Consider the following 55,624-nt stretch of genomic DNA (forward strand, 5'->3'; position numbering starts at 1 on the left):
CGTCGCCCGCTTGAAATGCTCCGACTGCACGTGCTTGCCGCCGGCCTCGTCGTCGCGGAACGCCTCGATCAGGATGTACGTGTTGGGGTCGGCCAGGGAGCGGGCCCACTCGAAGAACAGGCAGCCCTCCTCGGCGTTCGTTTTGTCAGTGAAATCCCTTGAAATCTCCGGCCACGCGTCGGCGTGCTCCGGCTTCACCGGGAATTTTGCGGTAATGAAGATCATGGGTCCTCCTTGGACGGATGGGAAGGATCAGGGGACCAGGATGGCGCGGCCGCGGACCTTGCCGGCGTCGAGGTCGCTGATGGCCTGCTGGAAATCGTCCAGCTTGTACTTCTGGGTGTGCAGCGTGACCGCGCCGCGGGCGGCGAGGGCCATGAGGTCCTGCAGGTCGTTGTAGGACCCCACGAGGTTGCCGATGATGTTGATCTCGGAGGAAATGATGTCGATGGTGGGCACCTTGATGTCCTCGCCGTAGCCCACCACGAAGTAGTCGCCGGCCTGCCGCAGCATCGCAATCCCCTCGGACGTCGCACCGCCCTCGCCCACGAAGTCGATGAGTACCTCGGCGCCGTTGCCGCCGGTGAGGGCTCGCACCTGTTCCACCTGCGAGCCGTCCGCAAGGACCCCCACGTCGGCCCCGATCGACTTCGCCAGCTCAAGGGCGGCCGGGTTGCGGTCCACCACGATGATTCGGCTCGGAGTGAGCGCCTTCAGCACCTGGATCCCGATGTGGCCCAGGCCCCCGGCGCCGATCACCACGCAGTTGTCCCGCGGCGTCAGCCTCTTGGCCGCCTTCGCCGCTGCGTGGTAGGCCGTGAGGCCCGCGTCCGCCAGGGCCGCCACGTCCGAGGGTTCCAGGGAATCGTCGATCTTCACCACGGACCGGGCGGACGTGAGGAGGTACTCGGCGTACCCGCCGTGGGTGTCGATGCCCGGGAACTTGCTGTTCTCGCAGTGCACGTCGTCCCCGGAGCGGCAGGCGCGGCACAGGCCGCAGGTGATCAGCGGGTGCAGGATCACCTTGTCGCCTTCCTTGACGTTGGTGACGGCGCTGCCCACGGCGTGCACCCACCCGGCGTTCTCATGCCCGATCGTGTAGGGCAGGTGCACCTGGGACTTTTCTGCCCACTGGCCCTCGAGGATGTGCAGGTCCGTCCGGCACACGCCGGCTCCGCCGATCCTGACCACCACGTCCCAGGCCCCGGCCACTTCCGGAATGGGCGCCTCGGTCATCTTCAGGCCTTCGTGGTAGCCAACCACCTGGATGGCTCGCATGGTGTTCATGGGTTTATCTCCTTGACTGTGAACGGAAGCAGGTGGCGGTGGTCGGCAGGCTCGGCTCCCTCAGGCCGGTCTGTCTGGTCGGCGCCGGAGCCGGCGTAGCGTGTCCGCAGCAGGCCACGGCAGAAGTGGGCATTCCCGTCAATGGAAATGCGGGTGGAGCGGGCCCGCCGCAACGCCATCGGCACGTTGTCGGGCGGGTAGGGTACGCCGTTATGGTCAACGAGGACGACGGCGGCAGGTTCCGCGGGCAGCCCAAGCGCCATCCGCCGTCGTACTAAAGCGTCCTTGGTCCGGCCCGCGGGCAGGTCACCCAGCCGCACCGTCCCCACGCTTTCTTCCGCCAGTGTGGTATCGGCCCGCAGCAGTTCGGTCAGGCAGCGCTCCATCGCGGCGGTGTGCGCTTTGCGGCGGAACGTCCACCGCAGCTCCTCCAGGCTGTGCTCGGCTTCGTTGCCGAAGGTGCCCCGGTACCCGGCGTCAGCCGCGAGGCCGGCATTGATCAGGGCGGAATCGTGGTGGTCATCGAGCTCAACCACCACCGCCGCCACCCCGGGCAGAGCCGAGATCACGTCCTTGCTGTCGGACGCCATCAGGTAGGCGAAGTTCGGCGAGCAGAACGACGTGGGCAGCCGCAGGTGCGCGGTCACCACGGCACCGGCCAGGGAGCTGGTGATCCCGAGGGAACGGACGAAGCCCAGATCCGTGATGGGCTCGTCCAGCTCCGGATCCAGCACGGCCCCCAGCGCCCGGCGGACGTCCTCGGCTGTCACCGCCACATCCCGGAGGGTGCGCTCCGTCAATACCGCCGTCATGCCGCGCCCGCCAGGTCGGCCCGTTCGGGCTGCCGCGGTCCTGTCTTTGTCTCGTCCGCGTTGGGGAGCTGGAGCTCGGCGGCCACCGGGATGTCGTACATTTTCGCCGCGTTCAGTCCCAGGATCTTTTTCTTCTGGTTCACGGTGAGCGGGGCGTACTCGGTCATGTCTTCCGGGATCTGGAAGTCAACGAACCGCTCGATCAGCCAGCGCGGTGACCAGATGGCGTAGTCGCTGGAGAACTGGATCCGGTCCTCGCCGATCCAGTAGATGAGCTCACCCATGATCTGGGCGAAGTACCGCGGCCGGGTGTGCATGAAGGGGATCGCGACGGCCAGGCCGCCATGGACATTGGGTTCCTGGGTGGCGATCCAGCAAAAGTCTTCCAGCCGGGGCAGGCCGACGTGCTCCACCACAAAGTTCAGGTCGGTGAAGTCGGAGGCGGCATGGTCCACGTCGGCGACGTCGAAAGCGTCCCGGTCCAGCGGGCGGACGGTAGGGCCCTTGTGGATGTGGATGTTCTTGATGCCGAGCTTGCGGCACTCCTCGAAATACCGGTAGGACCAGGGGTCGGAGAGCTTGTACCCGCGGGATTCGCCGCGCCATTCCGCGGTGTAGAGCTTCACCCCCTTGAACTTCATCTTCTCGTGGTCGGCGCGGAGCCGGTCAAGGCCCGCCTCACCCTCGCGGGGGTCATAACAGTGGTTGTACGTGAGCTTGCCCGGATTTGCCGCGGCCAGGTTGTACGCCTCCTCCACCTGTGCGAATCCGTTCTTGTAGAACGCGCCGAGGTAGGCCGGCTGGAAGATCGCGTGGTCCACGTAGCCGTCCTCGAACAGATCCTTCATGAGGCGTTCGCCGCCCTGGTAAAGGAATTCCTCGTAGGTCCAGTGTTCCTCCTCCGGACCGAGGTTGCGGTGATAGTCGTAGAAGCAATCGATGAACTGCTTAGCCTGGATATTCCGCTGGTTCTCCGGGCGGGCGTCCCACAACGCGACGTGCGCGTCGACGATGAAGTAATTCTCGCCATCTTTGCTGTACATATCGTTCTCCTCCCCGCGACTGCCATAGTCGCGACAAGGACGACGCTATGGCCAAAAGGCACCTGTCAACCTGTGACCGGTGTCTCATTTTGAGACACGGTGGCATCGCCTTTTGAACCTCCACGCCGTAATCTCGAATGACCAGGACAAGGAGGACGGCGATGGCGCCGGATCAGAACGTTCCCGTCCCGCGGCCCCAGGCCGGCGGCGCGGAAGGCATGATGACTACTGTCTCAAAACGCCTTCTTGCCTCATGGCAGCGCAGTGAAGAGTACGGTGTCTCGGCCGAGATCATCGACCCCGTCTGGGCCGGGTCCGTGGCCGGTGACTCGCTGTTTTACCAGTGCGGCCATGAGGTGCTCACCAGCCTGTACCAGACGCTGGCCAACGAGCCACTCAGCCTGATGCTCACCGACGCCAACGGGCTGGTCCTCAACCGCTTCAGTGGCGACACGTCACTGCTGCGGGCACTCGACAAGGTCCATCTGGCTCCCGGTTTTGCCTTTTCCGAGCGGGAAGCGGGAACCAGCGGGCTGGGTATGGCGCTGGCGGACCGGACGCCGAGCCTGGTGCGTGCCGAGGAACACTACAGCGCAAGCCTCCGGACGTACACCTGCGCTGCGGTGCCGGTGATCGATCCCCTCAGCGGACGTCTTCAGGGCAGCGTGAACATCACCACCTGGTCCAAGTCGTCGCCCGAGCTGCTCCTGGCCCTGGCCCAGTCGGCGGCGAGCAACACCGCTGCCCTCATGCTCGCCAAGTCAGGTGGCCACAGGCCGAAAGCGGGACCCAAGGGCGGTGTCTTCCGGGTACAGAGGGGCCGGCTTGAGCCGGGTGCGGGAACACTGCGCGCCATGTCCACGGGCTGGACTGACGCACTGGACCATGCGGCCTTGGCCCTCGGGGCAAACAAGGTGGTGGCCGCCGTCGGAGAACCAGGCTCCGGGCGCGCCACGTTGGTGGGCCAGGCCATCCGCCAGGCACGCCCCGGAAGCCGCATCCTGAGCGCGGCGGCTCCGGAACCGGAGGACGTGGAGGCGTGGTTGTCGCTCTGGACCCCCGAGCTGTCCAAGCCCGATACCGCCGTGATCGTGGAAAACGTTGACCTCCTGCCCGCCTGGGCGGCGCAGGAGTTGAGCGCCCGTGCTGCCGCCGCGGTTCAATCACTGCCGGCACCGGCCGGCAGCCCACCCACCATCACCTGGGGTATGACCGCGGAGGAACTGGCCGCCGTCCCGCAGCCACTGGTTGCCATGGTGGAGGCTGTGGTGCCGGTGCCTGCCTTGCGTGAACGCCCCGCTGATGTGATGCCCCTGGCGAGGTACGCCGCACGCCAGACCCGGATGCGTGAAGTGGATTTCACCGCCGCAGCCGAACACGCACTGGCCGGCTATGGGTGGCCGGGCAATGTGGACGAACTTTTTACCATGGTCCAGGACGCGGCCATGCGCACGGAAACCATCGATGTGCGGCATCTGCCCACCCGGCTGGTGGGACGCGCCGGCCCGCATCTCACCCGGATCGAGGCCGTCGAGAGGGACGAGATCATCCGGTACCTTTCCCGGCCGGGCATCACCGTGGCCGCGGCCGCCGCTGAACTGGGCATGAGCCGTGCCACGATTTACCGCCGGATGGCCCGCCTGGGGATTTCCGCGCCGAAGTAGGCCTCCTGCCAAACACATGTCCTCACAAGCCCTCGCTCCGCCGTCGAAGCCGCCGCGGCGGTACAGCGGAACTTTGAGAATGACCGGGCAGACGCGTCGGCAGAGCAGCTGCCACTGAGTCGCAGCCCGTCACCGGCGTCCCAATTACCGCGCGGAGTAACTCCTTCCACCACGTTGTCAGGAGTCGTGGCGGACAGCCACCTTACGTCCGGCCGGCACGCTGGGGAATGACCGAGTGTGCCCCGAGTTTCCGGCCAAAGGGGGTGTAGACGGGTGTGCCGCCGAAGAGTAAGTTGCCGACCACCACGCCTCAGGGAAGAAGAGACCCTGGCCAGTTTTGACGGATCGATTGAGATCAACAGGTCAGCCCCCGCGGTCTTCGACGTTGTTGGCACCCGCCTTTTCGAGACGCAGCCCCTGTGGGAGGACGGGATTGTGGCCATCCGTCCGGAGACGGAGGGTCCGATGGGGGTGGGCAGCAAGGCCGAGATGGAAAGGCTGGACCTGCTCGTATGGCGCCACACGACCAACTATCACTGCGTTGTCTTCGATCAGGATCGGCTCGTTGTAATGCACAACGACAGTCCCGGTACCCATGTGGTGTTCCGCCTGTCCACCACACCGCGCGGAAACCGGGGCACGCTGCTCCGGTTCCGGGTGGAAGTGGAGCTGACGGGGATCAACCGGCTCCTTGAACCGCTGGCAAGCGTACTCCTGCGGGCACGCCAGAAGACCCTGCGGGATATCAAGGCCTACGTGGAGTCGAACACCACCTAGGTTTCGACTGGGTCAACCACCACGGGACACATCAAAACACCGGCTGAAGGCAATCAGTTCGCTTTTTCCTTGGCCCGGCGGCCCAGCAGGCCTGTTAAAGTCGGGAACCATGACCGATCCACGCAATGATGCCGCCGGCAGAGTCGGCTTCCTCCACACGGCGCAGGTCCACGAGGCTACCTTTGAGGCCCTTGCCCGGGAGTACCCGCCTTCAGCCTCCACCGTCCACCGCGTGGATCCCCATGCCCTGGAGCTTGCCCGGCAAGACGGGGCCTCGGAGAGCGTGCGGGCCGTCGTCGCCGCACATCTCGCCGAACTTCGTGCTGCTGGCTGCGAGGTGGTCCTGTGCACCTGCTCCACGCTCGGCGAGGTAGCGGAGGACCTGTCCGGCGATGGGCTGGAAGTGATCCGCATCGACCGGCCGATGCTTCGCCGGGCTATGACCCTCGGCCCACGAATCGGAGTACTCGTGGCTCTCACGAGCACCATCGAGCCAACCACCCGGGTCCTCGCCGAGGAGGCTGCGGAGGCCGGGGCCGGCATCACCGTGGAGGTCAGCATTGCCGAGGGTGCGTGGGATGCATTCCTTGCCGGCGATGCTGAGGCCTACCATTCGAGCATCGCCCAAGCGGCGCGTACGCTCGCAGGCCGCTCCGACGTCGTCGTCCTCGCCCAGGCGAGCATGGAACCGGCTGCCGCCCTGCTGGCCGGGGTCGCAACGCCGGTCCTCACAAGCCCCCGTTCCGCCGTCGAAGCGGTGGCACTGGTACAGCAGCGCCTCAGGGGCGGCCGGGAGGCGCGGCCAGGAGAATCCGGTTCCCTCGTGGACCACCTTTAGCTGCCGTGGCTGGCCGCCGACCTTACGGCGTCAGACTGTTGGGTGGCGGCGCGGCCGGAAGTCCTTCCTTCTGCCGATGCCCAGTGCCGCAAGAGCCCCTCGGCCAGCCGTCCAGGTTCGGCCCGGTGGGGCGGGTCGAAGTGGTGGCGGTGGGGGAACACTTCAAGGTGGAAGTCCGGGAAGAAAACTCTGGACAGCCGGGCGGCGATGTCCCCGTAGTCATCGGGATGGCTCAGTCCGCCGAGGGCAAAGAACACCGGTTGACTGAAAGCGGCCAGCCGCGACCTGTCCAGGTCATAGTCACTAAAGGTCCGCAGGAACGCCCTGATGCCCGCGGGCCGCTGAGCCATCCACGGCGGCGGGGGACCCGGCTCCGGTGGCGGAAGGACGACGTCGGGCTTCACTCCCAGCCTCATGAAGGCGGGCATAAGCTGCTCCGGCGGGAGTTCCTCCAGCTGGGCGTATGTCTTCCGGTACTCGGTATAGGCGGGGCTCCAGTCCCAGTTCCCCGCCCAGGCCGGCTCCAGCAGGGCGAGGCTCTGCAGCCTCTCGGGATGTTGGGCCGCGAACGCCAGCGCTGCGGCGCCGCCAGCCGAATAACCCACGAGGTGGAACGTCTGCCAGCCCCGATGATCGGCTTCGCGCAGGACGCCGTCTACTTCCGTGTCCAGGGTCCAGCCGGCGGGCGGCTCATCTTCTTTGTAGAGCTCGAGTTCCTTGGCGACGGCCTCTACATCCGGGCCCAAGGCTCCAACCAGAGCTGTGTAAGCAAGGTGCGCGGGGAGTACGGCGCCGGGAAGCAGGATGACCCGAAACGGTTCCATGGACAGAACGCTACGCCTGATCCGGACGTAAACAAGGGCAGTTTGCGCCGCAGTGCCCGGCTACTTGGGCAGCCTGGGTGCAGACGGACGACGACTCAACTGGCGACCTCAGCCACCTCGACCTGTACCCCGGCGTCCCGGAACTTCTGCACCTGCTCGGGGTCGGCGCCGTCGTCCGTCACCAGAGTCCAGGGGAGGGCCAGCCGGGCCCAGGCGTGGAACGGCCGCAGGCCGAGCTTGGAGGAATCCGCCAGCACGTAGACAGCATTGCCTCGCCGGGCCATGAGCTCCTTGAGCCGGGTCTGCTCGTGGCTGGCTTCGCAGATGCCGTCCTCGGCGGTGACGGCGTCGGCACCGAGGAACACGCGGTCGAAGCTCATCCGCTCCAAGGCCGCTTCGGCCAGCGGCCCCACGAAACTCTGGGAAACGCTCCGCAGGCGGCCGCCCAGGCAGTCCACCTCGATGCCTTCCGATTCAGCCAGCTCCTGCATGGTGTTGATGCCCGGGGTGGTCACGGACAGCTTTTCGAACCCGCGCAGTTCGTGGGCCAGCGCACCGGCGGTGGAACCGGCGTCGAGCAGGATATTCTCACCCGGCCGGATCACGGACGCCGCCCAGCGGGCGATGGCGTGCTTCTGCTCGAACGCCTCACCGGTGCGCTGCCGCAGCGACGCCTCCGGGTGTGCGCCCAACGCCATCGCACCGCCGTAGGTGCGGGCCAGCCGGCCCTGGCCGTTCAGCAGCGCGAGGTCGCGGCGGATGGTGGAGGCGGTCACCTCGAACCGGGCGGAGAGTTCCTCCACGGACGCCAGGCCGGTGGTCACGGCAAGGTGGTAGATCTCCTCGCGCCGCGCGTTTGCGCTGAGCATTCCCGGTCTCCTTCCCGTGGCTGTGGTAACCATGCTAGTTGCGGGCCGGACAATGCCGGGGACGGCAACGGCCGGTCAGCAATTCTATGCTGACCGGCCGTCCGTCTCTTGCAGGGTGGTTAGAGCGCCTCTGCGCGGACCGGCGCCAGGTCCACTGCCTGACGGAGTGCCTCCAGCAACGACTCGTGGTCGGCGATGTTCTTGCCGGCGATGTCGAAGGCGGTGCCGTGGTCCACGGACGTGCGCACCACGGGCAGGCCCACGGTGATATTCACGCCGTTCTCGAGGCCGAGGACCTTGACGGGACCGTGGCCCTGGTCGTGGTACTGGGCGACGACGAGGTCGAAGTCCCCGCGGCCGGCCAGGAAGAACAGGGTGTCCGCCGGCAGCGGGCCGAAGGCATTGATACCGTCAGCCTGGGCCTTCTCGATGCCCGGCTGAATCTTTTCCGCTTCTTCGCCATAGCCGAACAGTCCGTTTTCACCGGCGTGCGGGTTGATGGCGCAGACGGCGATCTTCGGGTTTTCGATGCCGGAGGCCTGCAGCAGCTCGTGCCCGCGCTTGATGGTCCGGTAGACCAGGTCGCCGTTGATCTTGGCGATCGCGTCGATCAGGCCGATGTGGGTGGTCACGTGGATGACGCGCATCTTGGGCGCGGTCAGCATCATGGACACTTCCTCCGTGCCGGTCAGCTCGGCGAGGAGTTCGGTGTGGCCGGGGTACTTGTGGCCGGCCGCGTGCAGGGCTGCCTTGTTCAGCGGGCCCGTGCAGATGGCGTCCACCTGGCGGTCCATGGCCAGCTGAACGGCCTTCTCGATGAAGAGGAACGAACCGTGTCCGGCAGCAGCGGAAAGCTCGCCCCAGGCCAGGTCCTCCGGGATGCAGTCGATGTCCAGCACGTCGATGGTGCCCTCATCAAACAGGGCCTCCGACGGCTCGGCGACCTTGCGCAACTTCAGCGGGCTGGCGACGATGTCCGCGGCGAGCTGCAGCCGGCGGAGGTCGCCGACGACCAGCATGCGTGCCTTTGACCGGAGTTCATCGTCGGCCAGGGCCTTGACGATGATCTCCGGGCCAATGCCGGCCGCATCGCCCATGGTGATGGCAACTATCGGGCGTCCCATTATTTGATACTCATTTCAGTCGTTGTGCCAGTAAGAAATTGTGTGGTGCGGGCCAGCGTACCGGCGTCCCCGAAGGCTCCGGCCTTGGTAACCAGCAGGGGGAGCGGCCCGGGCAGCAGGCTCATCACGACGCCGGGCTCAATCTCCCCGAGGACGGTGAAGCTGCCCGCGCCCAGGGCTTTCAGGACCGCCGTGGCCGTTTCCCCGCCTGTCATGACGAGGGCGTCGCAGTGACCGATGCCGGCCGCGGTGGCGCGGGCCAGAGCCTCTGCCACAACCAGTGCCTGCGACTTGTCGATGGTTCCCATTGGATCGGGCGTCAGCACCACATCGTTCCGGGCCATCGCCTCGGCAACTTTACGGGCTACCGCTGGATCCTCCAGGGCGTCGTGGTCCAGCGTGATGTGCTCCGCGCCGGCCGCGACGAGTGCCTCGGTTTGCTGGCGGGCCAGGCTGGAGTAGCTGCCGATCACAGTCAAAGTCCGGTTGACGAGGCCTGCCTGCGCATTTCGCGCAGCCGTGCGTTCTTCACGCGCAGCGATGTGTCCCGCCAGCCCTCCCGAGCCGACCAGGAGCGCCGGGAAGTCGAGGAGGTCCGCGGCGGCCGCGATGCGCTCAAGGTCGGTGTCGGAAATGGCGTCCAGTACGACGGCGTCCGTCCCGCGTGCCTGCACGTCCCGGAGGTGCCGCGCCAGTTCCTGCGGGGTGCCTCCGCTTGCGTTGGCACCTTCAACGGAGAGGCCGCCAGCGGCAAGCGCCGCAGCGACGTCACCGCCGAAGTTACCTTGGGCGTTGGGGACGCCATTGACGTGGACGATGCCACCCAGGGTGGTCCTTCCCGTGCCCGGGAACGCCGGAGCCACTACCGCCAGGCCCTTGGCGCGGCCCTGTGTGAGCCGTGCCAAGGTTGCCGCCACTTCCACCCCCACATTGCCCCGCAGCAGTGAGTCAATCTTCTTGAAGACCCGCCGGTGCTGCCCGAGGGCCCGGCCGGCCGCCGTCGTGACGGCTGCTGCGGCTTCCCCGGGGGCCAGGTAGCGGCTCTCGGTATTGATGGAAAGGATCTCTGCCTCAGGCCAGGTGGAGTCGACGTCGAGGATGACGCAACTGGTGTGGGTGGGACCGTAGGCTGCGGCTGCATCTGCCGCCCCCGTCAGGTCGTCGGCGATGATTGCCCAGCGCGTGGCTGCGTTGGTGCTCATACCGCTGCGGACACCTCGGGAGTTGCCGCTGCCGTTTCCTTGTTCTTGAGGCGCTTGGCGTACCAGGCCACCATCAGGGGGCAGCCGATGGCCGTGACCACGACGGAGGCGGCAACCAGAACGGTGGCGGGTCCGGCGGCGGGGAGGTATGCGGGGTTGGCTGCTGCCACCAGCATCGGCACGGTGGCGGCGTTGCCCGCGGTCGTTGCCGCCGCCAGACCGGCGATGCCGGTGCCGCCGCTCAGCTTGTCAGCGAAGAACAGCACGGCGCCGCCGACGATCAGCACGAACAGGCCGAGTGCGACACCGAGAAGACCGGCGCTGAGGACCTTTTCGAGGTTCAGGCCGAAGCCAAGGGCGAGGGCGAAGAATGGAATGAGGACGGGGGCCGCAGAGGAAAGGAACTTACGCATGGCCGGGTCAAGGGTGCCCAGCAGGACGCCGAGGAGCAGCGGGATGATGGCGCCTACGAGAGCCTGCCACGGGAAGGCTGACAGGCCGGCCACGCCCAGGGTGACCATCGTCAGGAAGGGTCCGGATTCGAGCGTCATCACGGAGTAGGCGGCAACGTCCTTGGGCTTGCCGTACTGGCCCATAAGCGCCATGTACATGCCGCCGTTGGCGTCATTCAGGGCTGCCAGGATGGCCAGGACGGACAGGCCGGTCAGCAGGCCGCTGTCGATGGGAAGTTCGCCCAGGAAGCGGCCGGCGATGACGCCGATGATGACTGCGAAGAGGACCTTGGCGCCGAAAAGGACGCCGCCCTTTTTCAGAATGTAGGGGGTTGCCTTGATGTCGATGCTTGCACCCATGCACACGTAGAACACGGCGAGGATCGTGGTGCCGCCGGTGAAGAGTGCGCCTGTAAACGAACCGAAGAATTTAGCGGAGTCCGGTGCGAAGGTGGCCAGAAGGGCGCCGATGAGCAGGGGGATCAACATCATGCCGCCAGGAACTTTTTCCATGGTGGCCTTGATTGGGACATGCATGTTGCAACCTCATTGTTGTTGGGGGAGAGGGGGTCGAGCGATCGGCTCGAAGCATGATCTAAATCATAAAGAGTCTGCGCGTTTAGCGCAACCCCTTATGCGCGAAATGCGCAAATTGATTTGCGGAGCAGCGGCAAGCCTCACCGAAACCCCCGGACGCTCTCTCACTTAACGCGGCCTTCCGGCGGACGCTCTCTCACTTAACGCGGCTCTTTGGCTAACGCTCGCTCACCTGAGCTAGTCCCTACCTAATGTCCGGTCAGGGGTGCCGTTGCCCTGTTTGGGCGCAGCAGCCGGTGCCAGACTTGAGTTCCCAGCGTGGTCAAAGAAGGTCGGCGATGACGACGGACAATCGCGGGTTGCGCGGGTGGGCAGCCCGGCACGAAACCGTGCTTTACCTTGTCCTGGCCTATGCGATCTCATGGTGCATCTGGCCGCTGGTCCTACTGAACCCCGAGAGCAGTCCGCTGGTGCCGTTCGGGCCGGGGCTGGGAGCCGTCCTGGTGGCATTCTGTGCAGGTGGGCGCCGGGAGTTGATCAATCTCCTCCGCCAGCTGGGGCGATGGCGCGTCAACTTTGGCTGGTACGCGGTGGCACTGGGTGTGCCGTTCGCCGTGCCCGGCCTCGCCCGCCTGGCAGCGGTGATCGCCGGCGCTCCGGCCCCTCGCTGGGAGCCGTCGGACGTGTTGCAAATTGCCGGACTGATTGCCGTCACGTTCGTCATCGTGGGCATCTTCGAGGAGCTGGGCTGGCGGGGCTTCCTGCTTCCACGGCTGCAGCTCACGCGGAGCGCACTGGCGTCCGCGCTGCTAGTGGCATTGGTGTGGTTGCCCTGGCACCTTCCGGAACTGGTGTCCGATCCGGGCCAGCGCCCGTTACTGCCGTTCGCAATTTACGTAGTGGCGTTGTCTGTCATCCTTGCCTGGCTTTATAACGGTACGCAAGGCAGCCTGCCGGTGGTGATCCTGTTCCACGCCGCCTTCAACAGCTTCACGCAGTTCTTCCTCGCCGAACTGCAGGGCGGGGACCAGTATCTTGTTGCATGGTGGACCCTTGCCGGCCTGGGCGCCCTCATGGCCGTCACCATCACGGTCCATCCCGGTCACCGCAGCCTGGTCCGGGTGGATGAGCGGGGCGGTGTGGGCAGGCTGCCACGCGACATCCCGCCGTCATGACAGCCCCAGGCTCGCCGCAGGAACGCCAGGCCCCTCGCATGTGCACATTCGTGCAAGAGCCGTTGAATGCTCGTGCTGACACCTTTGCCGGGTAACTCGCTACTGATCAGTAACAATGAGCCGAATGCGCTTGGTGAACCAGCACTAAGTTGGCCGCACGTTTGTGCAGCCCATGTCCACTGGAGCGGCTGCGCTGCCAGCATGGAAAACCTGGCTGCAACCTGGTTGGTGCTCTTCGTCCACCAGCAAGCGGCCCCCTGTTGGCACATGAACAAAGAGGTTTCCATGTCACTGCTTGCCCGGGCCCTGTCCGTTGCCGCTGCCGCGGTCCTGTCCGCTTCCTTGGTTGCGGCTCCCGCCCAAGCCCTCGAGATTTCCCCACCCGGGGCCAACGACTGGTCCTGCAAACCGAGCGCACAGCATCCCTACCCGGTAATCCTTGTCCCGGGAACGTTCGAGAGCATGGAGAAGAACTGGTCCACCTTGTCTCCCTACCTCAAAAGCGCCGGGTACTGCGTTTTCGCGCTCAACTACGGGGAGACAAACGGCATCTATGCCACCGCCCCCGTAGTCGAATCCGCGAAGGAACTTGCCTCGTTTGTCGATGCGGTCCGCTCCGCCACCGGCGCCAAGCAGGTGGACCTGGTGGGCCACAGCCAGGGCGGAATGATGCCCCGCTACTACATGGGCTTCCTCGGCGGAGCGAAGTACGTCCACCAGCTCATTGGTATCGCGCCATCCAACCACGGGACTGAAGGCCTGATCGTCCCGCCGCCGGGGTCCGTGCCGGATCCGGACTACACCGGCCTTGGCTGTGCTGCCTGCGCTGACCAGCAGGCAGGCTCCGCGTTTATGCAGCAGCTCAACTCCATCGGCGACACTGTCAGGGGACCCTCCTACACCGTCATCTCCACGGTCTATGACGAGGTGGTCATCCCCTACAACAGCCAGTTCCTGAACGGCGCGGCCCGGCAGGTCACCAACATCACCATCCAGGACAAGTGCCCGGCTGATGTCTTCGAACACGACCAGACGCCGAACGATCCTGTGGTGCACCAGATCGTCGCGCACGCACTCGGCAAGCCTTCAGGCCCTGCAGACCCGGCCTACCAGCCGTCCTGCATCTAGCTCAGCAAGCTGGGCGCCGGCCGTGGGCCGCGGCCCAGCTTCAGGCGCCGAGCCGGTCCGCCAATTCAGTGATGCCGGACGCTACGAGGTCCCAGTCACCTTCCGGGGCAAGATCCGCCACCTGGGCGGGACCGTACTCGGTGGGGCGGCGCACGAAAGCCGTGGCGAGCCCGGACTCCCGGGCAGCCTGCAGGTCGTTGTTGTGGGCTGCCGCGAGCATCACCTCGCCGGGATCGAGGTCAAGGAAATCCACGGTCCGGAGGTAGGCCTCGGGCAACGGCTTGTACGTGCGCGTCATGTCCGAACCGATGATCACATCCCACGGCAGGCCGGCGTTCCTGGCCATGTCCAGCAACAGTGAAGTGTTGCCGTTGGAAAGTGGCCCCACGATGTAGTGGCGGCGGATGGTGGCCAGGCCCTCCACGCTGTCCGGCCAAGGCGGCAGCCGGTGCCAGGATTTGTTCAGCTCCTCCAAGGTCTCCCTGGCCACCCGGTCCGGGTTGAGGCCGTGATGGCGAAGCGCCTGGTCCAGGTTTTCCCGGTGCAGGGTGTCCAGAGTGGTGAAGTTGCGTTGTCCGGAGCGGATGGCTTCCATGGCCGGCTGGTAGAGGGCCCGCCAGTGGTCCGCGAAGGCTTCCGCGTCGAACTCCTGCCCGTGGGCCATGGCGAAAGCTGCCACCTCCCTTGCCACGCCAGTGCGCCAGTCCACGACGGTCCCGAAGGTATCGAAGAGGACGGCGCGCACCGGCCTCCCGGTTGATGGTGAACGGTACGGCTGGAACCTCACGTGCTGTCTCCTTCCTGGCTGCCGTGACCGTTAGTCTGGCAGCATGCGAACTGATTTCAGTCCCACGGCGACCTCCGCCCGCGAGTTCTACCGGCTGCTCACCGCGGTGGTGGTGCCGCGGCCCATCGCGTGGGTTTCGAGCGTTTCTCCGGAGGGCGTCGACAACGTGGCCCCACACTCCTTCTTCACCGTAGCTTCCACCAATCCGCCCATCGTGCAGTTCACCTCAGTGGGCGAGAAGGATTCGCTCCGCAACATCACCTTGTCCGGGGAATTTGTGGTCAACTTTGCCCCGGCCGCACTCCTGGAGGAGGTCAACGCCACCGGCACGAATTTCCCGCCGCAGGTCAGCGAGTTCGACGCCGCAGGCCTGACCCGTGAGCCGAGCCTCACCGTGGCCGCGCCGCGCGTCAAGGAGTCACCGGTGGTGCTCGAATGCCGCCTCCATTCCGTGCTGCCGATAGGGGACTCCACCCTCGTGTTCGGCGAAGTCTCCCATGCCGCCGTGAGCGATGCCGTACTGGACGGCAGCCATCCCCGGATCGACCTGCTGGAGCCACTGGCCCGGCTGGGCCTGGACGAGTGGGGCACACTCGGCGATATCCAGGACCTCACCCGGATCCGGCTGAAGGACTGGCCGGGCCATTTCCGTCCCAAGGGCTAAGGCCAGTCAGCCCTGTTGCCTGGAAAGGGGAAAGGGATGCCCGGAAGGACATCCGCTCGTCCTTGGGCTGGGCGGCCGCTGAGACCGGTGGTGGCCCGTGCGGGGCTGGAAGCCAGCGGTGCACTGGGGGTACGACGTCAGCCAGGCCATTGGTTGAGCGCGCCGGAGTAGACCTGGCTGCGGGTGCCAAGCACCAGAGCCGGCCACCCGCCGTCGTAATAGGGTCACAAACCCCGCAGGAACGCGAGGCCCCTGGCCGCCAACTCGTCCTGGCTCGGGGCCAGCGGCCGCCAAATGGAAGCCGCCACGGCAATCGCGGCATTGTCCGCGGTGAAACTTTCAATATTCAACGGTCCGGCGTAACCCACCTCGTCCAGGGCCTCCAGGAAGCCGTCCCAGTCCGTCTGGTCCCCGCCGGGGGCGCCGCGGTCGTTCCCGCACACCTGCACGTGCACCACGTGCTCTCCGGCCGCCCGGACCGCGCCGGCCAGCGAACGCTCTTCGATGTGCAGATGGTAGCTGTCCAAAGCGATGCCCACGCCGTTGCCCAGCAACGGGCCCAGCGCCTCGAGCGCCTGCTCCACTGTGTTGATCAGGGATGTCTCGTACCGGTTCAGCGGTTCGATACCCAGGATTACACCCGCCTCCAAAGCCCGGTCCGCGACCGGCTTCAGGTTTTCACGCAGCTCCGCGTACGCCTCCCGCCGCTGCTCGGGCGACATCCGCCAGGTCCGCCCGGTCTGGGCATAAAAAGGACCGCACACAGTGGGCGAACCGATACTGCCGGCCATGGCGACGCAGGCCATCAAGTAGGTCTGCGTCGCTTCCACAGACGCCGGGGCGGCGGACACGAGGTCCCGCCCCGGCGCCATGGCACCCACAAGAAACGACCTCAGCCCTGTGGACTGCAGGGCTTCACGCACCGTGGGGGCGGTGAAGTCGCCGGAGTTTTCCAGCGGCAGTTCGACGGCGTCAAACCCCAGCGCGGCGATCCTCGCAAGGTGTCCGCCCAGGTTGGCATCGGTCAGGGGAGAATCCCAGACCCAGGTGCTGATCCCGATGGGACGCTTCACGCTATTCCGTCCACGGCCGTCCGGGGTCAGGGAATCTGCCGCTTCTGCCAGACATCCGGGTAGCCGGGGAGGTCTTCTCCACCGAACTTGGCGTAGTGCCCGCTGGGCATCCCCTGGTTGCGCTGCAGCCAGGTGTCCAGCTCGTCAGCGAGGATGGGCTTCTGCGGGAGGACCCATTCGGCCGGGATCTGCTCGCCCTTGAAGATCTTTTCCAACGCCAGCAGCGGGGTCCGCCACTGGAAGTTGGAGTAGACCGGGGCCATGGCATCGATTCCGGTTTCCTTCCACTTGGTCAGGAAGCTCATCTCGTCCTCGCCCGTCATCACCGGCAGGTCCTTGCCGGCATCCTCAAAAGCCTCGAGGGCTGCCACGGCACCGTCGCCGGCGTCCATCCACACACCCTTGACGTCGCCGGTGGCCAGTTCATCAGAGATGATTTTCTTGATCTCGGTGGGGTCCGCGCCAGTGAAGTAGTCCTTGGCCTGGATGCCCTTCTCCTCAAAGATCTTCTTGGCCGCCGCCCAGCGGTGCTCCAGCACGTCCACGCCCGGAAGGATGCGCAGGGCCACCACCTTGTCACCGGACTTCAGCTTGTCCGTCAGGAACGTGGCGGTGTCGATGCCCCACGCAAAGCCGCCGATCGGGTGGATGAACGTGGTGGCGCATTTGGTTTCCACACCGCGGTCAAACACCACTACGGGCTTGCCGGTTTGGCAGGCACGTTCCACCGCCTGGGTCAGGGCCGCCGTGGAGTTGGGCGAGATGACGAACGCATCGCAGTTTGCTTCGTCAATGAAGTAGTCGATGTCCGCGATCTGCGTATTGTCGTTGTCCTTGGCATCGCGGGTTTCCATCTCGGAAATGACCCCCGAGTCCTTCAGGACCTGGAGTTGCTGGTTCATGGTGATCCAGCCGGTCTGGCGCCACGGGTTGGAGATGGAGGCATTGGCGAAGCAGGCCTTCTTCGCGCCGGGTGAGGCAAACTTTGCCGTGTCCGTCATGTTCCCGGCAATGTACTGCAGGTATGGCTGCTCCGCGTTCCCCTCAAAGGTGGCCGAGCGTTGCTTGAACTGCTCGTCATAAAGCGCCTGGCTAAACCAATCCTGGCTCGCCGGACTGCTTTGGGCAGCGGAGGGGGTAGGCGCCGCCGCCGTCGTCGTTTCAGTCACCGACGGATCCGTAGTACAGGCAGTCAGCACCACCAGCGGCACTGCTGCGCCAAGTGCGATCGCGCGGATTGAGTGTTTGCGCATCAGACTCCATCTCCTCCTTGTTGGGCGCCCTTGTGGGGCATGGTTGCTGCGCTTAGCCGGTGCCGTTCGTCATGGGCAGCGGAAGTGGCTCCCTTGCGCTTGCGCTGCCATGACTTGGACGCTGCTGCCACAGCGACGATGATGATGACCCCCTGGACCGTGTCCCGCCACGTGGCCTGGACGCCCATGAAGTTCAGGAGGGTGAACAGCGACTCGAGGGCGAACGCGCCGGCCGCCGCGGACAGGACCCAGCCGCGTCCGCCTCCCAGCACCACACCGCCGAGCACGACGGCGGTGATCGCCGTGAACTCGTATCCCCGCCCCACCGAGGGGTGAACTCCCGCGTATCCCACGAGCAGGATGCCGGCCACGGTGGCCGACAGCGACGACAGGATGAACGCCCGCGTCCGCACCCACCAGACGCGGGAGCCTGCCAGCTCCGCGGCCCTCGGATTGTCGCCGACGGCGATGAGTGTGCGTCCAAACGGGCGTAGCATCAGGACCACCGCCAGGACGGCAACGGCCGCCAGGATGAGGACGGGGTAGGGGATGATGTCCAGGACCGGGACATCCTGGATCCCGCCGCGCCCGATCTGGCGGAAGCTGTCCGCAGGGTTCCCCTGGGCCGCGCCGCCGGTCCAGTAGAGCACCAGTCCGAGCAGGGCCAGCATCATGCCCAGCGTCACAATGAAGCTGGGCACTTTCAGCAGGGTGGTGATCAGCCCGTTCACGAGCCCGATGAAGGCCCCGAGCACAAACATCAGGACCAGGACCGGAATCACCCTGGAATCGTCCTGCCGGATGAGGTTGCCGGCAACGATGACCTGCACGGTCACCACCGAGCCCATCGACAGGTCGAATTCGCCGCCGACGATGACGAAGTACTGGCCGATGGCGGCGATGGCGATCGGGGCTGTCCTGCCGATGAACCGGATGAAGGATCCCGGCTCCCCGAAGGAGGGGTTCAGCGCGATGATGGCCGCCAGGAGGGCGATCAACAGGACGAAGACCGCGCCACCGGGGGTGCGCAGGGCCCGTAAAAGCCGCTGCGAACGGCTGGCACGGTTCTGCCGCAGGATGGCGCTGCGCCCCGAGGGCAGCGCCGTACTCATGGCCGCTCCGCAGGCACGGCCTGCGCGGCAGGAGCTTCCGAAGATCCCTTCGGGCTGAACCGTTCCGGCCTGTTGACGATCCTGCGCCGAGCGTACACCGCGACTGCCACCACAATCACCACGCCCCTCACCACGTCCTTGAGGAAGGGGTTGATCTGCATGACGGACATGATGTTGTCCAGCATGGCGAAGATGAGGACACCGCCCAGGGTCCCGGTGATGGTCCCTTTCCCGCCGGCCAGCAGCGTGCCGCCGAGGACAACGGCGGCGATGGAGAGCAGATCGTAGCCGCCCTGGGAACCCACCGTCGGGCTGCCCACGCCCAGCCGGCTGGCGAGGAGCAGCCCCGCCATCCCCGCCAGCAGCGAACAGATCACATGGGCGGTGATAACGGGTGCATCGACGCGGATCCCGGAGGTCCGGGCCACGGAAAGGTCACCGCCCACGGCGTAGAGGTGGTGGCCCACCCGGGTGCGGTGGAGCAGCAGCATGGCCAGGCCCGCGCAGGCCAGCATGATGATGGTGGAGATGGGAACAGGCCCCAGGCCGGTGGCCCCGATCAGCCGGAAGGAGAGCGGGGTCTGGCCGAAGCTGCCCTTGAAATTGGTCCCGAGGTAGCCGCTGATGATCAGGCCCATGCCCAGCGTGGCGATGAACCCGTGCACATTGAGGCGGGCCACGATCAGTCCGTTCGCCAGGCCGATGACCGCGGCGGCCCCCAACGTAAGCAGGACGCCGGGCAGGACATTGCCGGGGTTGTTGGCCATCACGCCGGCGGCAATCAGGCTGGCCAGGCTCGCCACGTAGGGAACCGAGAGATCCAGGCTGCCGGCCAGGATCACCAGCGTCTGTCCGATGGCGATGAAACCCAGGACGCTTGTTCCGGTCAGGATGCTGGAGATGTTGCCCTGGCTGAAGAAATTCCGTCCCACTGTTCCCACCAGCACGGCACCAACGATCAGCGTCAGCAGGGCCACCAGGTAGACGATCTGGGTGGAGGACAGGCGGTCAAAGAAGCTGCCACGTTGTTTCATGTTCCTCCTCCGGAAGCAGTTCTGGCTCCCGTTCCCAGCTGCAGGACGGCTTCCTCGGACGTGCCGGCCGGAAGCTCGCCGGCGAGGCGTCCGTCGCGCATTACCAGGATCCTGTCTGACATGCCGATGACCTCAGGCAGCTCGCTGGAGACCATCAGGATGGCTTTGCCCTCGGCTGCCAGCTGGCGCATCAACCGGTACACGGCAACTTTGGCGCCGACGTCGATTCCACGGGTGGGTTCATCCAGCAGGACCAGGCGGGGCCGGATGGCCAGCCACTTGGCCAGGACCACTTTCTGCTGGTTCCCGCCGGAGAGGTACTGCACCTCCTGGTCCAGGTCCCTGGCCACCACCTCCAGGGAGGAAAACACGCCGGGAATCTCGGTCCTGACGGCACCTGTGCGGCGCGGGAAAACCGACCTGATGACGGTCAGCGCGTTGTTCAGGATGGACTGGTTGAGGCTCAGGCCCTCCGCCTTGCGGTCTTCTGTGATGAGGGCCATCCGCGCCCGGACGCCCTCCTGCGGTGTCTTGGGCAGAAGTTCCCGGCCCTCCACTTTCATGGTGCCGCGGGTAAAGGGGGCGGCGCCGAAAATGGCGTGCAGCAGTTCCGTCCGGCCGGAGCCCTGCAGGCCGGCCACGCCCACAATCTCACCCGGCTGGACACTGAAGCTGATCCCGTCCAGTTGCCCGTTTCCGGCGTCCTCCAGCTCAAGGATCGGCTGGGCCGGGCTTGTTCCGGCGTCGCCGTCGGTCCGGGGCAGTTTGTCCGGGAAGAAAGCCGAAATGGGCCGGCCCACCATCAGCCGGACCAGCCTGGTGTCGTCGAGTTCGGAGGCGGGGCCGGTGCTGACCACGCGGCCGTCCTTCAGGACGGTGATGGTGTCACAGAGATCGAAGAGCTCCCGGAGCCGGTGGGAGACGTAGAGGATGCCCGTTCCGCGTTCCCGGAGGCGGGACACGATCTGGTAGAGGAGCTCAACTTCGGCGCCGGCCAGCGCGGCGGTGGGCTCGTCCATGGACACGATCCGGGCGTCGTAGCTGACCGCCTTCGCGATCTCCACTACCTGCTGCTCAGCGACGGTCAGGCTCCGCACCTCAGCCGTGGGCCGGATGGCTGTGATCCCCAGCGACTCCAGCAGCTCCGCCGTGTTGGCGTTCATCAGCGCCTTGTTCACCAGGACCCCGCGGCGGGGCTCCCGGCCCAGGTAGATGTTCTCGGCCACCGTCCGGTCCGGCAGGAGATTGAATTCCTGGAAGACGGACGACAGGCCGGCTTCGTGGGCCTGGGTGGGGTGGCTGAAACTGACTTCCCGGCCGTCCAGGAGCACAGTGCCTGCGTCCGGCTGGTAGACCCCCGCAAGCACCTTCATCAGGGTGGACTTCCCGGCGCCGTTTTCGCCGACGAGCCCATGAACCTCGCCGCGGTGAAGGGTCAGATGGGCGTCTTCCAGGACGGGAATGCCGAAGAAGCTTTTGGTCAGTCCGCGGACTTCCAGGAGCGGGGGAGGGGCTGCGGGATCCTGGCGGAGCCCACCGGGGATGGCGGCCGCGCCAGTTCCCTCGTGGTTCTCCATCGATCCGTCCACGACTAACTGTTACAGTGCCGGTTCTGTTCCGTCAAGGGATAAGCGATTGCTCGCTATCAGGGGCTGTCCGGCAGGGTCTTGTGGCTGGTCAAGGCGTCGAACTGCTCCTGCCACAGGGACTTTTCCTGGTCCACGTACCGCTTATACGACGCGGTCCATTTGGGCCAGATATCGGAAACAGGGTTAGCCTCGGCAGGCGGCCGGGCGGGGCCCTGGGAAACGCTCCGCGCGGGCGGCGCCTGGGGCACGTGCGGCCTTTGCTGGACAGGGGCCTCCGACCGCGGATTCAGAGGGCTTTGCCGCTCTGCGGGAAGGAATTTAAGATCGATCAGCCACAGGGCGATTTTGCTCACCGCCCAGATAATGCCGAACAGGACCGTGGCTGCGAAAAGGAAAGCAACCCAGAGCAGGAGCCCGATGAACACCATGGCCCATTTTACCTAGCTCACCGCCATTTTGGGCAGGGACGGGAGCCCCGAAAGCCGGGTGCGGACGCGCCCCCATTCAACGGGCTCAAGCATCGAGTTGGAGCGTGAACACCCACAGCAGCACGTCCTCGCCGGGCACGTACCAGTCCCGCTCCGGCGCACGCTGGAAGCCGAACGACTCGTACAGCGCATGGGCGCGTTCCATGAACGTGGCGCTGGTGATGCTGATGGCTTCGATGCCGGGCAGTTGCCGGGCATGCTCCACCACCTTGCCCACCACTGTGCGGCCCATGCCGTTGCCCTGGCACGCCGGGTCCACGGCCAGCATGCGGAACTCCAGCTCACCCTCCGCGGCGATCTCGCTGTACGGCTCGCCGGCGAACGTCAGCGTCACGGCCGCGACCACCCGCCCGGCAGCTTCCGCCACCCACACCTGCGCATGCCCGGCCCGGTGCTCCACGTCCTCGAGCACTCTCATGTAGGGGTGGTCCGCTTCGAAGTGGCCCGCCGCCAGGTAGGCCTCCCGGGTGATGCGCCGGACGGCCGGAAAGTCCGACGGCGTCGCCCGCCTGAAAGCGACGCTCACCGCGCGCCTGCGGCCGCGGCAGTCCGCTCGACGTAGTGGCCCAGCCGTGCCAATTCCGGCTGGGACGAGGGATCGCCCACGGCGTCCCCGCCCACCGCGTTGGCCACTGCCAGTGCCCGTGCGTACTCCAGTCCCTGCTGCAGCGCCAGGACCAGGGCGGCGCAGAACGCATCCCCGGCGCCGATGGTGTTCGCCACCTGCACTGACGCTGATGGCGCCTCCGCCACCTTCCGCCCATGCTCAAACATCGCCGAACCGTCCCCGCCGTACGTCACGGCCACCAGCTTCGCCGATGCAAGGGCGGGAATCAGGGCATACTCGCTCTCGTTCACGATCACCAGGTCGCAGCGCTCCAGCAGCTCGGCCGGCAGGTCCATGGCCGGCGCGGCGTTCAGGACAAAGAATCCAGAGGAGCGGCGCGCGGCCTCCAGCACCACCGGCAGGCCCACCTCGAGCTGGCACAGCACCGCCTCGTCCGGACCGAACTCCACTCCCTCCAGCGACAGGTGGGAGTTGGCGCCCGGGCACACCACAATCTGGTTCTCGCCATCGCGGTCCACCACAATCAGCGCGGTCCCCGTCGGCTGGGGCAGGACGGCCACGTCGGCAGTGTCGACGCCGGCACTAGACAGGGCGTCCAGCATCATCTGGCCGTGCGCATCACTGCCCACGGCGCCCACCATGCGTGCGCTGCCGCCCAGCCGGGCTGCAGCCGCGGCCTGGTTGGCGCCCTTGCCGCCGGGCTGCTCGGACAGGAGCGCATCGCCGATGGTTTCGCCGGCGGTGGGGAGCCGCTGGGCGGTGGCGATCAGGTCCAGGTTGATGCTGCCCACAACGGTGAGGGCAGGAAGTTGATTGCTCATGGAATTCCTTACGGGGGAGGAGCCGGAAGCGGCCGGATTAGGAAATAGTGTACGGCACTGTTGTACTTGTCGGTCATACATGGTTGTATAACAACTCGCATCCACATGGCAGTAAGCCCAAAACAAAGGAGTTTGATGTGAACACCCCAACCCCGGCGGCAGCCGCGCCTCCCGCGCAGGCCACGACCGCCGTCGTCGTCCCCGACACAAACCCAGCGGCCTTCCACGGCCGCCGCGCCGCCCTGCTGATCTCCACGCTCCTGCTCGGCGTGCTGTCCTTCCAGCTCAACGCCAGCATGGTCACCCCCGCACTGCCGCAGATCGCCGCCGAATTCGGCCAGGGCGCGGACAGCGCCGCCCCCGTCCAGTCCATGTTCTTCCTGGCCGGCGCCATCGCAGGGCCGGTGATCGGCCGGTGGAGCGACTTCATCGGCCGCCGGGCCGCGCTGCTCCTGGTCCTCGGCATCATGGGCGCCGGCACCGTCCTCTGCATCACCGCACCCACGCTGCCGCTGCTGGTCACCGGCCGGTTCCTCCAGGGTGTTTCCAGCGCCGTGTTCGCGCTCGCCTACATCGTGCTCAGTGAGAATCTTCAGGCGAAGGTCTTCGGCACGTCCGTGGGCATCATCGCCGCCATCAACGGCGGGATCGGCGGCGTGGACGGCTACGTGGGCGGGCTCATGGCAGAGACGCTCGGCTTCCGGTCCATCTTCGGCGTCGTCCTGGTCCTCACCGCGATCGCCGCCGCCTGCATCATCAAGATGGTGCCGAAGGGCCGTCCCGCCGGCGTCCGCGGTGCCATGGACTGGTGGGGCGCCGGATCCCTCTCGCTGTTCCTGGTGTTCATCACCTACTTCGTCTCTGACGGTTCGGCAGCAGGCTGGACCGCGCCCTCCACCCTGGCCCTGTTGGCCGGCACCATCGCGTCCTTCGCTGCCTTCTGGTTGATCGAGAAGCGCCGCAGCAACCCGCTCATCGCCGTCCACCACCTGCGCTCCCGCCAGGTGTGGCCGGTCATCGCCACCACCGTCCTCACCCTCGCCGGCATCTTCGCCATCATCAATTTCACCGTGGTGCTGCTGAGCCAAGATCCCGACGGCGGCTTCGGGCTGAGTGCCTCGATTTCGGCGCTGCTGTTCCTCACTCCCGCCGCGCTCATCGGCGTCTTCGCCGCGCCCTTGGCCGGCTGGCTGGCCGACCGCCGCGGCTGGATCAAGACCCTCCGCGCCGGCACCGGGCTCAGCCTGGCCTGCGCCATCGCTGCCGCCACGTTCTCCACCAACCAGACGGCGGTGCTGGTCGCCGTCGCGGCCCTGGGCATCTTCTACAACGGGCTGTTCCTCACCGCCATCAACGGGCTCTCGGTGCTGCTCTCGCCCAAGGAAGCCCCGGCCGCGCTGCCCGGCATCAACGGCGCCTCGTTCGGCATCGGGGCGAGCCTCGGCGTCGTCCTCGTGGCGCCGTTCGCCGCGCAGGCCACGGCCGCCGGGTACGCCACCGCCCTCTGGATTTCCGTGGCCATCACCGCCGCCGCGTTCATCGTCAGCCTCTTCGTCGCCGCCCCCAAGGGCGAGACCGTCTAAACCCGCCTCAACCGAAAGAGAACCACCGCCATGACCGCCACCTCTCCGTTCTACCTGGACTGCGATACCGGAATCGACGACGCCCTAGCCCTGGCCTACCTGCTGGCCGCCCCCGCCGCCGAGGTGGTGGGCATCGGGACCGTCAGCGGCAACGTCAGTGCCGCCGTCGGCGCCCGCAACACACTGGACCTGCTCCAGCTCGCCGGCCACGCCCACATCCCCGTGGCGCTCGGCGCGCACGACCCCCTCGCCGGTTCCTTCGGCGGCGGGGCGCCGTGGGTGCATGGGGAGAACGGGATCGGCGGGGTTGCACTCACGACGTCGGCGGCCCCGGTGGTGGAGGAATCCGCGGCTGAGATGCTGGTCCGGTTGGCCCATGTGTACCCTGGCACGCTGAAAGTGTTGGCGATCGGGCCGCTGACCAACATCGCCGAGGCCCTCCGGCTGGAACCGGCCTTGCCGTCCTTGGTGGAGTCGATCACCGTGATGGGCGGGGCTGCGCTGGCTCCGGGCAACATCACGCCGGTGGCGGAGGCCAACATCTACAACGACCCCGAGGCCGCCGCGCTGGTTCTGGCCGCCGGCTGGGACATCACCCTGGTGCCGCTGGACGTGACCATGGCTTCTGTCCTGGAGGAGACGCACCGGCAGGAGCTACTGGCGTCTTCTTCGCCGGTGGCGCAGGCGCTGGGGGAGATGCTGGGCTACTACTTCCGGTTCTACGAGGACATTTACGGCCGGCCCTGCTCCGCGATGCACGATCCGCTGGCGGCAGCGCTCGCGGTGGATGCTGTTAAGGCCGCTCTTGCGCCTGTGGTGCGTGCCGCCGTCGACACCTCTGCCGGGCCGGGCCGGGGCCAGACCGTCTGTGACATGCGCGGCTTGTATGCCGGGTACCCGACGGCGACGGGCGCGCGGTGCCGCGTGGTGCTCACGCTGGAGGAGGACTTCGCCCCGCACCTGGTGGAGACGCTGCTTGCACTCCAGCCCGCGGTTGAGCCCGTGCCCGTCGGTTGAGCCTGGGCCCACGACCGCAGGGTTTCCTGGCCGAGCTTTGGGTGCGGGTGGGGAGCCAAACCACGACGGCGGCACTCGACTCAGCCGCGGTGGTTGCCTGCCGCTGCGCCCGGTGCTGAGCGGCAAAACGCCCGGCGGGACTTTCCCGCCGGGCGTCTGCTGCATCTGTCGGATGCTGTGCCGCTAGCGGCGCTGGGCAACCAGCACGAATGCGCACGATGCCAGGACGCCGGTGAGGGCGAAGATCAGCATTCCGGTGAATGAGCCCCCGCCCGACTGAATCAATGCCCCGCTGACGATCGGGCCAATGGAGAAGCCCGTGCCGATCATGAGGTTGGTCGTGTTCATCAAATGTCCGCCGCTTGAGAGAGCGGACAACGTGGAGAGAAGGTAAGGCAGGATGAAGGTCCAGGCGAACTTGAAGATCACCGCGGCGAAGGCGAAGCGTATGAAGGCCGGTGAACCGAAGAGCAACGCGATGCTGAGAGCCATGCCTGCGTAGCCGGTAATGAGGTAGAGCTTTCTGCGGGGCGTGTCACCGAGAGCCGTCGCAACCAGGGCCGACAGGATTCCTGCGACAGTAGCCAGGGAAAGGACGAGGCTGCTGGCGGAAAGGTCGATCCCGGAACCTGCTGAGATCTGGGCAATAAAGGACCAGACACCACTGAGGGCGACATAAAAGAGCAATACCGCCGCCATTCCGGCGGCCGCTTTCAGGACCGGAACCCGCTGGGGCGCAGCAGCAGTAATGGGTGCTGCCGCCCTCAGCACTTCCCCGTCGATGCGGTTGACCACCAGGAGGCACAGCACGGCGAGGCCGGCAAGGGTCCAGTAGATGGCTGCGACTCCAGCTGCCGCGAACAGCGACGGGAAAACGGCTAGAATCAGCGCTCCCATGGCCAACTGGAAAACGACAAAGATTCCGAATGCGCGGCTGGGGTTTGCGGTCTTTCCGCTGAGGGTCAGGATGATCACGGTGATAGAACCAGCCGCAAGACTGGTCACCACCCTGGCGGCGACCAAGAGGCTGAAATCGTCCACAAACCCCGAGGCAACGTTGCCGAGAATGACGATGGCAGTGAAGATGTAGCTCGCTGTCCTCAGGTTAATCCGGCGGAGCCACAGATAGGCCGGCACTGTGGCCAGGCTGAAAGCTCCCAGCTCTAACGAGAAGAGCGTCCCCACTTGGACCGGGGTCAGACCAAACTGCTCGATCAGTTTGCCCGCGATGACAGGGGCGATCAGCAGGACGGTATAGAGGACGGCGCTAAAGACAGCGATGTAGGTGTAGGTCCCCTTGTCCGAGGCGATGCTTGCCGGAGCGGCGTGTGCTGTAGTTGTCATGGTCATGTCTTTCAGGCAGGACGAGGCGGCGGAGGTCGCCGTCGGCGGAAAAGTGATGATGGTGGGCGGGCCTGTATGTCCCGGGGGTGAACTGGTACCCGTCAGGCGCGCAGCTTTGCACTTCCCCTGGAACGGCTTGCGGCAATTGCCGAAGACCCGGCGTCGAAGACCTTGCGTCCCGCGAACCAGGTCTGGCGGGTTGTGATCAGCGGGATTTCTTCGATGCCGATCTCGTAGGGATTGCCACTGAGCACGATGAAATCTGCGGATTTTCCTGGTGCCAGCGAGCCTGTCACATCATCCAGGCCCATGGCCTGGGCAGAGTTGGTGGTGTAGATCTTGATGGCTTCTGCCAGGGAGATGGCCTGTTCGGGCCAGAGGGTGCCAGGGAATTGTCCCGTTGGGTCCTTTCGGGTTACCAGGCCGTAGATTCCTTCCCAGGCGTTGGGTGAGACGCTGACCGGCCAGTCCGAGCCGCCGGCGATGCGTGCGCCCGCGTCCAGCAGGGAGCGGTTGGGCTGCATTTTCGACGCCCTTTCCGCTGGGAGGACTGCAGCGATTGCCTCCGGAATGACGCCGGGGAACCACAGCGAAGGTGAAATATCGGCTGTGACATCCAGTTCGGCAAACCGGGGGATGTCCTGTTCCTGGACGAACTGGCCGTGGGCAATGTGGTACTTCGGTTCTTTGTACCCGGCGGCGCGGACCTTCGCGACAGTGTCAAGCACGAGCCGGACGGATGCGTCCCCGGTGCAATGGATTTTCGCGGAGATCCCGCGTTCAGCCGTGCTCATGAGCCAGTGCTCAAGTTCCGCGCCAGGCATGGTAGTGCCACCGCAGTGGCATTCCGGGAAGCCGATGCCGGACAAGTACGGTTCGATGAATGCGGCCGTCCCGGCCGGCGGCACCCCGTCGAGGAAGATCTTAATGAAGTCCGGCCGGTGGTGCTCCGAACGCAGTTCCTCCCGGTGGGCGATGATGCCCTCTCCCAGCGGAGTGGTGCCGAAGATAAAGTCATTCGCCTGCATGGAGGTAACCACCCAGGCGAGCAGTCCGCCGGAGTCGTCGAGTGCCTTCAGTGCCTGCAGCAGCTGGAGGGAAGCCGCGGCGTCCTGGAATCCAGTGATGCCGTAGGAGTGGAGAATTTCGATTCCCCGCGCCGCGGCCCGGGCCAGGTCCTGAGTGGAGAGGGGCTGAAGCCGCGCCACAGTCTGCTCCACCAGGACGCCTCCGGCCTCGATCAGGACACCGGTGGCGCGCCCAGCGGCGTCCCGCATGATCTGGCCGCCCTCAGGATCGGGCGTGTCCTCGTCGATGCCGGCAAGTTCCAGCGCCCGGGAGTTTGCCCACCTGTTGTGTTTGCTGTCGTCTTTCAGGAGGGCTGGCCGTCCGCCTGTTGCGGCATCAAACCGGGCCAGGGCATTCGAGGAGTTGAGTTCGGAGAGTAGCCCCGAACCCCAGCTACCCCCGACTATCCACTGGTCCGGGGCCAAGCGTTCTGCATATTCACTGACGGCGATGAGGAGCTCATCCAGTGACTTGGTGGGGGCTTCGTTGAGTTCAAACAAGTCCATCTGCCCGGCGACCATGTGGTGGTTGTGGACATCCAGGAGTCCCGGCATGACGTAGGCGCCGTCGAGGTCGATGGTGGTAGTTCCCGGACCGGCTGCAGCTTCAGCGGCCAGACCGAATGAGTGCACCTTCCCGGCTTTGACGGCGAGCGACGTGACGCGCGGATGTTCTTGGTGCAGGGTGTCGATGACACCGTTGATCAGAAGTAGGTCAACTTGGTTGTTCATATCCTCGGCCCCTAAAGGTGTGTTGGACCACAACAGTAGGGCGCAGGACATTTTGGTGTATTGATCTTCCGTGCACTGCTCTTGGAGATCCCGGCAGGGAGGGGGACGCGTTGGCCGGGCCCCATCCAGCAGCATGGATGACTATGCCGGCGACGGCCGCAGCGTCTGAGGCAGAATTTTCGCCCAGGCTCCACAATCCAGCCGTGCCTACAGCGTCTCGGGAATCGGGCGACCCGGGAAGAGAGTGGCGTACTGCTTGCGGTACAACCTGCGCCCAAAGAGGCGGTAGCCAAGGCGGACCGGCGGGGGAATTTCCTTGAACATCTCCCTCTGGTCCGCCGGCGGATTCGTTGCGAGCACCATGCCGAGGTAGCCCACCAGGAATTTTTTGTCGAGCTGGTTGATCCCGTGCTGCGCGGCCTGTTGCATTTCCTTCTCGGTCAGCACCCGCTCGACGGCGGGCATCACCTCGGTGACTTCCCGGCGAAGGTGCACGTTGAGGACGGCCGCCAGATCTTCGTAGTGGGCGGCGAGTTCTGCGCGGGCTTCTTCGTCCGCCGACCGCATCCAGCGCAGCCGGAGCGGTTCGATGCTTTCGAGCCGTTGTGTGACCTGCCGGTGCTGTTCGAGCATCAGCCCCACGTGCAATGCGCAGGCTGGTGCCCTTTCCTTCAGCTGCGGGTACATGAGCAGGTCCTCGCCCTCGTGGTGTATGTGGAGCACCTTGTCGAAGTTCCCGAGCACTTCGCCCACGTATGCGGCGCGGGCGGTGTCTCCGGCTGCGGCCGAGCGCACCAGGCCGGGCGCCTCCCCGTAGGCCCAGAGGAAGAAGCGGTGAATGCGCCTCATGCCCGCTGTTCCGGAACACAGGATGGGTCCGGCTGGCAGCGGAGCCGCGGTCTCGCCGGGCTGCATGGTGAAGAAATCGGTCATTGGTGGGCCCCTTTGCGCTCGTTATGGCAGACCAGGACCTCTCCCCGCGAGCATCGTAACGTTTGCCCTTAATGCCACACAATGGCCCCTCCCTCCGGCGGGGATTAGGTAGGGAAATATTGCGGGTTTCTCTATCCAACGGGTGCAGGTGGGAGCAAGATGTCCCCCATGAAAAGACTTGTAACGGCTGGTTTCGCAGCGGCAATGGTGGCGTTTGGCGCAATCAACCCGGCAGTGGTGGGTAACGCGGCACCTGATCCGTCGCACGTTGCGGGGCAGATTATGGTGAAGTTCCGGGACAACGCAGCGGCGGCCGGCGTCTTGCGCCAGCACGGCCTGACCGACGGGCCTGGGATCGGGGACACCGGGGCGCACCTCATCAAGGTTCCGGCCGGCAAGGAACTCCAGCTTGTGGACGCGCTGGGCAGGAACCCCGCGGTGGAGTACGCCGAACCCGACGAAACAGTAAACCCTGCTACCGATGACCCCTTCTTCGGCAGTCAGTACGCGCTGCAGAACGTGGGCCAACCGTTCAGCAACAACAATCCGGACTATCCAATACCTGTTGCTGCTGGAAAAGCGGACGCCGATGTCGATGCCGTCGAAGCGTGGAGCTTAGCGCGGGGTAGCGGCATCAAGGTCGCCGTTCTGGATTCCGGTGTGGATCTCGATCACCCCGATATCAACCCGAAGGTGGTGGCACGCGCCAACTTCAGCGGAGCAACCACGAATGAAGACAAGTACGGCCACGGTACCCATGTGGCCGGCATCGTCGCCGCTGCACACAACAAGGAGGGAGTGGCCGGTGTTTGCCCGGATTGCACCATCCTGGCGGGCAAGGTTTTGAACGACAGCGGCGTTGGATCCAGCTCAGGCCTTGCCAGCGGGATCAACTGGGCAGTCAGCAATGGGGCCAAGGTGATCAACATGAGCATCGGGGTGCGGGCGTCGCGCACGCTGGAGACTGCCGTGAACAACGCCTGGATCAAGGGGGCGGTGCTGGTTGCCGCGGCAGGCAACGGCGCCAACCAGACCAAGATCTACCCCGCGGCGTACTCCAACGTCATCGCCGTGGGTGCCACCGACAACAATGACGTGAAAGCGACCTTCTCCACTTACGGCGCCAGTTGGGTGGACGTCGCGGCGCCTGGAGTAGCGGTCTATTCCACTTTCCCGAACCAGGACTTCGCGCTGAGGGAGCCCAATAAGAGGGCCTTAAGCTATGACATCGGGAACGGCACTTCCATGTCCTCACCGATTGTCGCTGCTACCGCCGCGCTTGTCCTGAGTAAGAACCCTGGTGCCGACCCCAAGTCAGTGCGTGAGAAGGTCGAACTTACCACGGAGAAGAAGTCCGGGCAGGAGACCTACTGGGCATATGGCAGGGTCAACGCCTGCAAAGCAGTCGGCGGGCCGTGCTGACCTGACGTTCCAGTCGGGCTCGGATCAGGACTGCAGGGACTGCATCACCGAGAGGTGGCCGGCCCGGGCGGCGATCAGGCACTTGGCCAGGTAGAACGGCTGGGTGCCGTACCTGACGTACTGGGTGAGTACCAGCACGGGATCGGACGGGCGGAGGTCCAGCAGCTTGGCGCGGCTGGGACCCACCTGGCTAAGGCTGATCTGGCACTCGCCCGGCCCGGGCAGCCGGGCCAGCTGTTTGTTGAGCGAGGCAAGCAAGGTGGTGCCGCCGTCGTCCTCTATCTCAAGGGGCGCGGCGGGGCCGGTGCCGAGGCTGACGGGCTGGGCCGAGATGTTTTCCTGCAGGTGGGCGATGGCCTCGCCGTCGCGGATCAGGACGGATTCCCAAAGCCAGGTGTCGCTGCCCGGCTCGATTCCGACGCCGGGCGCGGCGAATTCGGACGCCGGCTGGCGGACCACCTGGATGCGCTTGACCTCGAGCTGTTGTGCCGGGCCGGCGAGGACTTCCTCGAAGGGGCGGATGCGTTCGATGCCGATGCGGGGGAGTGTGTCCGATACGAAGCGCCCGACGCCGCGCCTCGCCCTGATGAGGCCGTCCTCCTCGAGCAGCATTAGGGCTTCGCGGACCACGGTGCGGCTGACTTTCATGTCGGCGCCGAGTTCGGTTTCGGTGGGGATCATGGAGCCGGGCGTGAGGAGGCCGTTGCGGATGGCCTCGGCGATCCGGGAGTACACCGCGACGCGGAGGGGTGAGCCGGGCTGGGCGGCCACCGGCTGGGACAGGAACCGGGCGGCGTCCTGGTGCACGTTATGCCTCGCTTTGCAGGTCTGGGAGATTTCCAGCCTAATGCACCGTCCAGCGCGTTTGTGCTGGTCGAGCAACCCTCAACGCGAGGTCACATATGGCCCTGTCAACGCCCCTTTTTGGGCCGTATCTGACCCCGCGTTGCGGTAAGCCGTCCGGCCTTCGACCCCCTCCCAGTGCTCCCGCAGCAGCCGGCCCACCGCAGGCGGCAGCGTGGTTTCGCGTCCCCAGCACAGAGGGGCTTTTGCTGCCAAAATGCCAAAACGTTTCTTCAAAGGGAAAGTGACGCTTGACACCTCCTGAAAGGTAGCCGTATCTTGGTGCCAAGTCGTTTTAGCAAAACGATTTTTCACCCCAAGCATTGTCTCGCCATTTCCGTTCGAGAGAAAGTGAGTCGACAGCGATGTCCACTCGAAAGATTATCAACAGGTTCGTCACCATCGGCGGCATCTGCACCGCCGTGGCACTGGCAGCCACCGGGTGCGGCGCAGGGGGCCCGTCCACCACGGGTAGCGCCGGCGCCAGCACCGTCAACGTCCTCGTCGAGGCAGGCGGTCACGCCGAACTGACCGGTGTCGCCGAACAGTGCAAAAAGGACGCCGGAGTCAACGTCAACTTCGTCGAACTGCCCTACGACGGCATGTTCAACCGCCTCTCCAGCGAATTCTCCTCCGGCAACGTCTCCTTCGACGTCGCGGCCCTGGACTCCGTCTGGCTGCCCAGCTTCAAGGACGCCGTCCAGCCCATCGATGAAATCTTCACTGACGAGGCCAAGAAGGACATCTTCCCCGCCCTCGTCAAGGAAGCGAACGTGGACGGCCACTTCATCGGCCTCCCGGCATGGACCAACGCCGAGATCATCCTCTACCGCAAGGACCTCTTCGAGGACGCCAAGAACAAGGCCGACTTCCAGGCCAAGTACGGCTACGAATTGGCCGCCCCCACCACCTGGAAGCAGTACCAGGACATCGCCGAATTCTTCACCAAGGACGGCATGTACGGCACCGACGTCAAGGGCGGCGTGGAAACCGAATGGCTCGCCCACGTCCTGCAGGCCGGCTCGCCCATGGTCCTGGACGGCGACAAGGTGGTCATCGACAACGCCGCGCACAAGGAGGCCCTGGACTTCTACGTCAGCCTGGTCAAGTCCGCTCCGTCCGGTGCCGCACAGGTTGACTGGGCCGCCGCCCAGAACCTGTTCAACCAGGGCAAGACCGCCATGACCCGCTTCTGGGCCCACGCCTACCGGCAGATCCCCAAGGATTCTCCGGTGGCCGGCAAGGTGGGTACCGCTCCCATGATCGCCGGATCCGCCGGCATCGGCGGCGTCCCGGGGCCCTGGTACCTTACCGTCCCGAAGGCAACCAAGAACGCTGATGCGGCCAAGAAGTTCATCAAGTGCGCCTATGACAACAACAGCATGGGCATCGAATCCAGCCTCGGCCTGGCCTCCCGCATCTCCGCCTTTGAGAAGTACCAGGACAAGGAAGGCTACGAAAGCTTCGGCCCGCTGATCGAAACGCTGAACGGGAAGGCGACGGCCACCCGTCCGGCGACCGAGAAGTGGCAGCAGATCGTGGACACGGTCCTGGTTCCCATGCTGCAGAAGGCCGTGGCAGGCGGTGACTCCGCCACCCTCCTCGCTGACGCCAAGAAGCAGATCGAGGACCTCGTCAAGTAAGACCCCCGCGGCCGGCACCTGCCGATACGGCACAGCAAGTCCGGTGCCGGCCGCGCCCCAACCAGCGGAAGAGAAAACCGTGCGCATCTCCGATCGCCGCTTCGCATTGTTCCTGATGACACCAGCGGCGCTGTTCCTGGCAGTGTTTGTCGCCTTCCCGCTGTTCCGCCTCGTGGCGGACAGCTTCTTCAAGATCTCACCGATCGCCGGCGGGTCCCGCGACTTCGTGGGCCTGGACAACTACGTCCGGGCCTTCGCCTCCGAAGCCTTCGTCGGCGCCGGCTGGCGGACCCTGGCCTACACCCTGGTGGTGGTCACGCTCGAATTCGCCCTCGGCCTGGGAATGGCACTGCTGTTCACCACCCTTGGCCGCAGTTCCCAGATCTGGCGGACCGTGTTTATGTACCCTCTGATGATCGCCCCCATCGTTGCAGGCCTTCTCTGGAAGTTCCTGATGATCGACAACTTCGGCCTCATCGGAACTCTCCTGCACCAGGCCGGCATCCTGTCCGACCCCAACCAGATCGGCTGGCTCTCGGACCCGAACATTGTGCTCTACTCGGTGGCCATCCCGGACATCTGGCTGACCACATCGTTTATGTGCCTGGTGCTCTTCGCCGGGCTGCAGAACATCCCGGGCGACCTGATTGAAGCGGCACGCCTCGACGGCGCACGCGCACCGGCCATGCTGTTCCGCATCATCCTGCCCCTGCTGCGGCCGGTGATCGCCGTGGCCCTCGTGGTCCGCGGCATCGACGCGGCCCGGGCGTTCGACACCATCCTCATCCAAACCAACGGCGGGCCGCAGTCCGCCTCGGAAACCATGAGCCTGCTGATCTACCGGACCATGATCCGGTTCGGGGACCCCGGATTGGCCAGCGCCATGGGCACCCTCTACCTGCTGGCCATGCTCGCCGTCGCGTTCGTTGCGGTGTCCACCATCTGGCGGCCAGGAAAGGACAACTGATGCGCGTCGCTGAAAAAACAAAGCACGACGCCGGGAAGACACCTGCAGCGCTTGCAGGACCTTCCGTGCCAACCACCGGAAGCAGCAGCGGCCGCAAGCGCCGCGGCGTCAACCGCGAAGGCCTGGAAGCGGGCCGCCGCAGCACCAGGACCCTCCTGTGGGTCCTCCTGGCCGCGGCGATGGTGCTCTACGGTTTCCCGTTCCTGTACCTGCTCTTCACATCCTTCAAGACCCCCATCGACACCATCGCGGTGCCGCCCACCATCCTCCCGCGGGAATGGACGCTGGAGAACTACACCAACGCGCTGGGCCGCAGCGGTGTAGTGGCGTCCTTCATCAACAGCATCCAGACGGCCATCATCAGCACCCTGCTGTCACTGGTGCTGGCGGTACCCGCCGCCTACGGGATCACCCGGTACAAGACCCTGAGCGGCCGGATCTTCATCATGGCTGCGCTGGTCACCCGCATGGTGCCGCCGGTGGCCATCGGCATTCCGCTGGCCTCGATGATGGCCTCCATGGGCCTGTCCGACACACCGATTGCACTGTCCATCGCGCACACCACCATTTCGCTGCCGCTCTCGATCTGGCTGATGTCCAGCTTCTTTGAAGCGGTGCCCAAGGACCTGGAGGAAGCCGCCACCGTGGACGGCTGCAGCAGGCTCGGGGCCCTGTGGCGGGTAGTGATCCCGGTGGTGTCCGGCGGCATCGCGGTCACCGCGATCTTCGCCTTCCTGGCCTCCTGGAACGAGTTCCTGTTCGCACTCCTGATGACGGCGATCCGTTCCCAGACAACGCCCGTGGTGATCGCGAACTTCCAGACCCAGTTTGGCCTGGACTGGGGATCCATGACGGCCCTGGCCGCCGTGTACTCCATCCCGGTCATCCTCCTGACCCTGCTGTTGCAGCGCAAGATCGTCGCCGGCATGACGCTCGGCGCGGTCAAGGGCTAGACCACCAATTACCAGTAGCCTACTGATGACGCCCAGGGGCATCACCGACCATAAGGACGTGGGAGACAGATGAGCAACAAGAACATCGGGATCAAGGACGTGGCCACCGCCGCCGGCGTGTCCGTGACAACCGTCTCCCACGTCCTCAATGAAGTGGCCTATGCCCGGATCAGCCCCGAAACCAGGGACAAGGTCCGGTCCGCGGCGGAACAACTGGGGTACGGTCCAAACCGCCTGGCCCAGGCCCTTCGCACCCAGAGAACAGGCATGCTGGGCCTGGTGAGCGAGGACATCGCCACCACGCCCCACGCCGGCCGGATCATCCTCGGTGCGGAGGAGGCTGCCAAAGCCCGGGGGTACAACCTCATGATCATCAACACCTCCGGCTCAGCCAGCCTCGAATCCCGGCGGGACGACGTCGAGGCCCTCCTGGAACGACGGGTGGACGGCATCCTCTACGCCACCATGTACCACCGCATCGTGGAGCTGCCGGCCAACCTCGGCAGCGTTCCCTCGGTCCTGGTGGACTCGGTGGCCGCCGGCGGAAACATCACCGCCGTCATCCCGGACGAGGAAGGCGGTGCCCGCACCGCCGTGCAGGCTTTGCTCGAGGCCGGGCACCGGCGGATCGGCTTCATCAACAACACCGACGACGTCCCCGCGACCCGCCAGCGGCTCCACGCCTTCCGGACCACGCTGGCCGAAGCAGGGCTCGACGGCGGTGCGGCGCCCGTCGAGTCCGAGGTCTCCGAGGTGCACGGCGGCTATGAGGCGGCCCGCCGGATCCTGTCGCGGGAGGACCGGCCTACGGCATTGTTCTGCTACAACGACCGGATGGCGATGGGTGCCTACCGCGCCGCTGCCGAACTGGGACTCACCATTCCCGCCGACCTCTCAGTGGTGGGCTTCGATGACCAGGAACTGATTGCCGCCAACCTCCACCCGGGCCTCTCCACCGTGGCCCTGCCCCATTACGAGATGGGTGCCTGGGCCACCGAGCACCTGATTGACGCCGTCGAGGGGAAAACCGACCTGACCCTCATGGCACTTCACCCGACCATTCTGGGCTGCCCCCTCGTGACCCGCGATTCCATCACGGCCCCGCAGCAGTAGGTATCCCGCCCTTCCACTTTCCCCCTTTCAACGTCCCAAGAGGAATGCACCACATGTCCAGTTACCTAGATGCCGCACGCCTGGAAACAGCCCCGGCGGAGACCTCCGGCTTCCGGCCTGCCATCCACTTCACGGCAAGGGACACCTGGCTGAACGATCCCAACGGCCTGGTTTTCCACGACGGCCTCTACCACCTCTTTTTCCAGAACAACCCGTACGGCAACGTCTGGGGCAACATGTCCTGGGGCCACGCCACCTCCCGCGATCTGCTGCACTGGACAGAACATCCTGTAGCCATTGCCTGCGACGAGAAAGAGGACATCTTCTCCGGCAGCGTGGTGGTGGACCACGGCAACACGTCCGGTTTCGGCACTCCGGACGCACCTGCCCTCGTAGCCATTTACACCAGCGCCTACAAGGCCGCGTCCGAGCACAACGGCACGCAGGCCCAGTCCCTGGCCTACAGCACGGACGCGGGAATGACGTGGCGCAAGTATGAAGGAAACCCCGTCCTCACCCGGAACTCCGCGCACTTCCGCGATCCCAAAGTCTTCCGCTACCAGGGGGATGCCGGCGACTACTGGGTGATGGTCGCCGTCGAAGCGCAGCACCAGACGGTGGTCCTCTACCGCTCCGAAGACCTCAAGACCTGGGAGTTCCTCAGCGACTTCGGCCCGGCCAACGCCGACGCCGGCGAATGGGAGTGCCCGGACCTCTTTCCCCTGGCGGTGGACGGGGACCCGGACAACATCAGATGGGTGTTGATCGTCAACGTCAATCCGGGGGCGGTGGCAGGCGGGTCCGGCGGCCAGTACTTCGTGGGGGACTTCGACGGCGTCCGGTTCTTTCCCGAGCCCGGTTCACTCGTGGCGCCTGCCGGGCTCAGCTCCCTCCCAGATGCCGAGGCGCGCTCGGCAGCTTTGCAGCAGTGCCTGTGGCTGGACTGGGGACGCGACTGCTACGCCTCGGTGTCCTTCAGCAATACGCCGGATGGCCGGCTCATCATCATTGGCTGGATGAACAACTGGGACTATGCCAACCAGCTGCCCACAGCCCCCTGGCGGTCCTCGATGACCCTGGCCCGCGAGGTGCGCCTCACAGCACTCAACGGGTCTGCGCGGCTGGTCCAGCAACCGGTCCTGGCCCAGCCTGGGGGAGGACTGCCTGCTTCCGAGGAGCAGCTGAACGCGGACGCCTTTGAGCTGCGGAACTCAGCCCGCCGGCTGCCGGATGCGGTGGCCGGCAGCGCACAGATCATCGAGGCGGAGATTGTGCCCGGCACCTCCGAACGTATTGACCTCCGCCTTTTTGGAAGCAGTGACGGGAGTGAGGGCACTGTTCTCAGCTACAACACCGCCAGCGCCAGGCTGGTCCTGGACCGCAGGCAATCGGGCAACACGGGCTTCCACGAAAAGTTTCCATCCGTGGAGTCAGCCCCGCTGGTACTTGAGGACGGGCTGCTCAAGCTGCAGATCGTCGTCGACCATTGCTCGGTGGAGGTGTTCGCGCAGGGCGGCAAGGTGGTCCTGACGGACCTCATCTTCCCTGAAATCGAAGACCGGGAGAACTGGCTCTCGGCTGAGGGCGGCCCGGCAACAATACTGAAGCTGTCTGTCTCAACACTTACCTGATCCCGGTTCTGACCAACTCCATGAAAGGTCCGAAGAATGCCACCAGTCCAAGTCCCCGGCGATGACCCCACACCCGGCCTTGACGTCCTTGTGGTGGGTGAAGCGCTCATGGACATCGTGGTCTCTTCCGGCGGCACGGTGGAGCACCCCGGCGGATCACCCGCAAATGTTGCCTATGGGCTCGGGCGGCTGGGTGTGGACACGGCGTTGTTGACGTCGATCGGCGACGACCACCACGGTGCCGCTATCGAGAAGCACCTTCACAGCGCCGGTGTTAATCTCCTGCCGGGTTCCAAGGGCAGCGGCGCAACCGCGACAGCCACTGCCACGCTGGCGTCCGACGGTTCAGCCCAATACGACTTTGACATCCGGTGGGACCTCCCGCGGACCGCTCCGGCCGCCCTGCCCAAAATCCTGCACACCGGCTCGATCGCCACGTTTTTGGCGCCGGGGGCCGCAGTGGTGAGGGAACTTCTCGAGCAGTCACACCGGCGCTGCGTGGTCACCTACGACCCCAACATCCGCCCAGCACTGCTCGGCAGCCAGTTCGAGGCAAGAACCATCTTCGAGGAACTCGTCCCGTTCACGGAAGTAGTGAAACTCAGCGACGAGGACGCAGAGTGGCTCTATCCGCGGCTGTCCGTGGAGGATATCCCCCAGCGCATCCTCGAACTCGGAGCCGGACTCGTCGCCGTCACCGGGGGAGCGGAGGGATCGCTGCTTACAACCCGCGCCGCGCAGGTGGCCGTTCCCTCGGTCACGTCTGCCGTGGTGGACACCATCGGGGCCGGCGACTCGTATATGTCTGCCCTGATCTACGGACTCCTGATGCGCGGAACAGACGGGCTGGCGCCGTCCGTGCTGGAATCACTGGGCCGCATGGCAGCCAAAGCAGCCGCGATCACGGTGCGCCGGCCGGGCGCCAACCCTCCAACATTGGAGGAACTGCAGGCTGACCTCCCTGAGCACCAGCCGGTGGCCCAGTGAAACCTGCTGAAGCGAAACCTGGTGCAGCGACGTCGGACAACGAAAGGGAACAACCCATGCCAAGCAACAACTGCTACGACGTGACGACGTGGCCCGTCGGCAATCCGTACGAGGACGTCGGCGAAGTCATCAACAGCATCATCGCTGACGTCAAGGAACGGCAGGCCGACGCCGATGCGAACCAGGGTGGAAAGCCCGGCGCGGTGATCTACATTCCGCCGGGGGACTACCGCCTCCGTACGCAGGTGGCGATCGATATCAGCTTCCTGAGGATCGAGGGCTCGGGGCACGGCTTCACGTCGTCGAGCATCCGTTTCAACGTGCCCGAAGACGAATGGCCCGACCTGCACGAGCTGTGGCCCGGCGGGAGCCGGATTCTCGTGGACATTCCCCTGGGCGAAGGCGCGGAGGAATCGAAGGGAGCCGCCTTCTACGTTGAGCGGAGCGGGAGCCCGAGGATCAGCTCGCTGGAGTTCTCCAACTTCTGCATCGACGGGCTGCACTTCAGGCCGGACGGCTCGGCGCTGCCTGCGGAGAACACGTACGTCAACGGCAAGACCGGAATCTATGTGGCGAGCGCCAATGACTCCTTCCGCGTGACTGACATGGGGTTCGTTTACCTGGAAAACGCCCTCACCATCTACCACGCCGACGCGCTGTCGATCCACGGCAACTTCATCGCTGAGTGCGGAAGCTGCATCGAACTGCGCGGGTGGGGCCAGGCATCAAAGATCACCGACAACCTGGTGGGAGCCGGCTTCAAAGGCCACTCGATCTACGCCCAGAACCATGGCGGCCTGCTGATCACCGCGAACAACGTCTTCCCCCGTGGTGCGAGCAGCGTCCATCTCGAGGGCGTCACGCGGTCCAGCGTCACCAACAACCGCCTGCATTCGTTCTACCCGGGCATGGTGATGCTCGCCGCGAACAGTTCCGAAAACCTGGTGGCCACGAACCACTTCCTGCGTGACCACGAGCCGTGGACGCCCTTTTTCGGCGTGGACAACGGACTGGACGACCTCACCGGCCTTCTCTGTGTCAGCGGCAGCAACAACTCGGTCATCGGCAACCACTTCTCCGAGGTCATCGACTCCCGGAGCATCCGACCGGCAGGTGCAACGCCAGTCATCATCCGGCTGACGGCGGGGACAGGGAACTTCGTCTCCAGCAACCACGTCGTGGCGATGGACGTTGACTCCGCGTCAAGCGACTCCTGCTTCGAAGCCCAGGTGGACGCCCTCCTGACCACCGGAGCGTCGGCAGGCCTTGCCGTCACGGCCGTGATGGTGGACTCCGAATCGACCCGGAATACCATCCTCGATTCCGGCACTGACGCCCAGGTGAGCGCGAACCGGGCCGTCAATGCCTTGCGGCCCACCCCCACGGTCGGTGCGGCGGCGGTACAGGTGCACGCGGCCCAGTAAAACGATGAGGCACTAGCCCCGGAACGGGTATGGCCCCGGCAACAGCTGTAGCTGCGGCCGGGGCCATACTCATCTCTGTGCAACCGGCGGGTTACCGCCAGGAAAGACTTAGGCGCGTGCCTTGGTGTGGCCCTTCGTGAGGATCACGGCCAGGGCGATCATTCCCACGCCAAGCAGCAGGTGCAGGATGTTGTCGAAGCCGTTCAGTGGCACGAAGTTGCCCGCGGAATCCTGGGGGATCACCAGGCCGTAGACGAAGAGGACCAGGTAGATGACCCCGCCGTAAAGCAGGAATGAACGGGCGCCCGCGGCAGACCTTGCCAGGGCGATGCCCGCTGCGCCGAAGAGCAGGTGGACGATGTTGTGCAGGACTGAGACCTGGAAGAGGCCCAGCAGCAGGGCCTCGGAGTGGTGGCCGGCTAAGCCCAGCTGGTCGTGGTTCGCTGTGATGCCCGGTACGAAGCCAAGGATGCCGACCAGCAGGAACACCGCCCCCACAACCATCGATGCCTTTTGGACGTTGGTGCGTGCTGCCATGCCGGTGCTGGTGTGTGTTGCCATGGTGGCCTCCTGAATGCGATATGTGTTGATGGGCTGCCGGTCCGGCAGCCCAAAGGGGTATGCCAGCTATTCGCGGGACGTCGCATTGAGGATGGGTTGTTGCAGGAAATTTCCTGCCGGGAGCCAGCAAGGCGGCAGGCCGCTAACGCATCACGGCCCAGCCTGATTGGGAGGGGAGGCGACGGCAAGGCCAGCCTCAACGGCCGCGGCCAGCAGTTCGACGTTATAGGCAACCAACACATCGGCTTGCAGCCGGATAGCGGTGGCAGTTCGCGATGGGGAATTGTTGTCCTGGCTGCCTCCGTAGCAAGTTGGGGCTACGGAGGAGGCCCGTAAGGGCTAGAGGTAGTCCGCGGCCCGCTCCCGCGCGATTTCCAGAAGCGTGGAGTGGAAGGCGACCTCGGCTGGGGCATAGACCTTGTCCTGGCGCTGTGCCAGGAGGATCCGCCGCAGGGGTGCCGCGGCGCCCAGGCTGAGTACCCTGACGTCGGGATGCTGGAGTGACACGGCGGTTTTGGGCACCATGGCCACGCCCATCCCGACGCTCACCATCGCCTGCGCTTCCTGGTAATCGTTGGCCAGGAACCCGATGGTCGGTTCGAAGCCGGCGTCGTGGGCGGAACGCTGCAGGACTTCGACTACCGGGTGGGCCTCCGCCCGGACGATCCACGACTCGTTGCGCAGGTCCTCCATGCTGACCTCTTCCCGGCCTGCCAGTTTGTGGCCTCGGGCCACGAGGATCACCGTGCTCTCCTGGAAAACCTCGGTGACGCGGATGGACTCGTCCTCAAAGCGGTTCCAGGGATAGTCCCAGAGCAGGCACAGCCCTGTGACGCCGGATTCCAGGTCCGCCACGAGCTCGTCGAAGCGGGCGCTGCGAAGGGAAAGTCCGATGGCGGGGTAGCGCTTCTTGAAGGTCCGGATGACGATGGGCAGGAAGGATCCGGCCAGCGTGGGGAAGGTGCCGACGGTCAGGGAGCCGCGCTTCAGCCCGGCGATCTCGCCGAGGTCGGACTGGGCGGCCTTCATCTGGCGGACGATCTTGCGGGCGTGACCGGCGAGTACCTGCCCGGCCTCAGTGGGCACCACCCCGCGGGAGCGTCGGTTGAGCAACGGCTGCCCCACTTCCTGCTCGAGCTTTCGCAGCTGCTGGGAGACGGCTGAGGGTGTGTACATCATCAGTTCGGCCGCCGCAGTGATCGATCCCTGCTCCACCACTTCCAGAAGCAGGGCAAGCCGGCGGATATCGAACAGGGGCTGCTCTTCTTCATTAAGCATCCGTTCGCCTCTCTGTTCTATTCGTTCATTCACTGCACGGTCACCGTAAAGACGGGCACTTCAGGATACGTGGGCCGGCTGCCTAAGAGCAGAAGTAGGGTCTGTAGCCTTTTCACCCCACTGATTGAAGCAATGCTACATGCCCTTTCAACTATCCAACATTGTCCTAAAGTGTGATCTGGCTCAACCTTTTCGTAGGCCCTCAACAGTTTTGAGGGGAAGGAGAGGTGGAAGTCGATGAAGATCGAAGCGGAATGGATGCGTGGAGGCACCAGCAAGTGCTGGGTGTTCGAAGCGGAGCATCTCCAGGAGGGTGGTGCCAGCCTTGATGTGCTGCTGCCACGGCTGTTCGGAAGTCCGGACCCGCGCCAGATTGACGGCGTGGGCGGGGCCACCTCCACTACCAGCAAAGCGATCATCCTGCACCGGCCCGCCGGCGGGGACATCGACGTCGAATACACCTTCGCCCAGGTAGGAATCGAAGAAGCCGGCGTGGACTGGGGCAGCAACTGCGGCAACGGCTCCGCAGTGGTGGGCCTGTACGCGATCGAGAAGGGCTGGGTTGTACCTACCGGAGACGTCACCCGGATCGTCACCCGCAACACCAACACCAACCAGGTGATCGTCCAGCGCCTGCCCACCCCTGATGGCGCCCTGCCGGTCATCCCGGAAGGACAGATGCCCGGCGTTCCGTTCCCCGGTTACCCGGTGGGCCTCGGCTTCCAGGACCCGGCCGGCAAGACCACCGGTTCCCTGCTTCCCACCGGCGCCGCGACGGACAGCATTACCGCCGGCGGTAACAGCTGGACGGTTTCAATGGTCGACGCCGGAGCACCAGTTGTGATGGTCCGGGCCGAGGAGCTGGGCCTGGACCCTGCCCGCTACGAGACGTGGCGGGCAGGTGTTGAGCTGCAGCTCGACACCCTTGAACAGATCCGTCGCCAGGCAGCCGTGCGGATGGGCCTGGCTCCCACCCCCGCCGACGCTGCCAGGGCCATCCCCAAGCTCGCCATCGTGGCCGCGCCTGCCGAAGCTGAAGCAGGCGCCGACATCAACGTCATGATGCTCTCCATGGGCAGGCCGCACCCGGCGCTGGCCATCACCGGCAGCATCGCCCTGACACTGGCCGCCCGCACCCCGGGCACCGTGCTGCACACCATCACGGGCGGCGCTCCCGGAGCCACCCTGCGGCTGCAGACCCCCGCCGGCGTGATTGAAACCTGGAGCGAGGAGCACGGCGGAAGCCTGCTCGTCGGCGTCGACCGCACTGCCCGCACCATCGCCACCACCATCATCCACCTCCCCGAGGTTTCCGGCAGCGCTGCACCTGCCGTCCTCGCGGGCGCCACTCAATGAGGAGTAAGCCATGACCAAAACAGCCCAACGCCCCACTGACATTCTTGAGGAGACCCGGGACGAACAGTCACCGCGTCCCAACCGCCGCCGCCGTATCCTACTGATGGCGGTAGCCGGCCTGACTATCCTGGGCCTGGCTGCCCTCGTGCTGGGGGGTGGCATCCTCAACCCGGGGGCCGCCACGGACCCGGAGCACACCATGACAGCCGTACAAATCATCCCGCTCGTTATCCTCGTGGTGATGTTCGTCGTCGCCACCAAATGGCCGCTGAACATCGGCGTGATGGGGCTGGTAGCCTCGTTCGGCGTCGGCTATTTCATGCTGGGGATGACGGACAAGCAGATCCTGGAGGAATTCCCGGCCAGCATCGTCCTGACCATCATTGGCGTCACCTACTTCTTCAGCATGGCCCAGCGGAACGGCACCATCAACATCATCGTCCAGAGCTGCGTCCGCCTGGTCCGGGGCAAAACGATGCTGCTGCCCTGGGTCTTCTTCCTGATCGCCGCCGCGCTCACCTCGCTGGGCACCTTCTCGCCCGCCGCCGTCGCCCTGCTGGCACCGGCCGCCCTTGGTTTCGCCTACGAATCCCGCATCCACCCTGTTGTGATGGGTGCATTCATCATCAACGGCGCCCACGCCGGCGGCTTTTCCCCGCTGTCCGTGGCCGGCGTGCTGGTGCACAACATCGCCGTTGAAAACGGGTTCCCCATCTCTCAGGGCGCACTCTTCATTGCCAGCTTCGCGCTGAACCTCATCCTTTCCGTCCTGACCATCGTGCTTTTCGGCCTCCTGGGCAAACTGCGCGACGGCGAAGGCGGCCAGCTTGCCGACGTGGACACCACCAGCACCGGCCGCCCGCACGGCCAGCAGATCTTCACCCTGGTCCTGATCGCCGCGATGCTTGTCTGCACCCTGGGCTTCCACATGCCCATCGGTTTCGTGGCCCTGTCTGCCGGGCTCCTGCTCGCCTTCATCAACATCAAGGAACACCAGACGTTCATCGGTGGCGTCTCCTGGTCCACCGTCCTTCTGGTGGCGGGCATGATCACCTACGTCTCACTCCTGCAGCACGTGGGCGTCATCGACACCCTTGCTGAACAGGCCCTGGCACTCGGTGCGCCCCTGCTCGTGGCACTGGTCCTCTGCTACGTGATCGGCGTCGGTTCGGCTTTTGCTTCCTCCACCGCCCTGCTGACCGCGTTCATCCCGCTGGCCGGTCCGCTGCTGGCCACCAGCAGCCTGAGCGCCTCCGGCACCGTGGCCGCCCTGGCCATCGCCGCCACCGTGGTGGATGTTTCGCCCTTCTCCACCGACGGTGCCCTGGTGGTTGCCAACGCCCGCGAGAACGACAGGCAGCGCGTCTACAAGCAGCTCATGATGTACGCCGGCGGCGTGGTGCTGGTTGCTCCGGCCCTGGCCTGGGCCCTGCTGGTACCTACGGGCATCATGTAGCAAACCCCTCACCCGAGATGGCGCTTTGCGGCAGTGTTTCCCCACACTGCCGCGAAGTGCCATTTTTTGGTGTAGCCAGGGCGTAGAGGCCCGGAAGGCCGGTAAGAATGCCGTTGTGGTAATCCGTCCGCCAAAACTCCTGTAGGGTTGATCCTGTTGTTGTGTTTATGCAGTTGGTAGTTCAGGCAGTACGCGCGGTCGAAAGTCCGCGTTCTTCTGAAGTAGCGGTTTTGAACACCCCACACCGGAGGACCCGAAAGTCGGGACTTTTCCTCCACCTTCACGAAGGACAAAAATAATGGCTACTGGTACCGTCAAATGGTTTAACGCTGAAAAGGGCTTCGGCTTCATTTCCCCCGATGACTCCTCACAGGATGTTTTCGCACACTACTCTGCGATCAACTCCAACGGCTTCCGCTCACTCGAAGAGAACCAGAAGGTTTCCTTCGAAACCGAGCAGGGCCCCAAGGGTCCCCAGGCCACCAACATCCAGGCTCTCTAATTTCTTAGGGAAACTGGGGCCTCTGGGTTTCATTTTTTTAGCAGGGCCGGTCACTGACCGGCCCTGCTTTTGTTTAACCCGGTCGTGCCACAAAGGCCCAGCCGCTTCCCCTAAGCCTTAGCGGCGTGCACTCCGGCTGACCAGCGCACCGGCAAGCGAAAGAGCCAGCACTGCTGCCAGCGCGGACAGGGAAGGATTGACCCAGGCGGGGACAATGTCATAAGCCGCATCGCACCTGTTGTGCAGCGGGAAGTACGGACTCCCGTCGCGTGGATGCAGCAGGCGGAAGTTGCGGTCCAGTGCGTGGCCCGCCGCCTGGCAGATGTCATCCAGGTCTTTGCTCGAGGCCGTAGCGAACTGGGTGACGAACAGCATCACCATCAGTAGGCCTGAGATTAAGGCCGTCCGGATCCATACCCGGCCTGCTTTGAGTTGCTGTTGCATCGGCCCCACCCCTTGGCACGCCGTTACCAGCGCAGCCGTTATTGCTTGTGGTCCGTTTCATCAACCAGGTGCCTCAACGATAGTCGTGCTGCCCGCGGAATTCATCGAAAAATTGGCTCAAGATCCTGGCCGGCCGCAATCCGGACTCAAGGAAGGGGTCATAACGTACACCTAGCGCAGCCCCATGGCGTTCCGGACCTCATCCAGAATGTGGTGCATAGCGGCCTCGGCGGCAACAGCGTCCCCGCCGGCCACGGCCGCAGCCACATCTTCGTGTGCCTGGAGCGCTTCGTTCCGTGGCTTGAACGGCATCAGCCCCTGCTTGGTCCGGCTGGTCAGCACCTCGGCCACCATGCCTTCGAGGGCAAGGAACATTTCGTTGCCGCAGCTCTCAAGCAGCAGGCAGTGGAACTCGATGTCCGCCGCCAGGAATGCCTCAAGCTCCCCGGCCTCGCCCAGCCGGCGCAGATCGGCGGCAAGGGACGTCAGCCTGGCCCGTTCGGCGGCGCTTGCCCTCCGCGCTGCCCCGGCTGCGGCAATGGGTTCGACGGCGATGCGCAGCTCCGTGAGGCTGCTGTACTGGATCTCCCGCCGGTCCGAGGCGAGCCGCCAGCGCACCAGCTTGGGATCGAAGACATTCCAGAACCGGCGCTCCTGCACCACGATGCCCACCCGGCGCCGCGAGTACACCAGGTTCATGGATTCGAGGACCTTCATGGTGTCCCGTGCCACGGTCCGCGAAATACCGTACTCCTGCTGCAGGCCTTCCAGCGTGAGCCGGCTTCCGGGGGGAAGATCGCCGGAGGCGATTGCTACGCCGAGCGCCTCGACAACGCGTCCCTGCATGGCGGGGGCGGTCCCGCCGTCGCCCGCGTTGTCCTGGTCCTGTGGTGTCGCCGTCGACATCTTCCTGCCTTCCTCCGCACGCCCGGCGTGCGACTACCAGCCTACCGAAAATGACGCAAAGGTATGACTTGTGACACGAATAGATAGTATCTATCAGCCGAAAAGGTGATACCTTATCTCCAGCGCGTTTCCTCTCCGGGATGCGCGACGAGCGTTCTTCCCTAAGCCAATGGCGTCTTCTTCGGAGGTAAAACATGCAGTATCCCGCCACGCACCTGGTGGTCATGGGTGTCGCCGGTTCCGGCAAATCCACCATCGCGGCAGCTCTTTCCCGCCAGCTCGGCTGGGCCTGCGCCGAAGCGGATGAGTTCCACCCGCAGGCCAACATCCAGAAAATGAGCCAGGGCACCCCGCTGCAGGACGAGGACCGCTGGCCCTGGTTGCAGGAAATCGAAAACTGGATGACCGCCCAGGCCCATGAAGGCAAGAGCACAGTCCTCACCTGTTCCGCCCTCAAGCAGAGCTACCGCCAGTTGCTGTCCCAGGCTGAGGGCCGCGTTCTTTTCCTTCACCTCCACGGCGAAGCGGACCTGATCGGCCAGCGCATGCAGGGCCGCGAAGGCCACTTCATGCCGCCCACGCTCCTGCCCAGCCAACTGGCCACCCTTGAGCCGCTGAGCGAGGAAGAGCTCGCCGCCGGAAGCCTCCGGCTGGACATCTCCAGGTCGCCGGAAGAGCTGGTCAAAACCATCATCACGGCTCTGCAGCTCCCCGCAAGCCAGGCCTCCTAAGCCTTCCCAGAATCCCCAACAATCCTGTTTCAAAGGAGAACCATGACCATCGAAGGATGGACACAAACGATGGGCGCAGGCCCCCTGCTGCTCATCGCCGCAGCGGCGATCGTCGCCCTGCTGTTCCTGATCATCAAGCTGCGGATGCACGCGCTGCTGGCCCTGATCGTCATCAGCCTTGCCACTGCTTTCGCCACGGGCATCCCCGCCAACCAGGTGGTGCCGGTCCTGATCAATGGCTTCGGGACTACCCTCGGCACCGTGGCACTGCTCGTGGGCCTGGGTGCCATGCTCGGGCGGATCGTGGAAACCAGCGGCGGCGCCAAGGTCCTGGCCGACTACCTGATCGGCGTCTTCGGTGAGAAGCGCGCGCCCTTCGCGCTGGGCCTGGCCTCCCTGATCTTCGGGTTCCCCATCTTCTTCGATGCCGGCCTGGTGGTCATGCTGCCTGTAGTCTTCGCCGTGGCGCACCGGCTGGGCGGGGGAGTGCTCCGCTACGGCCTGCCCGCAGCGGGCGCGTTCTCCGTGATGCACATCTTCCTGCCGCCGCACCCGGGCCCGGTCTCCGCCGCCGCCTTCTTCGACGCCAACATCGGCCTGGTGATGATCGCCGGCCTGATCACGGCCATCCCTACCTGGTACGTCACCGCCTACCTGTACGGCCTCTACACCGGTAAGAAGCTGGTCCTTCCCGTGCCGGAACTGCTGGGGCACGCCACGGCCGACGCCGAGTCCCACCCGCCGCGCTTCCGCACCATCGTGGGGCTGCTGCTCCTGCCGCTGGTCCTGATCTTCATGAACACCGGCCTGAACACCCTGGCATCCTCCGGCGTGCTCAGTGCCGACGTCAAGAACGAGCAGTGGTTCCAGGTCCTGCGGACCATCGGTGAAACTCCGGTAGCGCTGCTGATCGCCGTGATCGTGGCCATGTTTGTCCTGGGTGCCAAGCGGGGCAAGGACGCCGGCGCGCTGGAGAAGCTGCTCGAATCCTCGCTGGGCCCGGTCTGCTCCGTCATCCTGATCACCGGCGCCGGCGGTATGTTCGGCGGCGTGCTGCGCGCTTCCGGCATCGGCGCCGCACTGGCCGATGTCCTGGGCAACCTGGGCATCCCGCTCATCCTGGCCGGCTTCCTGATCTCCGCCATCCTGCGCATCGCCCAGGGCTCGGCAACTGTGGCGCTGACCACCACCGCCGGTCTCATCGCTCCGGCCGTGGCACTGGCCGGACTGAACGGCATGCAGGTTGCAGCCCTGGTGATCGCGGTGGCGGCCGGTTCCGTAGTGGTCTCACACGTCAACGACTCCGGCTTCTGGCTGGTGGGCCGGTTCTTCGGCATGGACGTCAAGACCACGCTGAAGACCTGGACCGTGATGGAGACCCTGATCGGTGTGATGGGCTTCGCTATCGCGGCCGCGATCTTCCTGGTAGCCGGCCTCGCAGGCTAGCTTCTCCCAAAAAACTGACTCGCAGTTGACGTCGTGAAAACGCAATTTTACGACGTCAACTGCGAGTTACTTGTTTAAAGGGGTTTTGAATGGCTACGACTGAAGGCCGGGGACGCCGTCCTGGATCGTGAAGGAGGCTTTTGTGCTGACCGGGGAGCCCGGCGTAGTGACGTAGTCCAGGACCCGGAAGTCGGCGGTCATGGCGTCCTTGGTGATCTTCGTGTTCACATACCCGCGCGAATCGTTGTAGAACTTCAGGTGCGGGTTCCACGCCATGGTGGGCTCCGTGGTGGAGCCCGTGCCGTTGCCGGTGGACGTGATGGACGTGCACACCAGCTCCGAGCCCACCACGGGCGAGGCGGGATCCTTGTAGTCCACCTTCAGGTCGTTGGCCCAGTTGCGGTGCACGTCGCCCGTAAGTACGACGGCGTTGCGCACCTTCGCGTCCAGCCAGCCTTGGGTGATGCGCCGGCGGGAAGCGGCGTAGCCGTCCCAGCCGTCCATGGAGACGTCGTCGATCTCCAAAGCCTGGGCCCGGTCCCGCTCGGCGAAGAACACCTGTTGGCCCAGGATGTCCCAGCGCTGCGTGGAGTTCTTGAACCCGTCCAGCAGCCACTTCTCCTGCTCGGCGCCGGTGATGGTGCGGTCCTCGGCCAGGCGCTCGGCCACGTTCTTCCGCCAGCCGTCCCCGGCGAGCTGGTCGTCGCGGTACTGCCGCGTGTCCATCATGTGGAAGTTTGCCAGCTGGCCCCACTGGATGGTGCGGTAGATCTTCATGTCGAACCCGGCCGGAACGGAAGAGGCCCGCAGCGGCATGTTCTCGTAGTACGCCTGGAAAGCTGCGGCGCGGCGCTGCCGGAACCGCTCAGTGGTGTCGTTCAGCTGCCCGGCGTCGTTGTTCTCCGGCACCTCGTCCGCCCAGTTGTTGTCCACTTCGTGGTCATCCCAGACAACCAGCCACGGCGCGATCGCGTGCGCGGCCTGCAGGTCGGCGTCGGCCTTGTACTGCGCGTGCCGCTGCCGGTAGCCCTGCAGCGTGCTGGTCTCCGGGCCCTGATGGTCGCGCGGGTTGCCGCCGCCAATCACGTAGCTGCCCTTCTTGTACTCGTAGAGGTAGTCGCCCAGGTGCAGCACCAGGTCCGGGTGGTCCTCGGCCATCCGACGGTACGCGGTGAAGTAGCCGTGCTCGTACTGCGAGCAGCTGGCGAAGGCCATGGCCAGTGCGCCCGGGGTTTCATGCAGTGCCGGGGCAGTGAGAGTGCGGCCGGTTTCGCTGACGTGCCGGCCGCTGCGGAAGCGGTAGAAGTATTCGCGAGCGGGCTTCAGCCCCTTGAGCTCCACGTGCACGGAGTGGGCCGTTTCAATCCGGGCGTGCTCGACGCCGCGGCGGCTACTACCGAGCGCATGGCCGCGTCCTCAGCGACCTCCCAGGCCACGGGGACCTGCCGTGAGGGCATGCCGCCCAGACCGTCCTCGGCGAGGGGATCCAGCGCCAGGCGCGTCCAGATCACAAAGCCGTCCGCCCACGGCTCACCCGACGCAATGCCGAGCATAAACGGATCGGTGCGGAGACTGGCGTCGTCCGCAATGGAAGTGGCGACTGCGGCACCCGGCAGGGCGGCGACAAGACCGGCACCGAGGCCGGCGGAAATCAGGGATCTGCGTGAGATGTTGTCCATGGGTCCGACCGTATGGAGGCCGGTTGGACAGCGGTTGTTGCCTGAGTGAATCAAAAGTGAACTGAGGGTCACGGGTTCGGCAGGCCCAACCACCGGCCCATATCCTTGAACGGTGACTCTCCCTCAGGCTGTTCTCTCCTTTGCCCTGGTTGCCGGACTTCTGACGCTGGTGCCCGGTATGGACACCGCCCTGGTGCTGCGCTCGTCCATCGCCAGGTCCCGCGGGTACGCCTTTGCCACCGCGATCGGTATCTGCACCGGGGCGATGATCTGGGGTGTGGCCGCGGCGGTTGGTGTCTCGGCACTGCTGGCAGCGTCCGAGGTGGCCTACCGCGTGTTGACCATTGCCGGCGCGGCGTACATGATCTGGCTGGGTTTGTCCCTGCTGTGGAAGAGCAGGAAGCACGGCAAGGCTGCTGCAGCCCCTGAAGCCGCCGCACCTGCGTCAGGCCGGAATGAACTCTTGACGGGCTGGCTGACCGGGACCGGAACCAACCTGCTGAACCCCAAAGTCGGAGTCTTCTACATCGCCACCATCCCGCAGTTCATTCCTGCAGGGGAGTCGCCGCTGCTGGTGGGCGTGCTGCTGGCCGGGGTGCACTGCGTTTTGACGATGGCCTGGTTCACGCTGCTGATCTTCGGCACGGGCTACGCCGCGCGTTGGCTCAAGGGTGCCCGCAGCATCCGCGTCATCGACAGCATCACCGGCACGGTCCTGCTGGGCTTCGGGCTCAGGCTCGCACTCGAACCCGCCCACTGACTAGTTGCCGGCGGACCGGGCTTTGGATACTTTCGGCTCCTTGGGCGGAAGCGTGGAGATGTACTCAAAGGCTTTGTGGATCCAGGCTTTCGCCCGGGCGTCGTCGCCGTCGCCTTCCTCGTTCCACATCTCCGGGAGCCCCGTGTAGCCGCCCATCGGCCGCTCGGCCGGCCCGAAGGGGACGGTCCGTTCTGAGCCTTCGAGTTCTTCCCGGTCCTCCGGGGAGAGCTTGATGCCGATGGTGGGTCCGAACAGCCCGGCGAACATGTTGCCGTTCACGAAGGCACCCAGGTTGCCGAACATGGGCTTGACCACCACGTCCGGGTGGTCCGGGACCAGCGACCTGAACCGCTCTTTGTCCTGGTCGGACGCTTTCGGCATCTCCATGATGGTTCCCTCCCCGGGGCTCGGCTGTGTGTGCAGGATATGCCCTGCCAGGTGCGCCGGGGAACACCCGGCCGCCCGCCGTCGTTGTGCCAACAGCAAGGCGCTCCCACCGGGAGCCCGGCCTGCACTCGACCAAAGGACTTTCCCTTGACTCCTCGCACCATCGTGATCACCGGCGCCAGCGACGGAATCGGAGCGGCCGCCGCGCGGACCCTGGCGAAGGCGGGGGAGCAGGTGGTGGTCGTCGGCCGGTCCGAAGAGAAGACCCGCGCCATTGCCAAGGAGCTGAACGCGGACTACTTCGTCAGCGACTTTGCCGATCTGGCGCAGGTGCGCACCCTCGCCGCCCAGCTGAAGTCCGACTACGCGCGCATCGACGTCCTGGCCAACAACGCCGGCGGCATTATGGGCAAGCACACCCTCACCGTGGACGGCAACGAATCCACGTTCCAGGTCAACCACCTGGCGCCGTTCCTGCTCACCACGCTGCTAATGGACACCCTCACCGCCAGCAACGCGAAGGTCATCAACACTGCCAGCGCCGCCAACGGCATGGGCAAGCTGGACCTGTTCGACCTCAACTCCGAGCACAGCTACTCCACCAACCGCGCCTACGGCACCGGCAAGCTTGCCAACATCCTGTTCACGTCTGAGCTGGACCGGCGCTATGCCAGCCAGGGCATTGCGACGGCGGCGTTCCACCCGGGCGTGGTCCGCACCAACTTCGCGGCCGAGTCCACCAGCCCCTTCCGGCATGCCTACAAGACCCTGCTCAACCGGTTCATGCTTACCCCGGACCAGGGCGCGGACACGATGCTGTGGCTCATCAACGGCACGGCTGGCAAGGACTGGATCTCCGGCGCCTACTACGCCAAGCGCGCCCTGGCCAAGGCCAACCCCCAGGCCTACGACGCTGAGCTGGCCCGGGGGTTGTGGGAGAAGAGCGAAGAGCTGGTCAAGGCTGCTTCGTAGGCTTCAGCCCGTCAGCGCGCCCGCTCGACGTCGGCCGCCATGTCCGATTGCCCCCGACCGATAAGCCCTGCTACCACACCATCAATGTCGGACTCCGGCCGGTTCTGGCTCAGCTTGGCCTTGGCCTCGACCCGGATGATCACCAGTTCCACGCCCACAATGGCCCGCAGTTGGCCGGCAATAAAGCGTACCGGCGCGTCGTCCACGCTCCACGGGTGCTCGAACTCCGCCTCGTGGACCCCGGTGAGCCGCCGGACCTGGCGCGAAATCCAGGCCGGATCATCGTGAATTACCAGCTGCCCGTAGACGTGCGCCGTGGTGTAGTTCCAGGTGGGGACAACCCGCCCGTGTTCCGCTTTGGACGCGTACCAGGACGGCGAAACGTAGGCGTCCGCCCGCTGGATGATGGCCAGTGCCTCCCCTGTGGCGGGTTCGGACCACTGCGCGTTGTTCCGCGCAAGGTGCCCCTGCAGCGCGCCGTGCTCGCCGACGTCGGGATCAAAAACCAGCGGCACCAGGGTAGCGAGCAGGCCCTGCTCCGTCATGGTGACCAGGTTCGCCGCGCCGGGGCGGGCAAGGAGCCCCTGGACGCTTTCGGGGCCCGCGGCAAAATGGGCTGGCGTGTACATGGGCTAGTCCTTTACTGATTGAAGGGTTGGGGCAGGGTGAACGGCGGGCGCCGGCTGCAGTTCCGGCCTGAGCCGCACCCGGACAGCCGCCCCGGCACAGAGGATCACGGCCAGGGCGCCGATGGCGGTGGGCCAGGTCAGGCTCTCGCCCAGCAGGAGCGCCGCCCAGCAGATGGTCAGGACAGGCTGGATGAGCTGGATCTGGCTGACCGAGGCGATGGGGCCGATGGCCAGGCCGCGGTACCAGGCGAAGAACCCGAGGAACATACTGACCACGCCGAGATAGCCGAACGCCAGCCATTGCATAGGGCCGGCGGACGGCGGTTGCTGGGCGATGGAGACGGCGGTCAGCAGCAGCATCAGCGGCGACGCGAGCACCAGCGCCCAGGACACCGTCTGCCATGCGCCGAGTTCCCGGGCCAGCAGGCCACCTTCGGCATAGCCGATGGCTGCGGCAACCACCGAACCGAGCAGCAGCATGTCCGCCGAATGCAGCTGCCCGAAGCCGCCGGAGTGCAGGGAGGCGAAGATGATTGCCGCAATGGCTCCCGCGCCGGTGACGAGCCAGAACGCCAACCGGGGCCGTTCCCGCCCCCGGAGCACCGCTGCCGTTGCGGTTGCGGCCGGGAGTAAAGCAATCACCACGGCACCGTGGCTGGCGGGGGTGGCGGTCAAGGCAAAGGAGGTCAGTAGCGGGAAGCCCACGACGACGCCGGCCGCCACCACTGCGAGCCGCGCCCACTGCACTCCTTGAGGGAGCCGCTGCCGGGTGAGTGCCAGTGCTGAGGCTGCCAGCACTGCTGCCACCACGGCCCGGCCGGAGCCGATGAACAGCGGGGACAGGCTGGCCACAGCCACTTTGGTGAACGGGACGGTGAACGAGAATGCCGCCACGCCGGTAAGCCCCAGCCAGATTCCGGAAGCCTGCGATGGCAGTACCACTGTGCGTTGGGGAAGAGTAGCGCTACTATTGTCTCTCATGAACAACGATAGCAGTTCGCGGATCGTGGCGCACCTGACAACCTGGATGGCTGCCGCCGCGCCGGGAGCGAAGCTGCCGTCCACGCGTTCCCTGGTGGCCGAGTACCAGGCCAGCCCGGTGACGGTGCAGAAGGCGCTGCAAACGCTGACAGCGCAGGGCTTGATCGAGAGCAGGCCCGGTGTGGGGACGTTTGTCCGCGCGGCCAGGACCGCGAAGCCGTCGGATTACGGCTGGCAGACGGCGGCCCTGCGTTCGCCGCGGACGGCGCTGCCGGCGGCGTCGTCCACCATGCGGGACCTGCCGCTCGATGTCATTTCCTTCCACTCCGGCTACCCGGCCCGGGAGCTGCTGCCCGAACGGTTGGTGCGGGCAGCCTTGACCCGTGCTGCACGCGGGGACGCGGCCCTGTCCCGGCCGCCCGCGGCCGGACTGCCGGAACTGCAGTCGTGGTTCGCGCACGAGCTGGGTGCTTCGACGCCGGCAGGGACCACCCCGCCGAACCCGAGCGACGTCGTCGTACTTCCCGGAAGCCAGAGCGGGCTGAGCTCAATTTTCAGCGCGCTGGTGGGCAGGGGGCAGCCGCTGCTGCTGGAATCGCCCACGTACTGGGGCGCCATCCTGGCTGCCGCGCAGGCGGGAGTCCGTGTGGTGCCGGTTCCCACTGGGCCGGAGGGGCCCGACCCGCTGGAACTGACCCGGGCTTTTGAGGAGTCCGGGGCCCGGGTGTTTTATGCGCAGCCCAACTACGCGAACCC

The 55,624-nt window shown here is 65.5% G+C and carries 53 protein-coding genes and 1 pseudogene (2 of these 54 only partly in view); 24 read left to right on the plus strand and 30 right to left on the minus strand.

Annotation, left to right across the window (positions count from 1 at the left end):
- The 4 genes in view from AC3A4Z_RS08695 to AC3A4Z_RS08710 are tightly spaced (at most 27 nt apart) and all read right to left on the minus strand, a layout consistent with a single transcriptional unit that may run on beyond the window.
- On the minus strand, window positions 1–225 hold the 5' portion of the coding sequence (locus AC3A4Z_RS08695; RefSeq protein WP_498711226.1) for a putative quinol monooxygenase. It extends 93 nt beyond the left edge of the window; only the first 225 of its 318 coding nucleotides appear in the window; the start codon lies at window positions 223–225; its stop codon lies off the left edge, out of view.
- 27 nt (window positions 226–252) lie between these two features.
- The gene (locus AC3A4Z_RS08700) at window positions 253–1,287 is read right to left on the minus strand and encodes an NAD(P)-dependent alcohol dehydrogenase (RefSeq protein WP_498711227.1); all 1,035 of its coding nucleotides are present in this window, start codon (window positions 1,285–1,287) and stop codon (window positions 253–255) included.
- Entirely contained in the window at window positions 1,284–2,099 is an 816-nt protein-coding gene (locus AC3A4Z_RS08705) for an iron-sulfur cluster assembly protein (RefSeq protein WP_498711228.1), read from the minus strand. The genes AC3A4Z_RS08700 and AC3A4Z_RS08705 overlap by 4 nt, the downstream gene beginning before the upstream one ends.
- The gene (locus AC3A4Z_RS08710; protein ID WP_498711229.1) at window positions 2,096–3,142 is read right to left on the minus strand and encodes an amidohydrolase family protein; all 1,047 of its coding nucleotides are present in this window, start codon (window positions 3,140–3,142) and stop codon (window positions 2,096–2,098) included. Before AC3A4Z_RS08710 ends, AC3A4Z_RS08705 begins: the two co-directional genes overlap by 4 nt.
- A 161-nt stretch (window positions 3,143–3,303) precedes the next feature.
- On the opposite strand from AC3A4Z_RS08710, the gene AC3A4Z_RS08715 reads away from it, so the two are divergent.
- The 3 genes from AC3A4Z_RS08715 (at window position 3,304) to AC3A4Z_RS08725 (ending at window position 6,421) form a co-directional block, all read left to right on the plus strand.
- Complete coding sequence (locus AC3A4Z_RS08715; RefSeq protein WP_498711230.1) at window positions 3,304–4,806, plus strand: AAA-type ATPase lid domain-containing protein; 1,503 nt, start codon at window positions 3,304–3,306, stop codon at window positions 4,804–4,806.
- A gap of 273 nt (window positions 4,807–5,079) precedes the next feature.
- Window positions 5,080–5,583, plus strand: a complete 504-nt coding sequence (locus AC3A4Z_RS08720; RefSeq protein WP_498711231.1) for an SRPBCC family protein — start codon at window positions 5,080–5,082, stop codon at window positions 5,581–5,583.
- 109 nt (window positions 5,584–5,692) lie between these two features.
- Window positions 5,693–6,421 (plus strand): hypothetical protein, encoded by a 729-nt coding sequence (locus AC3A4Z_RS08725; protein ID WP_498711232.1) that lies wholly within the window; start codon window positions 5,693–5,695, stop codon window positions 6,419–6,421.
- Here AC3A4Z_RS08725 and AC3A4Z_RS08730 read toward each other — a convergent pair.
- The 5 genes from AC3A4Z_RS08730 to AC3A4Z_RS08750 all read right to left on the minus strand — a co-directional run bounded on the left by AC3A4Z_RS08730 (window position 6,418) and on the right by AC3A4Z_RS08750 (window position 11,429).
- A complete protein-coding gene (locus AC3A4Z_RS08730; protein WP_498711233.1) occupies window positions 6,418–7,245 on the minus strand; it encodes an alpha/beta fold hydrolase in 828 nt (275 codons plus the stop codon). The genes AC3A4Z_RS08725 and AC3A4Z_RS08730 overlap by 4 nt on opposite strands.
- A gap of 95 nt (window positions 7,246–7,340) precedes the next feature.
- Window positions 7,341–8,114, minus strand: coding sequence for a DeoR/GlpR family DNA-binding transcription regulator (locus AC3A4Z_RS08735; protein WP_498711234.1), 774 nt, complete (start codon window positions 8,112–8,114; stop codon window positions 7,341–7,343).
- 119 nt (window positions 8,115–8,233) lie between these two features.
- Entirely contained in the window at window positions 8,234–9,238 is a 1,005-nt protein-coding gene (gene pdxA, locus AC3A4Z_RS08740) for a 4-hydroxythreonine-4-phosphate dehydrogenase PdxA (protein ID WP_498711235.1), read from the minus strand.
- Window positions 9,238–10,440: a four-carbon acid sugar kinase family protein gene (locus AC3A4Z_RS08745; protein WP_498711236.1), complete on the minus strand. Its 1,203-nt coding sequence runs from the start codon at window positions 10,438–10,440 to the stop codon at window positions 9,238–9,240. Before AC3A4Z_RS08745 ends, pdxA begins: the two co-directional genes overlap by 1 nt.
- Window positions 10,437–11,429 carry a 2-keto-3-deoxygluconate permease gene (locus AC3A4Z_RS08750; RefSeq protein ID WP_498711237.1) on the minus strand — a complete coding sequence of 331 codons (993 nt, stop codon included), beginning with the start codon at window positions 11,427–11,429 and terminating at the stop codon, window positions 10,437–10,439. Before AC3A4Z_RS08750 ends, AC3A4Z_RS08745 begins: the two co-directional genes overlap by 4 nt.
- 338 nt (window positions 11,430–11,767) lie before the next feature.
- Here AC3A4Z_RS08750 and AC3A4Z_RS08755 point away from each other — a divergent pair, with 338 nt between their 5' ends.
- A complete protein-coding gene (locus AC3A4Z_RS08755) occupies window positions 11,768–12,604 on the plus strand; it encodes a CPBP family intramembrane glutamic endopeptidase (RefSeq protein ID WP_498711238.1) in 837 nt (278 codons plus the stop codon).
- A 285-nt stretch (window positions 12,605–12,889) separates the two neighbouring features.
- On the plus strand, window positions 12,890–13,732 hold the full coding sequence (locus tag AC3A4Z_RS08760) for an esterase/lipase family protein (protein WP_498711239.1): 843 nt from the start codon (window positions 12,890–12,892) through the stop codon (window positions 13,730–13,732).
- Window positions 13,733–13,772: 40 nt separating this feature from the next.
- On the opposite strand, the gene AC3A4Z_RS08765 is transcribed toward AC3A4Z_RS08760, so the two are convergent.
- Window positions 13,773–14,519: a haloacid dehalogenase type II gene (locus AC3A4Z_RS08765; RefSeq protein ID WP_498711240.1), complete on the minus strand. Its 747-nt coding sequence runs from the start codon at window positions 14,517–14,519 to the stop codon at window positions 13,773–13,775.
- A gap of 43 nt (window positions 14,520–14,562) precedes the next feature.
- On the opposite strand from AC3A4Z_RS08765, the gene AC3A4Z_RS08770 reads away from it, so the two are divergent.
- Window positions 14,563–15,183, plus strand: a complete 621-nt coding sequence (locus AC3A4Z_RS08770; protein ID WP_498711241.1) for a flavin reductase family protein — start codon at window positions 14,563–14,565, stop codon at window positions 15,181–15,183.
- Between the two features lie 224 nt (window positions 15,184–15,407).
- Here the strand turns inward: AC3A4Z_RS08770 and AC3A4Z_RS08775 are convergent, their stop codons facing one another.
- The 8 genes from AC3A4Z_RS08775 to AC3A4Z_RS08810 form a co-directional block, all read right to left on the minus strand.
- On the minus strand, window positions 15,408–16,256 hold the full coding sequence (locus AC3A4Z_RS08775) for a sugar phosphate isomerase/epimerase family protein (RefSeq protein WP_498711242.1): 849 nt from the start codon (window positions 16,254–16,256) through the stop codon (window positions 15,408–15,410).
- Between the two features lie 26 nt (window positions 16,257–16,282).
- Window positions 16,283–17,509 (minus strand): substrate-binding domain-containing protein, encoded by a 1,227-nt coding sequence (locus AC3A4Z_RS08780; RefSeq protein WP_498711243.1) that lies wholly within the window; start codon window positions 17,507–17,509, stop codon window positions 16,283–16,285.
- Window positions 17,509–18,621 carry an ABC transporter permease gene (locus AC3A4Z_RS08785; protein WP_498711244.1) on the minus strand — a complete coding sequence of 371 codons (1,113 nt, stop codon included), beginning with the start codon at window positions 18,619–18,621 and terminating at the stop codon, window positions 17,509–17,511. The genes AC3A4Z_RS08780 and AC3A4Z_RS08785 overlap by 1 nt, the downstream gene beginning before the upstream one ends.
- Window positions 18,618–19,655, minus strand: coding sequence for an ABC transporter permease (locus tag AC3A4Z_RS08790; protein ID WP_498711245.1), 1,038 nt, complete (start codon window positions 19,653–19,655; stop codon window positions 18,618–18,620). Before AC3A4Z_RS08790 ends, AC3A4Z_RS08785 begins: the two co-directional genes overlap by 4 nt.
- Complete coding sequence (locus AC3A4Z_RS08795; protein ID WP_498711429.1) at window positions 19,652–21,232, minus strand: sugar ABC transporter ATP-binding protein; 1,581 nt, start codon at window positions 21,230–21,232, stop codon at window positions 19,652–19,654. The genes AC3A4Z_RS08790 and AC3A4Z_RS08795 overlap by 4 nt, the downstream gene beginning before the upstream one ends.
- 68 nt (window positions 21,233–21,300) lie before the next feature.
- On the minus strand, window positions 21,301–21,672 hold the full coding sequence (locus AC3A4Z_RS08800) for a hypothetical protein (protein WP_498711246.1): 372 nt from the start codon (window positions 21,670–21,672) through the stop codon (window positions 21,301–21,303).
- Between the two features lie 85 nt (window positions 21,673–21,757).
- Entirely contained in the window at window positions 21,758–22,258 is a 501-nt protein-coding gene (locus AC3A4Z_RS08805; protein WP_498711247.1) for a GNAT family N-acetyltransferase, read from the minus strand.
- A complete protein-coding gene (locus AC3A4Z_RS08810; protein WP_498711248.1) occupies window positions 22,255–23,121 on the minus strand; it encodes a ribokinase in 867 nt (288 codons plus the stop codon). Before AC3A4Z_RS08810 ends, AC3A4Z_RS08805 begins: the two co-directional genes overlap by 4 nt.
- A 137-nt stretch (window positions 23,122–23,258) precedes the next feature.
- On the opposite strand from AC3A4Z_RS08810, the gene AC3A4Z_RS08815 reads away from it, so the two are divergent.
- Window positions 23,259–24,704, plus strand: coding sequence for an MFS transporter (locus AC3A4Z_RS08815; RefSeq protein ID WP_498711249.1), 1,446 nt, complete (start codon window positions 23,259–23,261; stop codon window positions 24,702–24,704).
- A 30-nt stretch (window positions 24,705–24,734) separates the two neighbouring features.
- Window positions 24,735–25,721, plus strand: coding sequence for a nucleoside hydrolase (locus tag AC3A4Z_RS08820; protein ID WP_498711250.1), 987 nt, complete (start codon window positions 24,735–24,737; stop codon window positions 25,719–25,721).
- A 183-nt stretch (window positions 25,722–25,904) separates the two neighbouring features.
- Here the strand turns inward: AC3A4Z_RS08820 and AC3A4Z_RS08825 are convergent, their stop codons facing one another.
- From AC3A4Z_RS08825 to AC3A4Z_RS08835, 3 genes are all read right to left on the minus strand, one after another.
- Window positions 25,905–27,065, minus strand: coding sequence for an MFS transporter (locus AC3A4Z_RS08825; RefSeq protein WP_498711251.1), 1,161 nt, complete (start codon window positions 27,063–27,065; stop codon window positions 25,905–25,907).
- Between the two features lie 101 nt (window positions 27,066–27,166).
- Window positions 27,167–28,864 (minus strand): amidohydrolase, encoded by a 1,698-nt coding sequence (locus AC3A4Z_RS08830; RefSeq protein ID WP_498711252.1) that lies wholly within the window; start codon window positions 28,862–28,864, stop codon window positions 27,167–27,169.
- 207 nt (window positions 28,865–29,071) lie between these two features.
- Window positions 29,072–29,797, minus strand: coding sequence for a hemerythrin domain-containing protein (locus tag AC3A4Z_RS08835; RefSeq protein ID WP_498711253.1), 726 nt, complete (start codon window positions 29,795–29,797; stop codon window positions 29,072–29,074).
- 168 nt (window positions 29,798–29,965) lie between these two features.
- Here AC3A4Z_RS08835 and AC3A4Z_RS08840 point away from each other — a divergent pair, with 168 nt between their 5' ends.
- Entirely contained in the window at window positions 29,966–31,219 is a 1,254-nt protein-coding gene (locus AC3A4Z_RS08840) for a S8 family peptidase (RefSeq protein ID WP_498711254.1), read from the plus strand.
- A gap of 24 nt (window positions 31,220–31,243) precedes the next feature.
- Here AC3A4Z_RS08840 and AC3A4Z_RS08845 read toward each other — a convergent pair whose 3' ends face one another.
- Complete coding sequence (locus AC3A4Z_RS08845; protein ID WP_498711255.1) at window positions 31,244–32,026, minus strand: GntR family transcriptional regulator; 783 nt, start codon at window positions 32,024–32,026, stop codon at window positions 31,244–31,246.
- Between the two features lie 401 nt (window positions 32,027–32,427).
- Here AC3A4Z_RS08845 and AC3A4Z_RS08850 point away from each other — a divergent pair, with 401 nt between their 5' ends.
- The 7 genes from AC3A4Z_RS08850 to AC3A4Z_RS08880 all read left to right on the plus strand — a co-directional run bounded on the left by AC3A4Z_RS08850 (window position 32,428) and on the right by AC3A4Z_RS08880 (window position 40,780).
- Window positions 32,428–33,705, plus strand: a complete 1,278-nt coding sequence (locus AC3A4Z_RS08850) for an ABC transporter substrate-binding protein (RefSeq protein WP_498711256.1) — start codon at window positions 32,428–32,430, stop codon at window positions 33,703–33,705.
- 79 nt (window positions 33,706–33,784) lie between these two features.
- On the plus strand, window positions 33,785–34,672 hold the full coding sequence (locus AC3A4Z_RS08855) for a carbohydrate ABC transporter permease (protein WP_498711257.1): 888 nt from the start codon (window positions 33,785–33,787) through the stop codon (window positions 34,670–34,672).
- Window positions 34,672–35,625 (plus strand): carbohydrate ABC transporter permease, encoded by a 954-nt coding sequence (locus tag AC3A4Z_RS08860; protein WP_498711258.1) that lies wholly within the window; start codon window positions 34,672–34,674, stop codon window positions 35,623–35,625. Before AC3A4Z_RS08855 ends, AC3A4Z_RS08860 begins: the two co-directional genes overlap by 1 nt.
- Window positions 35,626–35,694: 69 nt before the next feature.
- On the plus strand, window positions 35,695–36,738 hold the full coding sequence (locus AC3A4Z_RS08865) for a LacI family DNA-binding transcriptional regulator (protein ID WP_498711259.1): 1,044 nt from the start codon (window positions 35,695–35,697) through the stop codon (window positions 36,736–36,738).
- A 53-nt stretch (window positions 36,739–36,791) separates the two neighbouring features.
- Window positions 36,792–38,369: a glycoside hydrolase family 32 protein gene (locus AC3A4Z_RS08870; RefSeq protein WP_498711260.1), complete on the plus strand. Its 1,578-nt coding sequence runs from the start codon at window positions 36,792–36,794 to the stop codon at window positions 38,367–38,369.
- A 36-nt stretch (window positions 38,370–38,405) separates the two neighbouring features.
- The gene (locus AC3A4Z_RS08875) at window positions 38,406–39,356 is read left to right on the plus strand and encodes a carbohydrate kinase family protein (protein ID WP_498711261.1); all 951 of its coding nucleotides are present in this window, start codon (window positions 38,406–38,408) and stop codon (window positions 39,354–39,356) included.
- Window positions 39,357–39,412: 56 nt separating this feature from the next.
- A complete protein-coding gene (locus AC3A4Z_RS08880; RefSeq protein ID WP_498711262.1) occupies window positions 39,413–40,780 on the plus strand; it encodes a right-handed parallel beta-helix repeat-containing protein in 1,368 nt (455 codons plus the stop codon).
- A 108-nt stretch (window positions 40,781–40,888) separates the two neighbouring features.
- On the opposite strand, the gene AC3A4Z_RS08885 is transcribed toward AC3A4Z_RS08880, so the two are convergent.
- Both AC3A4Z_RS08885 and AC3A4Z_RS08890 read right to left on the minus strand, forming a co-directional pair.
- Complete coding sequence (locus AC3A4Z_RS08885) at window positions 40,889–41,341, minus strand: DUF4383 domain-containing protein (RefSeq protein WP_498711263.1); 453 nt, start codon at window positions 41,339–41,341, stop codon at window positions 40,889–40,891.
- 339 nt (window positions 41,342–41,680) lie between these two features.
- Window positions 41,681–42,619, minus strand: coding sequence for a LysR family transcriptional regulator (locus AC3A4Z_RS08890; protein WP_498711264.1), 939 nt, complete (start codon window positions 42,617–42,619; stop codon window positions 41,681–41,683).
- A gap of 237 nt (window positions 42,620–42,856) precedes the next feature.
- On the opposite strand from AC3A4Z_RS08890, the gene AC3A4Z_RS08895 reads away from it, so the two are divergent.
- The 3 genes from AC3A4Z_RS08895 to AC3A4Z_RS08905 all read left to right on the plus strand — a co-directional run bounded on the left by AC3A4Z_RS08895 (window position 42,857) and on the right by AC3A4Z_RS08905 (window position 45,933).
- Complete coding sequence (locus AC3A4Z_RS08895; RefSeq protein ID WP_498711265.1) at window positions 42,857–43,975, plus strand: PrpF domain-containing protein; 1,119 nt, start codon at window positions 42,857–42,859, stop codon at window positions 43,973–43,975.
- 10 nt (window positions 43,976–43,985) lie between these two features.
- Window positions 43,986–45,431, plus strand: a complete 1,446-nt coding sequence (locus tag AC3A4Z_RS08900; protein ID WP_493970270.1) for an SLC13 family permease — start codon at window positions 43,986–43,988, stop codon at window positions 45,429–45,431.
- A 298-nt stretch (window positions 45,432–45,729) separates the two neighbouring features.
- The gene (locus AC3A4Z_RS08905) at window positions 45,730–45,933 is read left to right on the plus strand and encodes a cold-shock protein (protein ID WP_050056011.1); all 204 of its coding nucleotides are present in this window, start codon (window positions 45,730–45,732) and stop codon (window positions 45,931–45,933) included.
- A 117-nt stretch (window positions 45,934–46,050) separates the two neighbouring features.
- On the opposite strand, the gene AC3A4Z_RS08910 is transcribed toward AC3A4Z_RS08905, so the two are convergent.
- Together AC3A4Z_RS08910 and AC3A4Z_RS08915 are read right to left on the minus strand one after the other, a co-directional pair.
- Entirely contained in the window at window positions 46,051–46,377 is a 327-nt protein-coding gene (locus AC3A4Z_RS08910) for a hypothetical protein (RefSeq protein ID WP_498711266.1), read from the minus strand.
- Window positions 46,378–46,548: 171 nt separating this feature from the next.
- Entirely contained in the window at window positions 46,549–47,283 is a 735-nt protein-coding gene (locus tag AC3A4Z_RS08915) for a FadR/GntR family transcriptional regulator (protein WP_498711267.1), read from the minus strand.
- 194 nt (window positions 47,284–47,477) lie between these two features.
- On the opposite strand from AC3A4Z_RS08915, the gene AC3A4Z_RS08920 reads away from it, so the two are divergent.
- Complete coding sequence (locus tag AC3A4Z_RS08920; protein ID WP_498711268.1) at window positions 47,478–48,014, plus strand: gluconokinase; 537 nt, start codon at window positions 47,478–47,480, stop codon at window positions 48,012–48,014.
- Window positions 48,015–48,056: 42 nt separating this feature from the next.
- Complete coding sequence (locus AC3A4Z_RS08925; RefSeq protein ID WP_498711269.1) at window positions 48,057–49,460, plus strand: GntP family permease; 1,404 nt, start codon at window positions 48,057–48,059, stop codon at window positions 49,458–49,460.
- A gap of 93 nt (window positions 49,461–49,553) precedes the next feature.
- Here the strand turns inward: AC3A4Z_RS08925 and AC3A4Z_RS08930 are convergent.
- Window positions 49,554–51,139 (minus strand): annotated as a pseudogene (locus tag AC3A4Z_RS08930) (alkaline phosphatase D family protein).
- A 112-nt stretch (window positions 51,140–51,251) separates the two neighbouring features.
- Between AC3A4Z_RS08930 and AC3A4Z_RS08935 the strand changes: the two are divergent.
- The gene (locus AC3A4Z_RS08935) at window positions 51,252–51,899 is read left to right on the plus strand and encodes a LysE family translocator (RefSeq protein ID WP_498711270.1); all 648 of its coding nucleotides are present in this window, start codon (window positions 51,252–51,254) and stop codon (window positions 51,897–51,899) included.
- Here AC3A4Z_RS08935 and AC3A4Z_RS08940 read toward each other — a convergent pair whose 3' ends face one another.
- Complete coding sequence (locus tag AC3A4Z_RS08940; RefSeq protein WP_498711271.1) at window positions 51,900–52,286, minus strand: TfoX/Sxy family protein; 387 nt, start codon at window positions 52,284–52,286, stop codon at window positions 51,900–51,902.
- Window positions 52,287–52,433: 147 nt separating this feature from the next.
- Between AC3A4Z_RS08940 and AC3A4Z_RS08945 the strand changes: the two genes are divergently transcribed.
- A complete protein-coding gene (locus AC3A4Z_RS08945) occupies window positions 52,434–53,258 on the plus strand; it encodes an SDR family NAD(P)-dependent oxidoreductase (protein ID WP_498711272.1) in 825 nt (274 codons plus the stop codon).
- Between the two features lie 11 nt (window positions 53,259–53,269).
- On the opposite strand, the gene AC3A4Z_RS08950 is transcribed toward AC3A4Z_RS08945, so the two are convergent.
- Window positions 53,270–53,887, minus strand: a complete 618-nt coding sequence (locus AC3A4Z_RS08950; protein WP_498711273.1) for an FMN-binding negative transcriptional regulator — start codon at window positions 53,885–53,887, stop codon at window positions 53,270–53,272.
- Between the two features lie 3 nt (window positions 53,888–53,890).
- The gene (locus AC3A4Z_RS08955; RefSeq protein WP_498711274.1) at window positions 53,891–54,868 is read right to left on the minus strand and encodes a DMT family transporter; all 978 of its coding nucleotides are present in this window, start codon (window positions 54,866–54,868) and stop codon (window positions 53,891–53,893) included.
- On the opposite strand from AC3A4Z_RS08955, the gene AC3A4Z_RS08960 reads away from it, so the two are divergent.
- On the plus strand, window positions 54,867–55,624 hold the 5' portion of the coding sequence (locus AC3A4Z_RS08960) for an aminotransferase-like domain-containing protein (protein ID WP_498711275.1). It continues 655 nt past the right edge of the window; the window shows 758 of its 1,413 coding nt (coding positions 1–758); its start codon is at window positions 54,867–54,869; its stop codon lies beyond the right edge, outside the window. The genes AC3A4Z_RS08955 and AC3A4Z_RS08960 overlap by 2 nt on opposite strands.

The sequence above is a fragment of the Arthrobacter sp. Soil_C_49 genome, assembly GCF_057656635.1.

Coding starts and splice junctions, on each gene's coding strand:
- AC3A4Z_RS08700 (WP_498711227.1), bottom strand. CDS start 1,287: ATGAACACCATGCGAGCCATCCAGGTGGTTGGCTACCACGAAGGCCTG.
- AC3A4Z_RS08705 (WP_498711228.1), bottom strand. CDS start 2,099: ATGACGGCGGTATTGACGGAGCGCACCCTCCGGGATGTGGCGGTGACA.
- AC3A4Z_RS08710 (WP_498711229.1), bottom strand. CDS start 3,142: ATGTACAGCAAAGATGGCGAGAATTACTTCATCGTCGACGCGCACGTC.
- AC3A4Z_RS08715 (WP_498711230.1), top strand. CDS start 3,304: ATGGCGCCGGATCAGAACGTTCCCGTCCCGCGGCCCCAGGCCGGCGGC.
- AC3A4Z_RS08725 (WP_498711232.1), top strand. CDS start 5,693: ATGACCGATCCACGCAATGATGCCGCCGGCAGAGTCGGCTTCCTCCAC.
- AC3A4Z_RS08730 (WP_498711233.1), bottom strand. CDS start 7,245: ATGGAACCGTTTCGGGTCATCCTGCTTCCCGGCGCCGTACTCCCCGCG.
- AC3A4Z_RS08735 (WP_498711234.1), bottom strand. CDS start 8,114: ATGCTCAGCGCAAACGCGCGGCGCGAGGAGATCTACCACCTTGCCGTG.
- pdxA (WP_498711235.1), bottom strand. CDS start 9,238: ATGGGACGCCCGATAGTTGCCATCACCATGGGCGATGCGGCCGGCATT.
- AC3A4Z_RS08745 (WP_498711236.1), bottom strand. CDS start 10,440: ATGAGCACCAACGCAGCCACGCGCTGGGCAATCATCGCCGACGACCTG.
- AC3A4Z_RS08750 (WP_498711237.1), bottom strand. CDS start 11,429: ATGCATGTCCCAATCAAGGCCACCATGGAAAAAGTTCCTGGCGGCATG.
- AC3A4Z_RS08755 (WP_498711238.1), top strand. CDS start 11,768: ATGACGACGGACAATCGCGGGTTGCGCGGGTGGGCAGCCCGGCACGAA.
- AC3A4Z_RS08760 (WP_498711239.1), top strand. CDS start 12,890: ATGTCACTGCTTGCCCGGGCCCTGTCCGTTGCCGCTGCCGCGGTCCTG.
- AC3A4Z_RS08770 (WP_498711241.1), top strand. CDS start 14,563: ATGCGAACTGATTTCAGTCCCACGGCGACCTCCGCCCGCGAGTTCTAC.
- AC3A4Z_RS08780 (WP_498711243.1), bottom strand. CDS start 17,509: ATGCGCAAACACTCAATCCGCGCGATCGCACTTGGCGCAGCAGTGCCG.
- AC3A4Z_RS08785 (WP_498711244.1), bottom strand. CDS start 18,621: ATGAGTACGGCGCTGCCCTCGGGGCGCAGCGCCATCCTGCGGCAGAAC.
- AC3A4Z_RS08790 (WP_498711245.1), bottom strand. CDS start 19,655: ATGAAACAACGTGGCAGCTTCTTTGACCGCCTGTCCTCCACCCAGATC.
- AC3A4Z_RS08795 (WP_498711429.1), bottom strand. CDS start 21,232: ATGGAGAACCACGAGGGAACTGGCGCGGCCGCCATCCCCGGTGGGCTC.
- AC3A4Z_RS08800 (WP_498711246.1), bottom strand. CDS start 21,672: ATGGTGTTCATCGGGCTCCTGCTCTGGGTTGCTTTCCTTTTCGCAGCC.
- AC3A4Z_RS08810 (WP_498711248.1), bottom strand. CDS start 23,121: ATGAGCAATCAACTTCCTGCCCTCACCGTTGTGGGCAGCATCAACCTG.
- AC3A4Z_RS08820 (WP_498711250.1), top strand. CDS start 24,735: ATGACCGCCACCTCTCCGTTCTACCTGGACTGCGATACCGGAATCGAC.
- AC3A4Z_RS08825 (WP_498711251.1), bottom strand. CDS start 27,065: ATGACAACTACAGCACACGCCGCTCCGGCAAGCATCGCCTCGGACAAG.
- AC3A4Z_RS08830 (WP_498711252.1), bottom strand. CDS start 28,864: ATGAACAACCAAGTTGACCTACTTCTGATCAACGGTGTCATCGACACC.
- AC3A4Z_RS08835 (WP_498711253.1), bottom strand. CDS start 29,797: ATGACCGATTTCTTCACCATGCAGCCCGGCGAGACCGCGGCTCCGCTG.
- AC3A4Z_RS08840 (WP_498711254.1), top strand. CDS start 29,966: ATGAAAAGACTTGTAACGGCTGGTTTCGCAGCGGCAATGGTGGCGTTT.
- AC3A4Z_RS08850 (WP_498711256.1), top strand. CDS start 32,428: ATGTCCACTCGAAAGATTATCAACAGGTTCGTCACCATCGGCGGCATC.
- AC3A4Z_RS08860 (WP_498711258.1), top strand. CDS start 34,672: ATGCGCGTCGCTGAAAAAACAAAGCACGACGCCGGGAAGACACCTGCA.
- AC3A4Z_RS08865 (WP_498711259.1), top strand. CDS start 35,695: ATGAGCAACAAGAACATCGGGATCAAGGACGTGGCCACCGCCGCCGGC.
- AC3A4Z_RS08870 (WP_498711260.1), top strand. CDS start 36,792: ATGTCCAGTTACCTAGATGCCGCACGCCTGGAAACAGCCCCGGCGGAG.
- AC3A4Z_RS08875 (WP_498711261.1), top strand. CDS start 38,406: ATGCCACCAGTCCAAGTCCCCGGCGATGACCCCACACCCGGCCTTGAC.
- AC3A4Z_RS08880 (WP_498711262.1), top strand. CDS start 39,413: ATGCCAAGCAACAACTGCTACGACGTGACGACGTGGCCCGTCGGCAAT.
- AC3A4Z_RS08885 (WP_498711263.1), bottom strand. CDS start 41,341: ATGGCAACACACACCAGCACCGGCATGGCAGCACGCACCAACGTCCAA.
- AC3A4Z_RS08890 (WP_498711264.1), bottom strand. CDS start 42,619: ATGCTTAATGAAGAAGAGCAGCCCCTGTTCGATATCCGCCGGCTTGCC.
- AC3A4Z_RS08895 (WP_498711265.1), top strand. CDS start 42,857: ATGAAGATCGAAGCGGAATGGATGCGTGGAGGCACCAGCAAGTGCTGG.
- AC3A4Z_RS08900 (WP_493970270.1), top strand. CDS start 43,986: ATGACCAAAACAGCCCAACGCCCCACTGACATTCTTGAGGAGACCCGG.
- AC3A4Z_RS08905 (WP_050056011.1), top strand. CDS start 45,730: ATGGCTACTGGTACCGTCAAATGGTTTAACGCTGAAAAGGGCTTCGGC.
- AC3A4Z_RS08910 (WP_498711266.1), bottom strand. CDS start 46,377: ATGCAACAGCAACTCAAAGCAGGCCGGGTATGGATCCGGACGGCCTTA.
- AC3A4Z_RS08915 (WP_498711267.1), bottom strand. CDS start 47,283: ATGTCGACGGCGACACCACAGGACCAGGACAACGCGGGCGACGGCGGG.
- AC3A4Z_RS08920 (WP_498711268.1), top strand. CDS start 47,478: ATGCAGTATCCCGCCACGCACCTGGTGGTCATGGGTGTCGCCGGTTCC.
- AC3A4Z_RS08925 (WP_498711269.1), top strand. CDS start 48,057: ATGACCATCGAAGGATGGACACAAACGATGGGCGCAGGCCCCCTGCTG.
- AC3A4Z_RS08940 (WP_498711271.1), bottom strand. CDS start 52,286: ATGGAGATGCCGAAAGCGTCCGACCAGGACAAAGAGCGGTTCAGGTCG.
- AC3A4Z_RS08950 (WP_498711273.1), bottom strand. CDS start 53,887: ATGTACACGCCAGCCCATTTTGCCGCGGGCCCCGAAAGCGTCCAGGGG.
- AC3A4Z_RS08955 (WP_498711274.1), bottom strand. CDS start 54,868: ATGAGAGACAATAGTAGCGCTACTCTTCCCCAACGCACAGTGGTACTG.